Annotated in this window: 39 protein-coding genes and 1 riboswitch; of the genes, 20 read left to right on the forward strand and 19 right to left on the reverse strand. The window is 42.5% G+C overall.

The annotated features are described in order from the left end of the window. On the reverse strand, nt 1-218 hold a 218-nt coding region (locus tag A3KS_RS0114435), incomplete at its 3' end, for a transposase (RefSeq protein ID WP_026395507.1). 178 nt (nt 219-396) lie between these two features. Between A3KS_RS0114435 and A3KS_RS0114440 the strand changes: the two genes are divergently transcribed. Both A3KS_RS0114440 and A3KS_RS0114445 read left to right on the forward strand, forming a co-directional pair. Further along, complete coding sequence (locus tag A3KS_RS0114440; RefSeq protein WP_026395508.1) at nt 397-723, forward strand: hypothetical protein; 327 nt, start codon at nt 397-399, stop codon at nt 721-723. Between the two features lie 194 nt (nt 724-917). Continuing rightward, the gene (locus A3KS_RS0114445) at nt 918-1,874 is read left to right on the forward strand and encodes a PucR family transcriptional regulator (RefSeq protein WP_156913303.1); all 957 of its coding nucleotides are present in this window, start codon (nt 918-920) and stop codon (nt 1,872-1,874) included. Nucleotides 1,875-2,057: 183 nt separating this feature from the next. Here the strand turns inward: A3KS_RS0114445 and A3KS_RS22770 are convergent, their stop codons facing one another. The 5 genes from A3KS_RS22770 to A3KS_RS0114470 all read right to left on the reverse strand — a co-directional run bounded on the left by A3KS_RS22770 (nt 2,058) and on the right by A3KS_RS0114470 (nt 9,258). Next, nucleotides 2,058-4,280 carry a methyl-accepting chemotaxis protein gene (locus A3KS_RS22770; RefSeq protein ID WP_051355911.1) on the reverse strand — a complete coding sequence of 741 codons (2,223 nt, stop codon included), beginning with the start codon at nt 4,278-4,280 and terminating at the stop codon, nt 2,058-2,060. A gap of 208 nt (nt 4,281-4,488) precedes the next feature. Continuing rightward, complete coding sequence (gene lpdA, locus A3KS_RS0114455) at nt 4,489-5,868, reverse strand: dihydrolipoyl dehydrogenase (protein ID WP_026395510.1); 1,380 nt, start codon at nt 5,866-5,868, stop codon at nt 4,489-4,491. Nucleotides 5,869-6,205: 337 nt separating this feature from the next. Continuing rightward, nucleotides 6,206-6,613, reverse strand: coding sequence for a glycine cleavage system protein GcvH (gene gcvH / locus A3KS_RS0114460; protein WP_026395511.1), 408 nt, complete (start codon nt 6,611-6,613; stop codon nt 6,206-6,208). An 18-nt stretch (nt 6,614-6,631) separates the two neighbouring features. Continuing rightward, complete coding sequence (locus tag A3KS_RS21425) at nt 6,632-7,801, reverse strand: (Fe-S)-binding protein (protein WP_051355912.1); 1,170 nt, start codon at nt 7,799-7,801, stop codon at nt 6,632-6,634. 17 nt (nt 7,802-7,818) lie between these two features. Further along, nucleotides 7,819-9,258 (reverse strand): FAD-binding oxidoreductase, encoded by a 1,440-nt coding sequence (locus tag A3KS_RS0114470; RefSeq protein ID WP_026395512.1) that lies wholly within the window; start codon nt 9,256-9,258, stop codon nt 7,819-7,821. Between the two features lie 290 nt (nt 9,259-9,548). On the opposite strand from A3KS_RS0114470, the gene A3KS_RS0114475 reads away from it, so the two are divergent. Then, nucleotides 9,549-11,024 (forward strand): PucR family transcriptional regulator, encoded by a 1,476-nt coding sequence (locus tag A3KS_RS0114475; protein ID WP_026395513.1) that lies wholly within the window; start codon nt 9,549-9,551, stop codon nt 11,022-11,024. Between the two features lie 517 nt (nt 11,025-11,541). On the opposite strand, the gene A3KS_RS0114480 is transcribed toward A3KS_RS0114475, so the two are convergent. The 9 genes from A3KS_RS0114480 to A3KS_RS0114520 form a co-directional block, all read right to left on the reverse strand. Continuing rightward, complete coding sequence (locus tag A3KS_RS0114480; protein ID WP_026395514.1) at nt 11,542-12,216, reverse strand: cyclase family protein; 675 nt, start codon at nt 12,214-12,216, stop codon at nt 11,542-11,544. An 89-nt stretch (nt 12,217-12,305) separates the two neighbouring features. After that, entirely contained in the window at nt 12,306-13,160 is an 855-nt protein-coding gene (locus tag A3KS_RS0114485; RefSeq protein WP_026395515.1) for a class II fructose-bisphosphate aldolase, read from the reverse strand. 1 nt (nt 13,161) lies between these two features. Continuing rightward, nucleotides 13,162-14,604, reverse strand: coding sequence for a four-carbon acid sugar kinase family protein (locus A3KS_RS0114490; RefSeq protein WP_341349852.1), 1,443 nt, complete (start codon nt 14,602-14,604; stop codon nt 13,162-13,164). After that, nucleotides 14,604-15,500, reverse strand: coding sequence for a 2-hydroxy-3-oxopropionate reductase (gene garR / locus A3KS_RS0114495; protein ID WP_026395517.1), 897 nt, complete (start codon nt 15,498-15,500; stop codon nt 14,604-14,606). The genes A3KS_RS0114490 and garR overlap by 1 nt, the downstream gene beginning before the upstream one ends. Nucleotides 15,501-15,736: 236 nt before the next feature. Continuing rightward, nucleotides 15,737-16,351 carry a DUF308 domain-containing protein gene (locus A3KS_RS0114500; RefSeq protein ID WP_026395518.1) on the reverse strand — a complete coding sequence of 205 codons (615 nt, stop codon included), beginning with the start codon at nt 16,349-16,351 and terminating at the stop codon, nt 15,737-15,739. Nucleotides 16,352-16,390: 39 nt separating this feature from the next. Beyond that, on the reverse strand, nt 16,391-16,825 hold the full coding sequence (locus A3KS_RS21430) for a C-GCAxxG-C-C family protein (RefSeq protein ID WP_026395519.1): 435 nt from the start codon (nt 16,823-16,825) through the stop codon (nt 16,391-16,393). A 133-nt stretch (nt 16,826-16,958) separates the two neighbouring features. Further along, entirely contained in the window at nt 16,959-18,137 is a 1,179-nt protein-coding gene (gene metK / locus A3KS_RS0114510; protein ID WP_026395520.1) for a methionine adenosyltransferase, read from the reverse strand. Between the two features lie 96 nt (nt 18,138-18,233). Beyond that, nucleotides 18,234-18,331: riboswitch (SAM riboswitch) on the reverse strand. Nucleotides 18,332-18,453: 122 nt separating this feature from the next. Then, nucleotides 18,454-19,635, reverse strand: a complete 1,182-nt coding sequence (locus A3KS_RS0114515) for an aminopeptidase P family protein (protein ID WP_026395521.1) — start codon at nt 19,633-19,635, stop codon at nt 18,454-18,456. Between the two features lie 15 nt (nt 19,636-19,650). After that, a complete protein-coding gene (locus A3KS_RS0114520) occupies nt 19,651-20,136 on the reverse strand; it encodes a COG2426 family protein (protein ID WP_026395522.1) in 486 nt (161 codons plus the stop codon). 152 nt (nt 20,137-20,288) lie between these two features. On the opposite strand from A3KS_RS0114520, the gene A3KS_RS0114525 reads away from it, so the two are divergent. The 4 genes from A3KS_RS0114525 (at nt 20,289) to A3KS_RS0114540 (ending at nt 24,907) form a co-directional block, all read left to right on the forward strand. Further along, the gene (locus tag A3KS_RS0114525) at nt 20,289-20,999 is read left to right on the forward strand and encodes a tRNA 2-thiocytidine biosynthesis TtcA family protein (RefSeq protein ID WP_026395523.1); all 711 of its coding nucleotides are present in this window, start codon (nt 20,289-20,291) and stop codon (nt 20,997-20,999) included. 302 nt (nt 21,000-21,301) lie between these two features. Next, nucleotides 21,302-21,988 (forward strand): response regulator transcription factor, encoded by a 687-nt coding sequence (locus A3KS_RS0114530; RefSeq protein ID WP_026395524.1) that lies wholly within the window; start codon nt 21,302-21,304, stop codon nt 21,986-21,988. Continuing rightward, nucleotides 21,988-23,796 (forward strand): ATP-binding protein, encoded by a 1,809-nt coding sequence (locus tag A3KS_RS0114535; RefSeq protein ID WP_026395525.1) that lies wholly within the window; start codon nt 21,988-21,990, stop codon nt 23,794-23,796. Before A3KS_RS0114530 ends, A3KS_RS0114535 begins: the two co-directional genes overlap by 1 nt. Then, nucleotides 23,777-24,907, forward strand: coding sequence for a TolB-like translocation protein (locus tag A3KS_RS0114540; protein ID WP_026395526.1), 1,131 nt, complete (start codon nt 23,777-23,779; stop codon nt 24,905-24,907). The genes A3KS_RS0114535 and A3KS_RS0114540 overlap by 20 nt, the downstream gene beginning before the upstream one ends. A gap of 69 nt (nt 24,908-24,976) precedes the next feature. On the opposite strand, the gene pyk is transcribed toward A3KS_RS0114540, so the two are convergent. From pyk to A3KS_RS0114555, 3 genes are all read right to left on the reverse strand, one after another. Beyond that, nucleotides 24,977-26,719 carry a pyruvate kinase gene (pyk, locus tag A3KS_RS0114545; RefSeq protein ID WP_026395527.1) on the reverse strand — a complete coding sequence of 581 codons (1,743 nt, stop codon included), beginning with the start codon at nt 26,717-26,719 and terminating at the stop codon, nt 24,977-24,979. A 190-nt stretch (nt 26,720-26,909) separates the two neighbouring features. Next, nucleotides 26,910-27,866: an ATP-dependent 6-phosphofructokinase gene (locus tag A3KS_RS0114550; RefSeq protein WP_026395528.1), complete on the reverse strand. Its 957-nt coding sequence runs from the start codon at nt 27,864-27,866 to the stop codon at nt 26,910-26,912. Nucleotides 27,867-27,868: 2 nt separating this feature from the next. Beyond that, nucleotides 27,869-31,417: a DNA polymerase III subunit alpha gene (locus tag A3KS_RS0114555; protein WP_026395529.1), complete on the reverse strand. Its 3,549-nt coding sequence runs from the start codon at nt 31,415-31,417 to the stop codon at nt 27,869-27,871. Nucleotides 31,418-31,928: 511 nt separating this feature from the next. Here A3KS_RS0114555 and glpK point away from each other — a divergent pair. The 9 genes from glpK to A3KS_RS0114600 all read left to right on the forward strand — a co-directional run bounded on the left by glpK (nt 31,929) and on the right by A3KS_RS0114600 (nt 41,452). Next, nucleotides 31,929-33,419, forward strand: a complete 1,491-nt coding sequence (gene glpK / locus A3KS_RS0114560; RefSeq protein ID WP_026395530.1) for a glycerol kinase GlpK — start codon at nt 31,929-31,931, stop codon at nt 33,417-33,419. A gap of 141 nt (nt 33,420-33,560) precedes the next feature. Continuing rightward, nucleotides 33,561-34,172 carry a glycerol-3-phosphate responsive antiterminator gene (locus A3KS_RS0114565; RefSeq protein ID WP_026395531.1) on the forward strand — a complete coding sequence of 204 codons (612 nt, stop codon included), beginning with the start codon at nt 33,561-33,563 and terminating at the stop codon, nt 34,170-34,172. Between the two features lie 111 nt (nt 34,173-34,283). Further along, nucleotides 34,284-35,753 (forward strand): NAD(P)/FAD-dependent oxidoreductase, encoded by a 1,470-nt coding sequence (locus tag A3KS_RS0114570; RefSeq protein WP_026395532.1) that lies wholly within the window; start codon nt 34,284-34,286, stop codon nt 35,751-35,753. Nucleotides 35,754-35,755: 2 nt separating this feature from the next. Continuing rightward, the gene (locus A3KS_RS0114575) at nt 35,756-37,021 is read left to right on the forward strand and encodes an NAD(P)/FAD-dependent oxidoreductase (RefSeq protein ID WP_026395533.1); all 1,266 of its coding nucleotides are present in this window, start codon (nt 35,756-35,758) and stop codon (nt 37,019-37,021) included. Next, complete coding sequence (locus A3KS_RS0114580) at nt 37,021-37,383, forward strand: DUF1667 domain-containing protein (RefSeq protein ID WP_026395534.1); 363 nt, start codon at nt 37,021-37,023, stop codon at nt 37,381-37,383. Before A3KS_RS0114575 ends, A3KS_RS0114580 begins: the two co-directional genes overlap by 1 nt. Nucleotides 37,384-37,596: 213 nt before the next feature. Next, a complete protein-coding gene (locus A3KS_RS0114585; RefSeq protein ID WP_026395535.1) occupies nt 37,597-38,361 on the forward strand; it encodes a GDSL-type esterase/lipase family protein in 765 nt (254 codons plus the stop codon). Nucleotides 38,362-38,373: 12 nt separating this feature from the next. Further along, nucleotides 38,374-38,844 carry a DUF4358 domain-containing protein gene (locus A3KS_RS0114590; RefSeq protein ID WP_026395536.1) on the forward strand — a complete coding sequence of 157 codons (471 nt, stop codon included), beginning with the start codon at nt 38,374-38,376 and terminating at the stop codon, nt 38,842-38,844. A gap of 9 nt (nt 38,845-38,853) precedes the next feature. Beyond that, a complete protein-coding gene (locus A3KS_RS0114595; RefSeq protein ID WP_026395537.1) occupies nt 38,854-40,254 on the forward strand; it encodes an MBOAT family O-acyltransferase in 1,401 nt (466 codons plus the stop codon). Between the two features lie 10 nt (nt 40,255-40,264). Next, entirely contained in the window at nt 40,265-41,452 is a 1,188-nt protein-coding gene (locus A3KS_RS0114600) for a DHHW family protein (RefSeq protein ID WP_051355913.1), read from the forward strand. A gap of 50 nt (nt 41,453-41,502) precedes the next feature. On the opposite strand, the gene A3KS_RS0114605 is transcribed toward A3KS_RS0114600, so the two are convergent. Beyond that, nucleotides 41,503-42,147, reverse strand: coding sequence for a 5-methyltetrahydrofolate--homocysteine methyltransferase (locus tag A3KS_RS0114605; protein WP_026395539.1), 645 nt, complete (start codon nt 42,145-42,147; stop codon nt 41,503-41,505). Nucleotides 42,148-42,360: 213 nt separating this feature from the next. Here A3KS_RS0114605 and A3KS_RS0114610 point away from each other — a divergent pair, with 213 nt between their 5' ends. The 4 genes from A3KS_RS0114610 to A3KS_RS23580 all read left to right on the forward strand — a co-directional run bounded on the left by A3KS_RS0114610 (nt 42,361) and on the right by A3KS_RS23580 (nt 43,722). Continuing rightward, nucleotides 42,361-42,612 carry a hypothetical protein gene (locus A3KS_RS0114610; protein WP_026395540.1) on the forward strand — a complete coding sequence of 84 codons (252 nt, stop codon included), beginning with the start codon at nt 42,361-42,363 and terminating at the stop codon, nt 42,610-42,612. 102 nt (nt 42,613-42,714) lie between these two features. Then, nucleotides 42,715-42,963, forward strand: a complete 249-nt coding sequence (locus A3KS_RS0114615; RefSeq protein ID WP_026395541.1) for a CPF_0552 family protein — start codon at nt 42,715-42,717, stop codon at nt 42,961-42,963. 75 nt (nt 42,964-43,038) lie between these two features. Then, nucleotides 43,039-43,419, forward strand: coding sequence for a PH domain-containing protein (locus A3KS_RS0114620; protein ID WP_026395542.1), 381 nt, complete (start codon nt 43,039-43,041; stop codon nt 43,417-43,419). Between the two features lie 132 nt (nt 43,420-43,551). Beyond that, entirely contained in the window at nt 43,552-43,722 is a 171-nt protein-coding gene (locus A3KS_RS23580; protein ID WP_156913305.1) for a hypothetical protein, read from the forward strand. Nucleotides 43,723-43,967: the final 245 nt, after the last annotated feature.

Here is a 43,967-nt window from a genome sequence, read left to right on the forward strand (position 1 = left end):
CGAAGCTCTTTTTCGAGCTGTTTTAAACGATTGGGATCTGTTATTGGGATATTCCCTGGATTATCACAATAACCAACCTTTCCGGTTTTAGCTTTGCTGATCCACGTGTACAAGGTATCGAGCTTTATACCTAATCGCTCTGCAGCCGCTTTGTTGCCGATCTCATTTGCCAGTTTCAACGCTTCATAGCGTTCTTCGGCACTATATACTTTTTTCATCACTAGTCAGTCCTTTTTATTTTTATTTTACCTCATTTCCTTGCAATTTGGGACTGCACTTTTATGATAACACTCCAAATCCCATTATCGATCTTTGTATACGTTCACATAGACCAAATCTTTACACGTCTAAATTAAGTCGACTGTTCATTTTGAACAATTGATAAAGGAGTTTGTCATGAAATTGAGTTTGTATATTTTGAAGGACTGGTTTGACGCAAAGGGGGTTAAAATCCTCGCATCAAAAATGGAAGATGAAACTTCAGAACCTGGTATAACAGGTATCCGGTTAAAAGATAAAGAGCGACCAGAATTAGCAGATGTTTTCTTATACATCACTGAATCAACAGATTTAGAATCAGAAATTAGCCCCGTTCTGAACACCAATCGATGTGTTGTCTGTGTCTATAAATCTTTTATCTTGCGGTTGAAGGAAATGTTATTTCGATATTTAATGAATCGCTCGCTGCTTATGAATTCTTTCAGTTATGGGAGTCTTCGCTGAAAGATACTGTTTATTTAAATTCATCTTTGCAGGATCTTGTCGACCTTGCTGTTCCGGTTTTCCGGAATCCTATTTTTATCGCTAATTGGCAGGGTCGCGTTTTTGCTTTTTCCCGCGAATATCAAAATGACTATGTTCGGGGAACTTGGCAGCACATCGTCAAATCTGGACGGGTTCCACTTTACTCAATCCAAATGTTGCGAAAATCGGATAATTACTCAGTTGTTTTACAAGGTACCAAGGCTGCCCTGTTATCATTTGGCGAACTATCTCACCGCTGTATCGGTGGCACCTTAAAACAGGCTAATGACATGCATTTACACATCCAAATCATGGAATACCAAACCGTTGTGACAACCGGGCACTGTCAATTGGCGGATATATTTCTTAAAATTGTATCATTTACCCATTTTCCAGGACTATCCACCTATGCGCAGTCCATGTCTAAAATATTTTGTGAACTGTTAAATAGAAAAACAGTCCCAAAAGAAGAATTGGATTGGGTACTCTTGGCATTGGGTTGGGAAAATAAAGTTCCCTGTGTTTTATTATTGTTTGTGAATAACCATGAGCAACTGACAAAGGAATCGTTAAATGGTTTGCTTGATCAGTATATTCCCCAGGGTAAGCGTCTTGTCTACGAGAATGAAACCTTATTACTGCTGTTAAAATCGGAATTTGATACCCTGGTTGATGAATTAACAAACCTCATTCAACCGCTTGATTTTATCTGTGGTGTTTCCCTGCCTTTTGCAGAGTGGGATACCTTGGCTGAGCGCCTGAATCAAGCTAAACTGGCGATCCACTATGGTAAATCCGCAAATACCTGTATCCGTCGTTGCGAAGATTTCACAACCTCCTATATCCATGATTCTCTGCTAAAAACAACCAAAGATCTCTGTCTGTGTCATCCAGCCATTTTGATACTAAACGCCTATGATCGGGAAAACGAAGCAGACCTTTGCTTTACAATGTTTCAGTACCTGAGATGTGAAAGAAACAGCACCATTACATCGGAATGCTTATACATTCATCGCAATACGCTTCAATACCGCCTGAAAAAAATCTATGAGCTGATCCAAGTGGACATGAATAATCCAGATATCCGGGAACATTTAATGTTGTCTTATGAAATGATTGTAAAAAACTAAAATAATACCAGTACCGAAAGCTTTTCTTCCATTAGATTATCTGGCTATGCACTGTTGTCATTTTTATGTTTTCCGCTACAAGACTGCAATCGATTTACTCACTTCAAAAAAATTCGCCACAAAAAGACATGTTGCTTTTTAATTGCGACATGTCTTTTTAAGACAATAAGAATCATTATCGTCTCACTTCTTCTTTAATTCAAACAAACCAACCATTTTCTTAAGCATTTGAGCCTGACTGGATAATTCTTGACTGGCTGCCGCGCTTTCCTCTGCGGTGGCCGAATTGGTTTGAACAACGCTTGAAACCTGTTCGATACCAATGGTAATCTGTGAAATTTCCGAGGCCTGATCATTGGATGCTCTGGCTATTTCTGCCACCAGACCAGCTACCATTTCAATATCACTTAAAATTACCATTAGACTTTCAGATGTATCACCAGCAATCGCTGTGCCATCTTCCACTTTTTCGATGGAACCTTCAATTAGTGCGGTAGTTTCCTTAACGGCTTCAGCACTCCGAGCCGCCAGAGTTCTTACTTCTTCGGCCACAACCGCAAATCCCTTTCCATGCTGACCAGCTCTGGCCGCTTCCACAGCTGCGTTTAATGCCAGAATATTAGTTTGAAAGGCAATGTCGTCGATTACCTTTATAATTTTCGAAATATTATTGGATGAAGCATTGATTTCTGTCATGGCCCGAACCATTTTCACCATTTGATTATTACCTTTCTGGGCATTTTCACGAACCTGTTCCGTAAGAGCATTGGCTTTGTTGGCATTATTCGCATTGCGTTTGGTTTCCCCGGCCACTTCTTCAATCGAAGCACTTAATTCCTGAATGGAACTGGCCTGCTCTGTCGTTCCCTGAGCCACCGCCTGTCCCCCAGCCGAAAGCTGCTGCGCACCGGAATCTACCTGTTCGGCAGTATTGCTGATATCTTTCATGGTTTCGCTCAAACTTTTTGCAATGCCGTTGAGTGAAGTTTTAATTTCCATAAAGTCACCCAAGTACTCGGTGGTGATTTCCTGATCAAGATTTCCCCGACTGATCGCCGCCAGAGTTTTCGAGATTTCACTGACATAAACGTTCAAAAACTCGATAGTTTTGTTCATATCATTCTTGATTTTTCCATTTTCCCCCTTGTAACTCCCGACCATAGCGGCGCTGAGATTTCCCTGTGACAAGTCATTAAGAACCGCGGAAGCTTCCTGCATGGGGGCTGCGAGAGCATCCAACGCATTATTAAAACCGGCAATCACCTGAGCATACTCGCCTGAGAAGCGACTTAAATCGCCACGGTTATCCAAATTACCTTCGATGGCATAATCAGCGATTTGTCCAGTCTCCTGTACCAGCATGGAGATGTTTTCAGCCAGGGCAATCATACTCGGAAGAAATTCGTCATTCTCGCTTAGTTGACCATGTTGCTTCATCATTTCAAGCTCATTTTTAAATTTACCAGCGGCAATTGCCTTATTAATCTCAACTACTTTAATAATAGTTTCTCTGACACTATTGACTGATACTGCAATTTCCCCATAAATACCGGGATAATTCCCTTCAATCTTCTGGGTGAAATCGTTGATGCACATCATTCTTAAAACTTTATTTCCTTCTCCCAAGGCCCCTAATCCATCAACTCCGGAATTAATAAAATTAATGATCTTCTGATAATTACCGGGATATGTTTCTTCAATTCTATCTGGTACCACCCCTGCTCCGATTTGCGCAATATATCTGCCGGCGAGACTTACAATGGTTGAAAGATTCTCATAACCCTTTTTAATGCTGATCATAAATTGCTGGTACGATCCCGAATAACCGACATTCTCAGTTGTTACATCAACCTTCCTGCCAGCAGTGGCTTCCTCTCCCAAATATGTCAGTTCCTCGGAAACATGATTCAGGGTGCTCACCAGACTGATCAACGCATGAGAAAGAACATCTTCGCTGGACTGAGGTATAATCTTCACTTGCAGATTGCCTTTTGCTAACTCCTGAACAATTTCTGCCTGACTTTTGCGGATATCGACCATCCGTTTAAAAGATTGCGCCAGCTGCCCAAATTCATCTTTGGTTTTTACTTCCGGTATTTCCATCGATACATCACCCTTAGCCAATCGATCTAAGGTGTCCTTATACGCTGACATGGGACCAATAATTTTATTAGCTGCAACACAGGCTGCAACACATCCAAGTATAAGCACACCAAGCGTAAGAACAAGAATGATATTTTTGGGCGCTCCATAGTAAGCCAGTATACCTAGTGGAATCACCGCTAATGAAAGCAATGTCACTGTAAACACTGCCATTTTAGTGGTCAAGCGGATTTTCACCTTGACATCATCAAGAGAAACTGTCATATTATCTGAAAAAATGTTTGCTTTTTGATTATTATTCATATCCTAATCCTATTTCTTTTTATTTATCACACAAACTTCGCACATAAATCATCGACTGCGTGTATGAGCCAATATTTTCAAACAGAAAAGCTCTTCACAGTGAATTAATTCATTATTTAATGTGCGAAGTTTGAGTAAATAATTATTTAATTGAGAGTGTAACGCTGGTATGAAATACGGACTGCCAGAAAAAATTAAATACCAAAGATCAGGCTTTATGTACACACATCCCATGGACATCATGGGCTGCTTCCATAATTGCTTCTGATAACGTTGGATGGGCATGAATGCAATCCCCAATCTGTTCTGCCGTCAATCCCAGGTGTACTGCCAGCGAAAGTTCTGCCAGGAGATCGGTGGCATGAGCACCGACAACCGCGGCACCAATGATGACATCTTTGGAATCAACAATAATTTTAACAAACCCCTGAATTTTACCCATTGCCTGCGCTTTGCCAAGGGCTCTGAAATCAAATTGTCCGACTTTATAGGCAATCCCCTGGGCTACGCATTCCAGTTCGGTCAAACCGACCCCTGCCACTTCCGGTTCAGTGTAGACACAGCGGGGTACAGCTTGATATGCTACTGTTTTTCCGGCATCTTTTACGGCATTGTAAGCTGCGACGATCCCTTCTTTAGAGGCCACATGGGCCAGCAATGGTGTCGCAACGATATCGCCAATGGCATAAATGCCTGGGACATTGGTTTCCATTTTATGGTTAACGTTAATGCGTCCGCGTTCATCAACGGCAACACCAATGCTCTGGGCATTCAGGTTATCAAGGTAACTGCGACGTCCAATAGCAACCAGCATTGATTCAGCTTCAACGGATTTACCATTGGCAAGATTTACTTGTACACCGGTTTCGGTCACTTCAACACTGGCAATGCCATTCCCAGTCAGGACTTTTAGCTTATCTTTTTTAAATTGACGCGCCAGTTGTTTGGCTGTTTCAGCATCTTCTAACGGAAGAATCTGATCAGCCATCTCAACAATCGTAATCTGGGTTCCCATGCGACTGAGGAACTGACCAATTTCACAGCCGATGACCCCACCGCCCGTGATGATCATTGATTTTGGCAATTCCTGAAGCTCCAGCACCTCATCACTGCTGATGATTTTTTTTCCATCAAATTGGAACATGGCCGGAACAATTGGTACGGATCCTGTTGCCAGAATAATCTTATCTGCTTTAATGGTTACCGTTGTTCCATCGTCTTTTGATACTGTGACGGTATTTTTATCTACCAGCGTTCCCGTTCCTTTGATCATAGTCACATTGTTTGTGTTAAAAAGATATTCAATTCCCTTCACCAGGCCACTAACCACCTTGGCTTTACGCTCCATAATCGCTTTAAAATCCGGTGCGACAGTGCCGTCCACATTGATACCGAACGCTTTGGCATTATGAATGGTTTTCAACGCATCTGCACTCGCCAACAGCGCTTTTGTCGGGATACAGCCGCGGTTCAAACAGGTTCCGCCGAGCGAATTTTTTTCAATAATTGTTACTTCAGCACCTAGTTTTGCCGCCATAATGGCCGCTTCATAACCGCCCGGACCTGCTCCAATAACGGTTATCTGCATCCTGACACCAACCTTCGCCAGGCAGCAATACTCATGATTTGCGGTACGTTTTCTGTTGCTATTTTGTCTGCAGTTGCGGCAAATCGGCCAGCTTCTATTTTTTTTAGTAATGAACTTTTCATTATTATTTTTTGTCCTTTCTTTGGCTGTTATTCTTAATTCAATCGTTTTTGTGAGCGACTTTTACCAATCGGGTATTTTTTTATCGTACCTAACCAGAAAATGTCATATAAATAGTAATATGACTCAAACCAGAAAAAAGACGAAGCTCTATGATAATCAATTGAACTGCATCTTTAAATTTCTGGATTAATTCATCTGATTACTGTTGAATTAATTAACTCGTTTTTTCTTTAATGAGCAATTTATATGCATCAGCGCTGAGCAAATTCTTAAGTTCTTCTTCCAGATTCGATGGTGTGATCGCAATAATCCAACCGGCGTCATAAGGATCCCGATTAATAATCTCCGGATCATCCATAAGATCTTCATTTACCGCTTCAACGATTCCACTGATTGGGGAGAAAATATCTGAAACAGATTTGGACGACTCAACGGTTCCTAAAGACTCCATTTGTACAACTTTGCTCCCAACTTCGGGAAAATCCACATAGGTAATCTCATTGAGCATCTTCTGAGCATAATCAGTAATACCCACCTTAACGTTCCCGTCACCCATTACCTTTACCCAGGTATCTTCCTGAGTATAGGATGGTATTCCTCTTACTTCATATTCTTCTGCCATATTTGTTACGCCCCTTTCTTAAATCTGCAAACCCATGGCATTGGCCACAAGTACAGACAGATCGATTACTTCAATTTTTAATTTCCGGGCTGCTGCATTCAGTCCATTTTCGCAGGAAGGACAAGCTGAAACAATCATTTCTGCCGATGTCCCTTTCGCTTCGGCAACTCGGCCGGCGGCAATCTCATTTGATATTTCCGGGAACGCCGTCGAAACCACCGAACCGCCACCGCAACACCAGGCATTTGCTTTGTTTCTCGGCATTTCAACAAAGCTTGCCCCTTTAATCGCATTCAGCACTTTTCTTGGCTGTTCATAGACATTTTCATGTCTTCCAAGATGACAGGGATCATGATAAGTAAAGGTCTTTTCAATTTCTGTGTCAAGACTGATTTTCCCATTATCAATCAATTCGACAATCACTTCACTGCTATGGACAATTTCAAAGGGCAGTTTACCGATAATCTCAGGGTATTCTGTTTTTAACGCATGGAAGCAACCGGCACAGGATGTGATAACTTTTTTTACGCCTGAAGCTTTAAGCGCTTCTACATTATGCTGAATTAATTCTTCAGCCAACCCGATATTGCCATCTGCTAATTGGGGAACACCGCAACACCATTCATCCTCACCCAGGTACGCCACATCAACACCGCCAGCCTTGAGCACAGCTACGGTTGCTTTAGGAATTTTCGTATTTCTATAAGAAGCATAGCAACCAGCAAAATAAACCGTGTCTCCTTGCTTTGGTAAACCAAGTCCATCAGCCCACTTTATCCGTTTTTCGATGGGTTCGCCAAATACGTTATGTTTTGATTGCACCCCGGCATCCACACTTTTTAGCGCTTCTGGAGGGCCAAAACCGGCTTTCACAAGGTCAACTCTTAAGGCATTGGTGAGTTTGGTTTCATCAATGATATTTTTTTCTCCGGTTAGGGGATCCATTCTCGTGCACTGTTCATGACAACTGTTGCAGCCAAGACAGGTAAATGTGCTTTCCATCAGTTCTTCACTGTATTCTAATTCACCATTCAGAATTGCTTTTGCAATTTGATTACGGCCCCGCGCTGCATACTGATCAAATCCTCCGGTATGTTGCTGAATCGGGCAGATATAACCTGCTTCTCCGACAATGCACATGCCGCAGCGACTGCATCCAAATGCCATTTTTTTATATTTATCTAACATGTTTTATAGCTCCTCTCCTAAAAATTCCAAAGTCCCGGACACATGATATTATTCGGATCAAGCACCTGCTTGATGGAATTCATCAACTTGGAGTGGTTTGGGGACCAGGATTCTGCAATAAAGTTCGAGTTTGTTCCTTGTGAATAGGTCGAACAGGTTCCAACCTTTCGCATGTACTCCTCGCCGACACGCCAGGTCTTTCGCAAATGTTCTTCCGCCTCGGGTGTTGAAAAACCACTTCTGATGGTTATGCCAGTCAAAAAGATATGTCCCATGGGAACCAGATAAAGACCGGCTGCCGTGGCGTTTTCCCGGTGGCCTTCCACACTTTTAAAGGCATCTTGCAATCCCTTAGTGAATTCAAGGGATTTTGAACGAGGAAACATGGATTCCCAAGTCATAAACGGACAGGAATTCGACGGAACATCACGAACCATTTCCAATGTTCCGGTAGTGCCCGTCATCGCAAAGTGATCCATTTTCTCATTTCCGTGAACGGCTCCATGCTTTTCACACACTTCCGAAATCTCTTTAATTCTGCTGTCGATATCGGCTTCGTCATCCGCTTCTACTGCATAAAAAATAGCACCATAACCTTCAATCCCATCAGCAATTGCCTTCACCATGTAGTTGGTCATTTCAAACATAATGGTGTTGGTGTAGGGGACGCGCTCTTTAGCACTCAGTTCCAGTTGAATCGCCCATGTGACTTCCATCGAAGGGGTTACATAGCTGATTGCCTTCATATGCTTTGGTATCGGTAATGTTCGATAAACCACCTCGGTTATTAATCCAAATGCGCCGCCGCTTCCAACAAACAAATCGGTTAAATCCGGACCGGTTACTTCTCTGAAGTAGATGTCTTCCCGATGGACATTTGAATCCGGACCGGCACCAGTCGTAATAATATCACCATTGGGAAGCACAACTTTTAAACCCAGCACAAAGCTCCAATTACATCCCAAACTCGCCACATTTTTACCAAATCCGGCACCGGCGATGCCGCTAGTAAGTCCACCAGCGGTTGCAGTGTAGTAAGGCCCAATCACGGTATTGATGAAATGATCATGGGGTCTCAGGGCATCATCAATGGTGCTTAAACGGGAGCCGGCACCGGCAATTACCCTTGAATTCTCGATATCAACCTTGATTGCATCCATACGACCCATATCAATCATGATGTTCCGTGTTGCCTCACCTTTAGTGACCCCGCCACCGGCTTGACCGCCGCCTTTTACCGTAATGGGATAGCCCGTGCGATTCGCCAGCTTCACAATTTCCGCCAATTCTTCAGAAGTCTTGGGCCGTACAACAATACCAGGCATTACTCCGGGAAATGTGCTAATATCTCTTGCATATGGGATCAGTGCAAAATAATCATCAGTCACATATTTGGGTCCGACAATCGCCGCAATAGCCTTTTTCAATTCATGACCATTTTTCATTTCTTGTTTCATTAGATCTCCTCTCTTTTCTGCCAACTCTTTGGAAAATGCCGGTTTCATATCTATTTAAACAGGCAATCCAGAAATTTTGTACACTCTGCCCACTGGATATTTAGACCGTTCAGCCTATTATATAGCTAAGAACTACCCTCAACATTTGTACATTGCTGTTGACTTTGCTATGCATCTAGTTATATTATACATAGTGTTAAAACGATAACAATGTACGGAGTGAATAACAATTCGCTCTCCGCATCTCAATAATTTGTGCGTATCGCACAACTAATGTAAAGGATATTACAATGGATATTTCAGTTGCTATGATCAAGGAACGTTTTATTTCTCAAGGCTGTACCGTACTACGAGAATCCGGTAAAAAAAACACGCCTCTTGATGGCGTTCGATTGTTCGATGGTGAATTTTTACCAAATCACCTTAATATTGGCTTCTGTGGTGAACTTGCGCTATCTCTGGGAGACGTTTTTGGAACCTTGCCGGAAGAAAACAAACTGGTGATGTGTGTTTCGCAAGATATGTTTTTTATTCTCGACGAAATTTATCTTCCTAAAATTCTCAATATGGCTATAGATGTATTAGAATACTATCGCGACTTTGAAAATCGGCTCATGAACGCAGTTTATAAGGGCGCCGACATGCAGGAACTCCTTGATCTGACCGAACCTTATTTTAAAAATCCTGCCTTTATTGCAAACTGGCATGGCGAAGTTTTTGCCTTTACAAAAGCTTATGCAAACGATTATTTTCGTTCTGCCTGGAGCCATATTGTAAAAAAACGAAGGCTCCCATTGTCTTCAGTTCAGACCTTGCGCAATTCACCTAATTATTATACCGTTACCCATAAAAATACCACTGCTATATTTGAATTTCCCGATAATGACTTCACGTGCATCATTGGCAAGGTGGATAGCCCGCTGGATTACCATTTATATCTGCAGATCATGCAATATAAAACACCAGTCACCGATACAACCTGTGTTCTGGCTACTACGCTTCTTTCTGCCTTGGAAAGCATAAACCCGCCTCAAGAGGCAACCTCACTTTCTGAATTGTTCTGTGATCTGCTCGACAAAAAAGCAGTCGATAGAGAAAAGCTGAACTGGGTACTGCTTACACTGGGCTGGGAAGAATGCGATCATTTTCTGCTCTTGAGTTTTTGGAATAACGAAGGCTCACTCGCCGCAGAGGCACTTTGCGGTGAACTTAAAAATTCATTAGTACGGGGACAAATGTTTATCTGGAACGAACAACCCCTCATGCTGATCTGCGAATCCGACTTTGCCGAAGTAAAGGTGCAAATCGAACAATTAGTCAATGAACTTTCCTTTATTTGCGGTGTTTCAATGCCTTTTTCCCGTTGGGATATGCTTTCTGTTCAATTCAAGCAAACCGAAACAGCAATCCGATACTGTGAGCAAAATAGCCGTATCAGTTTGTGTATCGATCATATTTGGGAATACTTATTTGATCAACTGGAGGATATGGTTAATATTTCACAGCTTTTTCACCCTGCCATTATTACCCTTGCCGACTATGACCGTAAAAAAAACGCACAGCTCTTACTGACGCTGTACGTCTATTTATCAAACGAACGCAGTCTTTCTCTGTCCGCAGACAAACTTTTTGTTCATCGAAATACATTGCTTTATCGGCTGCACCGTATTAATGAGTTAGTAGATGTAGATTTAACTAACGAAGAAGTTCGGGAACATATTATACTTTCATACCGAATGATGAAAAACGCTGATAATCTTACTTAGTCCTTACTAATTACATTTTGATTTGCTTTGATATTTAGAATAACTTACTATTATCAACTATTGTTGTACATACAACTACCCTCAAAATCTCTATTTATATTGCCCGCTCGTAAGAATTCCAGATGGTTCCCTGTAAATTGGAATACTCATTTCAATCCCCAACCAGATGACTGCGCATTGCATTAACCTGAGCGACTTCCATACCACCTTGAAGAAAGTGTCCTGAGAGTCAATCCAATGCTGGATTTTTTTGAGTAGACTTTTTTAATTCTTCGGAATTCGCATTTCTAATTCAGCCCACAAAAAAAGGAGCTACTCATCATAGCCCATTATTCACTATTCTTGCAAAAGCTTCTTTTTCTATTCTATTTATCAAAACTCATAATGCGACTACATATTAATACTATATCGATCCATTATTTGTGATGACCAACACCTCCCCAAGGCAAGCCAATAAACTGCCATCAAAAAAACTGACGATGATTCACATCGTCAGCAAGTAATTCTATTCTCTTTTTTAATCTTCAATATCAGCAATGACGCTGACCTGGCTGCTGTCCAAACCGACAATCCGCAGTGGCGCAGCAGTAATTGAATTAATTTTCTTATTCCCCATCACCTCCAGATGCATGTCTTCAATGGCGGTAATAAATTTTTCGGTATTGAATCCCAATAGATTCTGATGGGCTGGAGCGGCTAAATCATTACAGGGCGAACCAATCGCCAGGAAGTCAAAGCCTACCGTTTTGAGATCTTTAAAGGTATTTACCATATACAGACAGGTTTCCGGGGTCAGGAAAGGTCCTTCCATTTGATAGGTTTCCGGCGATAATTTTCGCACCTTGTCAAAGCCGGTTCGAATCAGAAGCAGATCTGCTTTTTGAATTGCTGCTTCATGAGTTTTGAGATCTTCCACCGTCACACCCTCACAGGCTTTTTTGGGAATATCCAAAAGCAATACATTTTTAAAGACAAAGTATTCCATCGGTAATTCGTTGATGCTTGGGCCATCGGGATTAAAGTGTTTTGGGGCATCATAGTGGGTGCCGCAGTGGTTGGGCAATTCGCTCATAAAACTGTTAAAGGGAAGACCATCAACGCCAATTTGGGTTGCTTGACGCACCTTAACGGTTGGTTCTCCTGGCCAGGCCAGATCCTTCGGGTCCAATGGGTATGATAAAAAAATGTTCATAATTTTCACCTTTCACTGATTAATCTTTATTTTTAATTTTTAAATCTATATCTTTAGGAAAGCCCTGCAGTGATTTCCCATTCAGATCGTTAGTTGCTTGTTAGTTTTAGATATTCTTCAATCAGCAGAACCAGATCCGCTTTTGTTTGACGTATCAATTTTTCGTAACGCAATGAATTGACTTCGGGGCTTATTTTAATACTTCGCCGGATGCTTTCGACCGCTCCCAATGCCAGTTCAGTATTGACATTGATCTTACAAATACCAAGATTGATGGCTTTTTTAATCTGTTCCGCGGGGATTCCCGAGGACCCGTGCAGCACCAGTGGTATATCGGTGAGTGCTGCAATTTCCGCCAACACTGAATACTCCAAGTGCGGCTCGCCCCGATACAGACCATGAGCATTGCCGATGGCAATAGCCAGGGCATCAACCTCAGTTTCAGTGACGTATTTTAGCGCCAGCTCTGGCCGGGTAAACTCCGAAGTCTCAGCACTGCTGGGTTCATCATTTTGAGAACCATCTTCAGGGTTCATATAGCCCAGTTCCCCTTCAACACTGACCTTGGCTTCCCGGGCAATTTCAACCACTGCCCGGGTATTTTTAATGTTTTCTTCGATTCTTAAATGTGAACCGTCATACATTACCGAGGTAAATCCACAGTCAATCGCTCTTGTAATGGTTGACATATTTTTGGCGTGATCCAAATGCAAGACCATCGGCTGCTGTGAGCGTTCAGCCAGAAACCGAATGTTTAGGGCTATTAATTCTAGTGGTAGATCATCGAGATAGCTTTCGCCAAATGAAAAGATGACCGGGCGATTCAAATTATTTGCTGCCTGATTAACAGACAGAATGGTTTCTAAATTATATACATTAAAAGCCGGAATAGCTGTTTTGTTTTTTTTGCATTGATTCAGTAATTCCTTCAAACTAACCAGCACGTTATTCACCCATCAGCACTTCAACTGCTTCTTTCAGGGTTGTTTCGGTCCCGACATTACCAGGGAAGATAACATAGGGCAATCCCGGGAACTTGCTTTCCTCACCGGTCGTCCAAACGGGAATGCCCGGTTTGATCTGACCCATCACCATCGCTTTCTGGACGGTCAAGCCTTTGGTACCAATGTCACTGGAGGTAATCCCGCCTTTTGCCACAATAAAGTTTGGCCGCACTGTCAGTTTAGAAATGATACTGGTGACTGCATCAGAAATCTCTACTGAAACCCGGAGTTGGGCATCTTTATCATCAGTATCCAGATCAAACCGCTCACGTTTAGTGTAAACAGCCACAGTTTTTCCCGATTTGATATAATCTTCAACCAAGGCCACCACGCGTTTGACTTCTTTAGCCAATCCGCCGGCTTCTAAAACCAGATGTTGATTGAATTCAACAAATTGGATGTCCTTTTCTGAACTTTTCAAATTTTCCAACTGAACCGTTGTTTTATTGACATGGGAACCGACTACAATAATTCCGCCATTTTTATTCTCGGTCAGGATCAATTCGTCATGCGTTAATAGTTGTTTATCCGGAACTCCTCCCAGTACTTTGGTGATAGCAGCTGCTGAGCGGAAGATAAATGTCTTGCCTCGTTTTATTGCTTCGACAAAGGCAATCGTAAAGATTTTTACATCAACATAATCAATGGCATTGACAACTATTTTATTAAAATTCTCGACCTTACAAAGCTGATCAGTAATTTTATCGAACTCGATTTTTCTTAAATCGTCAAGGGCAATAAAGGTGACCGTTTCGGCCTGATAGGCTCCGCCTGATTTTTCTTCACACCATTCGCCCAAATGGGAAGACGTATATCCGAAAGATTTGTCGTTGGCAAATTCAGTTTCTCCTGCCGGTACCAGAACATCCCCTTCCTGAACATAATGGATATTGTTGATGGTAAAGCGTCCGCCTTCTTTAAAGAAGGGAAAAATGATTTCGCCGTCGATTTTTTGATCCGAACCGGATTCAACGGTTTCCTTCAACAACTTTGTTTCCAGCGGATAATGTCCCCGCAAGGTGGAATCACTGCGACTGATCAGAATAAACTCTTTTCCAGTCTTTTTTGAAACCGCTAAAATCCGCTCGGCGATCGCCTGATGAACAGCAGATGTTTCTTCGACTGTCAAGCCCCGAGAATTGGTGAGAATAAAAAACATGCTGTTATCCTCAGCGAATCCTTTTTCGATACTATCCACACTCCAGTCCGTGTAAACTGAAATATCGTGAACCGTTTGAACTCCCGTGGGGTCATCGTCTAAAACCACTACTTTTTTATTCAAGGTCTTGAGTGCTTCATTCAACCGGTTGGTGACTATTTTTTCATCTACGTTTTTAAATGAATTCAGGATTGAAGAATCTATTCTATCAACTGTGCGCATCATCACTCACCCTTTCTTCTTACTTCCACCTTTGCCAGCTTTTCGAAATACTGGACAATTCCACCATGGTCGTCATTTAAATGACCGTCAACCTTGAGGGCCTGCATGATTTCCAGCAACTGACTGCTCATCGGCATGGGCACGTCAATTTCATGGGCAGTAGCCATAACATTTTTGATATCTTTTAAATTAATGGATATTTTCCCCCCCGGCACAAAATTTCGGTCTATCATCAGCGACGCTTTAGCATCTAAAACCGTACTGCCGGCTAAACCACCGCGGATCGCTTGATAAACTAGCTCCGGATCAGCCCCAGCCTTGGTTGCCATCACCAGCGCTTCAGATACGGCCGCAATATTTAAGTTGACAATAACCTGATTAGCCAGCTTGGTCACTGAACCACTTCCAGTGCCACCTATCAGCAAGGCCGACGATCCCATCATCTCGAAATATGGCATGATTCGATTAAACACTTCTTTCTTACCACCAACCATAAACGCCAGGGTGCCATCAATGGCCTTTGGTTCGCCTCCGCTAACCGGTGCATCCAGAAAATCAACCCCTAATTTTTCAAGTTTTTTTGCACAGGTTTGTGATTCCACGGGTGTTACCGAGCTCATATCAATAATAGTGCTACCCACCTTGATAGTGTCACAAACTTCACCACGATTAAATAAAACAGCTTGAACGATACTACCATTTGGCAAAATTGTAAAGATAACTTCACATTGTTCCCCAATTTCAGAAAGAGATCCTGAAATCGCCCCCAATACGACCAGTTCATTCACTGCACTGGTATCCAAATCATTGACCATCAACGGACAACCGCTTTTTAACAGACATTTAGCCATGGGTTTTCCCATAATGCCTAGCCCTATAAAACCTGTTAATTTATTCATCGCTAACCCTTCATTTTAGTAGGTCATCCTACCTTTAATTATTTTAAAAAAAATATCCAAACTGTACAAACAGATAACGTCCTACATTTGGAACCCTTTACACTTATAATATGAGCTTTTTAACCTTTTGTCAAGCAAAATATATTCAAAAATATTCATTCCATTTTTTGTATTTAAAAAGCAGCTCCGGTTCTTCTCACCCGAGCTGCTCAATAGTTCGCTATTATTTCGCCATATTATTCAATATGATAGTCCTCATAACCTCTTTTGACTTTTTTGATTTGGGTATAGGTTCGTTTCATACCAATCGACTGGATCACTAAAAACAAACCGAATATACCAAAAGCAACACCAACAAGCATAACAATAATGGTTGCCGGGCCCATGGGATTAATAAAAGCGTAGATGCCAAACCCAATCAATGCCACGCCCATGACGATTTTAACAATTCTGCCCACGTTCCCGGAATTTGCCGAAACAATCAATAGAAAAATTCCGGTAATGATGGCCCAGATGCCGATGATAATGATGAAAAATGCTACAATCACATTGGGTACCAGTAAGAAAATTGCGCAAATGATCAGATCAAAGATTCCTCTTCCCATACTGAAACCCATCTCGGCACCATATTTGTAACGCATCACCAATGCCGAAACAATATAAATGATACCCATGATTCCCCGATAGACACCAAAAATAAAAACCAGCAAGGTTATGGCCTGGTTACTGAAGAAGATCGCAAATATGCTTAGGGCAATAAAACACAACCCGTCCAGCAACATCAGCCACCACTTGCCATAAGACCGTTCCAGCATATCAATGCCCAGGGATTTTGCTTCACTTTGATTCATATGATAACCTCCATCATTTCTTTGTGGTTATTTTTATCATTATTCTTTTTCCAGTGCTGCCACAACCCGATCAAAGACCTGACCGGCCCGCAGTTTAACCGGATTACAGGCGGCTACTTCATCGCGATGATGTTTTTTGATGTAATCACAATCCAGACTGCCAAACTCTTTCTCGAATTCTTCGACTAAAAGCTTTGCTGCTCGCGTCATTTTAGCCTGGTCTGATGGTCTTTCTTCAGTGTATAAAGCGCCCAGGGCCGCCAATGATCCCGAAAAGGCGCCACAGGTTTTCTCAGAATAAAATCCGGCCCCAAATCCCTGCAGCATCCGAAAGCTCTCCGGCGGCAGATTTAAGTCATATTTTTCATTGGCCGAACGAAGCAGTACCTCGGCACAATTCATATGATACTGGGGTTGTTCTTCAATTGGTTTGTCTTTTCCAAAAGCATTATAAATCTCAACATATTTTTCCATCTTTTCCTCCACATCGTTTTTAGCGTTATAGCTGGGACACATCGTCGTTATACTTAAGATTATTTTACCACGATGCACCCCATTTAGCTAAACAAAATTGATGAGGCGGATGTATTTTTTGGTTTAATAAATTTTATAAACTGCTTTTCAGTTTTTCTACCATATCAAGTCGCTCCCAGGGCAGATCCACATCGGTTCGGCCAAAATGACCATAGGCTGCTGTTTGTTTGTAAATGGGTGCTCTTAAGCCCAGGTTCTTGATAATCGCAGCTGGCCGGAGATCAAAATGTTTTTCGATTAAAGCAATAATCTTGTCATCTTCAATTTTTCCGGTGCCAAAGGTGTCCACATAAATTGAAACGGGTTTGGCCACGCCGATGGCATAGGCTAATTCCACTTCGCATTTATCTGCCAGACCGGCGGCAACGATGTTTTTGGCTACGTGTCGGGCTGCATAGGCTCCGGAGCGATCCACCTTTGTGGGATCTTTTCCCGAAAATGCCCCGCCACCATGACGGCCATAGCCACCATAGGTATCGACAATAATTTTACGACCGGTTAAACCACAATCGCCCTGAGGTCCGCCAATGACAAAACGTCCGGTGGGATTAATAAAGTATTTGGTTTCGGCATCCAATAATTTGGGATCAATCACTACTTTGATGACTTTTTCAATCATATCTTTCTCAATCGTTTCTGACGTGACATCGGTGCTATGTTGGGTTGAGATAACCACCGTATCAATTCGGGTCGGTACCCCATCATCATACTCGACGGTTACCTGGGTTTTACCATCCGGACGTAAATAGTCAACGATTTTTTCTTTGCGGATATCCGTCAGACGTTTAGCCAGCTGATGGGCCAACGAAATCGGTAACGGCATTAATTCCGGAGTTTCATTGCAGGCAAAACCAAACATCATCCCCTGATCGCCAGCACCGGTAGCCAGATCAGCTTCACTCGCTTCACCTTTTCGGGATTCCAGGCCTTCATCGACACCCATGGCAATATCGGCAGATTGTTCATCAATCGCAGTGATTACGGAACAGGTATCGCAGTCAAAACCATATTTTGCACGGTCATAACCGATTTCTCGAACTGTTTCTCTGACCAACTTAGGAATGTCGACATAACAGGATGTGGTAATCTCGCCGGCAACCAGTACCAGGCCAGTTGTTACCAACGTTTCACAAGCAACCCGGGCCATCGGATCCTGTTCGAAAATCGCATCCAGAACGGCATCCGAAATCTGGTCACAAATTTTATCTGGATGGCCTTCGGTAACCGATTCTGAGGTAAATAATTTTTTCATTGTGTTCTCCTTTTTAATAGCGTAATGTCCATTTACCTGATAACCTTAATCACGAAAAAAGCCTCGTCTAACGACGAGGCTAATGTTCTACATTAAATCCCATCATTGCGAAAAATATCGCAGGTATTGGCACCATGCTTCATGCTGGTTGCCGGGTTTCATCGGGCCTGTCCCTCCACCTCTCTGGATAGGTAAATATTCAATTACTTTTTCTAAATCATACACATCATTTTTTTCTTTGTCAAGCATTTTATTCCGGACTAAAGTTTTCCGCAAGCATACCCTGGGCCAATCCCCAAACCACGTTTGAGAGAAGCTATAAAACCGTACATCCGCAGTCAGTAATCACCACATCATCTTCAATCCGGATGCCGATGCCCAACTTTTCCAGATAGAGACCTGGTTCAACCGTCATCACCATCCCTGGTGCCAAAATCAGGTCACCGGCCGGCCGTAGATCATGGGTATCTAAACCCAGCGGGTGACCAATCCCATGATAATAAAACTCTGTGATATCATTATTGGCGGGAATAAAACCGGCGCTGCAGCATTTTTCCAGAAACAGTTCCTTCGTCAGATTCTGCAGATCTTTCATTACTGCCCCCGGTTTGTAGGCTTTGAACATTTCCTCTTGGACTGCTGCAACAATTCCATAGAGTTTTTCCTGCGGGGGTGTCATTTCCCCGTTAACCGCAAAAGTTCGGCTGATATCGCCGCAATAGCCATCGACGCGAGCCCCCAGATCAAAAAGCACCAGATCACCTGATTTCAAGGAACAACGATTGGAGACATAATGCAAAGTGGTGGCATTCACTCCTGATGCGACAATGGTTTCAAAGGCCAACCCTTCGGTGCCTGCTTTTTTAACAAAATACTCAAAAAAAGCAGCCAGTTCATATTCGTAAGTGCCTGGTTTAATCAATGCCTGCATTTCGCTGATGGCTTGTTTGGTAACCGCATTGGCTCTGCCAATCGCCCTGATTTCTTCTGCCGTTTTGATCAGCCGCAACCCTGCCAAAATGGGATGCAGGTCATTAACTTCGCACTGCTTTAAGATTTTTTGAAGTCCTTCATCTTCAGTTTTAAAACTCTGATGTTGTGGCACTTTAAAATCAAAATACAATATTTGAAGCGATCCTGACCGGGCAATCTGCTGAGGTAGATCTTTGATATAATAAACTTCATCAATACCCGAAACTGACTTTGCCTCTTCACGACTGATCTTTTTGCCGACCCATTTTTCTTTCAACGGGTCGGCGGCCTCGATAAAAAGTTTCCAGGACAGCTCGCCATAATGATCTTTGGTCATGGCAAGCACCACCTCCGGCTCGCGAATACCAGTCAGATAATAAAAATTATTGTTGGCAAAAAAAGGATAGTTCGCATCCTCCGTCATTGCTATTTCCCGGCCTGAAAATAGCAGGGTAAGACTGTTGTGTTCCAGTTGTTCCGCCATTTTTTTTCTGTTTTCCTGATAAAAACTTTGTGATAGTGCCATTACTACTCCTGTTATCTAAAATAAAGACAGTCCGCCTGCCACCAAGGTAGTGACAATAATACCCGCCGTTGCCGATCCCAGGGTTACCGAGATCATACTGCGTTTAAAATCCAATCCGATCAGCGAGGCTGCCAGACAGCCTGTCCAAACCCCTGTTCCCGGCAAGGGAATAGCCACAAAAACAAACAAACCCCAAAACTCATACTGTGTCAGTTTATCCGATTTTTTCATTCCTTTTGCAATAATCCAGTTGGCCATTTTCCCAAACACTTTTGTTCCAGACATCCATTTGAGGATGGCTGGAATAAACATCAGGATAAACGGCGCCGGGATGATGCTCCCCAATACCCCCAACAAATATGCCTGTAAGTAGGGCATATCATAGGCTAGAATCGCCAATGGAATGGCACCTCTGAGTTCGACTACGGGGATGGCCGAAATAACAATAATCTCCAACCAATCTGGTAAAAATGCCAAAAAATTAATAATTGCCTGTTGCATATAAACAAATCTCCTTTTAATCTCTCCGATTAAGTGTTAGAATGACTATAGAATGCCATTAAGACTATATTGTACCTTTTATGAATGATTTTGACAAGCATCGGTTAAGGGACAGTTTCATTCGGCATCATGAATAAAAACAGGAGAACCCAATGAAAAAAATTCTTGGCCCCCTTCGCCGGGGGGTTGAAAAATATCAAATGATCAAACCCGGAGACCGCATTGCCGTCGGACTGTCCGGCGGTAAAGACAGTACGGCACTACTGGTCGCCATGAAGCGCTTCCAGTATTTTTCCCCAGTCCCTTTTGAACTGGAAGGAATTACCCTCGACATGGGCTTTGGCGGCATGGATTTGACCCCATTGATTGATTTGTGCGCCAGACTTGATATTCCCTATACCATCAAAAAAACCTTAATCGGCCCAATCGTTTTTGAGGAACGGCAGGAAAAAAATCCCTGCTCACTCTGTGCCCGGATGAAACGCGGCGCCCTCCATGATCTGGCCATTGAGCGGGGTTGTCGAACCATTGCCCTGGGCCACCATGCTGACGACGCCATCGAGACTTTTTTTCTGAGTCTGTTTTATGAAGGACGAATTAACACCTTTTCACCGGTTACCTATCTGGATCGAAAAGATATCACCCTGATCCGTCCCTTAATTTTCGTTAAGGAACGTGACATCATCGGGGATCCGGAAATGAAAGCACTACCGGTAATCCAAAGCACCTGTCCCGCCAATGGCTATACCAAACGCGAAGACATCAAAATCATGATTAAAAATCTCCGCAAAACCATGCCAGATCTGGATGATCGGGTTTTGGGAGCCATCCAAAACAAGGAACAATTAAATCTGTGGTTTTAATACTAGTTTATGATTTAGAACTGTAGATAAAGCACCACGTAGTACCGACAATTGTTACATCATGTTGTTTGCATCGGGGCGAACATGGCATAGCCTGTCCGAACCTGCGCGCAGGCAATGAGCCAATCACAAGCGCGCTTGTAGTTGGCGACTGCCCGCGACTTATGCGAAAGGAGCAAAGCGGATTTCGCATAGCGCAGCAAACAACAGATTAACAATTGATCGGTACGGTAGCCTACCAGGAACTTAAAAAATTATTAATGGTTTTTTATTATAGTAACGTTAAGAAAGCAGGTACGAAAATGAATGAAAAAATACTCGTTGTCGATGACGAAGCATCGATTGTTGATTTAATAAAACTGGAACTGGAATTTGAAGGGTATCAGGTGGAAACGGCCAGCGATGGCGTCGAAGCCGTCGAAAAAGCATTGGCAATTCACCCGGATCTGATTGTGTTGGATATTATGCTACCTAAGAAAAACGGTTATGATGTGTGTCGGGAGCTTTCGCCCCAATTGGGTGTTCCGATTATCCTCTTAACTGCAAAAACCGATATTATTGATAAGGTTCTGGGGCTGGAGCTGGGAGCGGATGATTACCTGACCAAACCCTTTGACAACCGCGAACTGCTAGCCCGGATCAAAGCCCACTTACGACGTTCAAGTATAACTATTGAGCCTCAGAAACAGGAATCGCTACTGAAAAATGGCGACTTAAGTATTTATGCCGACGAGCGAATGGTGATGCTGGATGGCAAAGAAATCCATCTCACCCCCAAAGAATTCGAATTGCTCTTTTTGCTGGCCTCCAACCTGGAACAGGTTTTTCCCCGGGATACACTGTTGGAAAAAATCTGGGGCTATGATTATTATGGGGATACCCGAACCGTCGATATGCATGTTCAGCGAATCCGCCGAAAAATTGACACCCAGGGTAATAAATACATCCAGACTGTTTTTGGAATTGGATATAAGATGAGGAAACTTTAATGCAACTAAGCTATCGGGTTCGAATGATCTTATACAACATCCTGCTTTTTGCTTTTGCATTTTTAATTGTTGTATTTTGTGTTTTTCAGGGAACCTCCTACTACTATATTAACCAAACAAAAGACGCCTTACAGAAAACAGCTCAGGACTCCACCTTGTTTATCAGTCAGGAATTAAAGAATATCCAGAGCCCGGACTCACTCAAAAACCGATTTATTGCAAATAGTTTATATTTATCAAAAAGCATTTCTGAAAATGAAAACCATCGGGTCCTGCTTTTTGATACTGATGGAAATCGGATTGCGGACTCGGTTGAAGAAACCACGATAAATAACAGCCTTAAAGCCGAGCTCGACCTGTCACTGGCAGAGAATGCCCCGGTATTTACCTTAAAATCGATTAATGATGCCAGTATGGCCTATTTCACCGCCCCGGTTACCATTGACAATACCGTCGTTGGATATCTTGGTTTTATTTATTCAATGCATGAAATGGACACATTTTTGCGTGTTGCCGGGATCCTTTTTGGAATTGGCGGACTGCTTGGCCTGATCGTTCTGGTTTTTGTCACGATGTCCTTTTCCAAGCACTTTTTTCAGCCCATTAAAGATCTGACCAAGATCTCCAACGAAATCAATAACGGCAACTATAATTTAACTATTTATTATAAACATACCGATGAAATCGGGGATCTGACCCATGCGTTTAATGGCATGGTTACTAATATCAACAATGTCATTCTGCAGCTGGAATCCGAACGAAAACGGCTTGCCGGAGTCCTGGCTTCAATTGATGATGGGCTCCTGGCCATTGATAAAAACGGTAACATCATCACCTCAAACAGCTATATTAAGACTTATTTTAATGTCAGCAATCCCAAAACCATCTATGATTTTCAATATCAGTCCTTTTTGCGGGATATTTTTGACAGCCTGAAGAACGGTAAAGACCATATCTCTGAAGAAATTGACTGCAACAACCGAAATCTCTTGCTGATCGGCAGTCCCATCCGGGAAAAGGGTTTTGAAGAAAACTATATGATCATCATCCGTAACATGACCGCTGCCCGGCACATCCAGGAAGAACAACGAAAATTTATCAGCAGTGTTTCTCATGAGTTGCGGACCCCGCTAACCACCATTATCGGTTATACCGATATGCTCACCCGCCGGCAAGTGGCTGATCCAGAGATCCTCAACCGCTCTCTGAATACCATTAACCGGGAAGGTCACCGGCTGTTACGACTGGTCGATAATCTTTTAAATGTGAATAAGTTTGACAAAGCCGAGTTTGATTTTAAGAAAACAAACCTGAATATCGTTCTGCTGCTCTCCGAAGTAGTTGAACAAATGCAGATTAAGGCCAGCCAGACCGACGTGGAGATTAACTATGTATCCGAAGAACTCCCGGAGATTCTTGGTGATTATGACCGACTTCAGCAGGTCTTCATTAACATTATTCATAATGCCATCAAATATTCAAACCGCGGCGATATTATTGATGTTATTTCAGCTATTGAGGATAATCACATCGTCGTCTCGATCCGGGACTATGGTCCAGGTATTTCGGAAATCGAGCAAAAACGAATTTTCAACGCTTTTTATCGGGTTGAAGAGGATCGCTCCCGCGGCTATGATGAAGGTGGATCAGGACTGGGTCTTTATATTGTCAAACAGATTGTCGAAAAACACGACGGAAAAATTGATATCGTCAGCCAGGTTGGTGAAGGTACCAACATTATTGTCACCCTGCCGATCTTGTCGGTCTTAATTTATGGAGGTGATACAGATGAAAAAAACACCAAATAAAGTAATTTTCTTTTGTTTCATTGTGTTAACTCTGTTTATCAGCAGTGGTTGCCAGAATCTGTTTATTCCCACCAACGTACCCGTTGTTTTGCGTAATGATCCGGTCACAAAAGATCCATCACCTCAACAAGTCAGCATTCAATCCTATACCATGGCTTCCCCGGGGGTCGTTCAGGACATTACGAATAGCGGTAATAATCTGATTCTTTTCACGTTTGGCACAACCTATAATATTGATACCTATAATACCGAAACCATGCAATTGTCTTCATTTGTCAATTCTGACAAAAAGGCCTTGAGTGCTCTCTATGATACCTTTGATACCGGAATTTATTATGCCGAAAAACTGATAGATCCGATCACTGGTAGTGTCGGTAGCCAGATTATCTGGTCGGATGTGAATCAAAATACCACCCGAGTCATTTCGCTGCCGGAAGAAAATGTCATCCAGCACTTTGGCATTGGCGATTCCGGCCAGGTCGTCTATGCCAATAACAACAATCAAATTGTTCTGGCCGACAGCGAAGGCAACCGTCAGGTATATAGTGTCCTTAACAACTATAACATCCTGGCCGTTGACTATATTAATCAAGAAAAAGGGGTCGTATTTATTGCGACCGATCCTCAAAATGAAGAACGCACCAATCTATACTACGCAAACATGAAAGCTGATTCTGCCGAGTTGGCCTCCACCCTGATCGCTGAAAATGTCAGCAGTTTTGATATTAACACCTTAACGAACCAAGTTGTCTTTATTAAAAACACCGGCGATTCTCAAACCATTCGCACCTGGAACACCAGTGCCAGCGCTACCAGCGGTATTGCCACTGGTAATTACGATTCTGCCCGCTTTACCCCAAATGGTGAACGGATTGTCTTTACCCAATCAACTCCCAATTCCGATTCTCAAGTTAAGTCGATCTGGATTATGGATGCCAATGGGAAAAATTCGCTTCAACTCACTGCGCCACTGAATATCAACTCTGAGATCATTTGTCACCCTTACAAATCGGTGCTGTTTTTCTCAGTTGAAAAAAGCTCTGATAGCATCAGTTCTGCGGATGAGCATACTCTTTCCCAAACCTACCAGCTTACATATAAAATCGACTGATCCCGCACATTAAAAAAGCGACCGCGTTAAAATAACGGTCGCTTTTTTGTGCTTAATTCATGAGACTTATTACATCATTTGAACGCGGCCCTGATAAACAACCCCACGTTTGGGATCAACCGAAATCAGTTTACCATGTTCCAGAATTTCCAGGGCTTTAACAACATTAACAATAACCGGAATATCATAGTGAAGCCCGGCAATCGCCCCTTCTGAACTAAGTCCGCCTTCTTCGGTAATAATTGCCGATGCCAGGGGTAAAATCTGATTTACCTCAGGTGTCAGGGTTTTTACCACTAAGATATCACCTTCCTGAAAATCATCCAGATTAGCAGAGGTAATTAGTTTAGCATGACCTGTCACCGGTTTTTTACCAATTCCGACCCCATTAATAATTGCATTTCCCACCGTATGCACCTTGATCATATTGGTATTTCCCTGAACGCCCAGAGGTACTCCAGCGGCAACGACAGCGAGATCGCCAAATTTAACATAGCCCTGTTCGACCGCTTTTTTGACTGCATCCATAATCATGCTATCGGTATCACCAAATTCCGGGGTGTAAATACAATTGACGCCCCAAACCAGGGCCAGTCGACGAACGGTTGTCACTTTGTCGGTGACCGCCAGAATGCCGCAGTCCGGACGGTATTTGGATATCATCCGGGCGGTGTGACCCGATGATGTAGCAGCGATGATGGTTTGCGCATCAAGTTGCTCGGAAATCTGGCAAGCCCCTTCACTGACCGCATTAGTAATCGTTAATTCGCCATGATCCGGTTTTTTTCGACGGGCATATTCTTCAGAATCTTCGCTTTTTACCACAATATTAAACATCGTTTTGACGGATTCGACAGGATAGGATCCCGCCGCAGTTTCACCCGACAACATCACCGCATCGGTACCATCAAATACAGCATTTGCCACATCGCCAACCTCAGCCCGAGTCGGTCTGGGGTTACGCATCATCGAATCCAGCATCTGAGTGGCCGTAATAACCGGTTTCCCAACTAGGTTACATTTTCTGATAATGCTCTTTTGAACCAACGGAACGTCTTCGGCGGGTATTTCCACCCCCAGATCCCCTCGGGCAACCATGATTCCATCGGATACATTAAGAATCCGGTCGATGTTCTCAACACCTTCCTGATTTTCGATTTTAGAAATGATGTCAATGAGATCCCCGCCATTACGTTCCAGAACTTTTCTGATTTCTAATACATCATGGGGTTTTCTGACAAATGATGCCGCCACGTAATCAACCTTTTGCTGGATCCCAAAAATAATATCGCTACGGTCTTTCTCTGTTAATGCAGGTAATTCGATGCTCATACCAGGCAGGTTAATGCTTTTTTTACTGCCCAGGGTGCCGCCATTTAAAATGCTACAAACCATCTCGTTATCAAAAACATCTTCCACTTCGAGTTGAATTAAACCATCGTCGATCAGAATACGACAGCCTGGGGACACTTCATTGGGAAGATTTTCATGAGAAATACTAAAGCGTTTTTCATCCCCTGAAATAATTTCGGTAGTCAGTGTTACCTTTTCTCCGGCAACTAGTTCTACTTTACCGGCACTCAGTTCTCCGGTTCTGATTTCCGGCCCCTTGGTATCCAACATAATGGCCACCGGAATACCCAGTTCTTTACGCACTTCTTTAATCCGCTGAATTCTTGCCGCATGTTCTTCATGGCTCCCGTGAGAAAAGTTTAATCGTGCCACGTTCATTCCGTTGAGAATAAGTTCTCTTAATATTTCCTTTGTATCTGCTGCTGGTCCCAGTGTGCAAACAATCTTTGTTTTTTTCATTTTCTACCTCTTTTCGTATTTAATTTCTATTTATAAAATAACCAATGCAGGAATTTTACTACTAACCCCCTGTTGCATCGTTATTGTTTATTGTTTCAGTATTCTGATTAACCAGATTATCATCTGTTTTTCATAATTTCTTAAGCTGCTGATTCAATTGCTGATCTCCCGGGAAATTTCCTGGTTTATTCTAAATGGATAGGACCGAGGCCATATCATAAATATCCTGGCGGAAGATCTTTGGCATTTGCAGAGCTTCTTCAATCGGAATGCCCAGATAGGATCCACAACGTTGGGCCATAACTGTTCCTGTTTCTTTCTTGACAATACTTAACACCGCATTATAACCCATAAAACTGGCCAGATTCCGGTCCATATTGGAGGGAGATCCCCCTCTTTGAATGTACCCCAGATTGGTGCCCTTGGTTGTTACTTGGGTTTTCTCTTCAATTTTGACACAATAATCCCGGTAATTACCGCAACCCTCTGCCAGCATCACAATACTGTGAAGTTTGCCCCGGTCTTTACCCTGGAGCAACCGTAAACAGATGGCATCCAGATCCGTTTCAACCTCTGGCAGAATTAATGCTTCGGCCCCACCGGACAATCCCGAAAAAAGGGCGATATCGCCGCATTTTCGGCCCATTACCTGAACCACATTGATGCGATTGTGGGAATAGGTCGTATCCCTGATTTTGCTAATAGCATCCAGGGCTGTCGTTACAGCGGTATCAAAGCCAATGGTATAATCGGTAAAGCCCAAGTCATTATCAATCGTGCCGGGAATCCCCACCACACTGACCCCCAGTTTCTGAAGCGCCAGGGCACCATTCATACTGCCGTCTCCACCGATGATGATCAGATGTTCAATTCCATATGCTTCCAAAACACCGGCACTTTGCCTGACCCCAGCATCGGTTGCAAAAAACTCGCTTCTGGAGGTTCGCAGGATAGTACCACCCCGCTGTAGAATATCCGCCACCGAGTAGACACTAAACGGCGTTATATCCCCTTCCAGCAAACCTGAAAAACCCCGATTAATCCCATACACTTCTATCTTATTGTAAATTGCCGTCCGAACAATGGCCCGGATACAGGCATTCATCCCGGGTGCATCGCCTCCACTGGTTAAAACTCCAATTCTCATTTTTATTTTACCTCCACATTTTTTATTCCTAAAATTTGGCCTAATTCTGTGATCAGTGTTTCTCCGAGGGTAACCCATAAGTCTTTATTGGCCCCAAAATGTTTATCTTCGTTTTTAAGGTATAATACCACTGGCACTGGTCCTGGATACTTAATTAGAATCGATTTAACCGATTTTATCAAGGTCTTTTCTGTTAAATCCCCTAAACTCAAAACCAGCTTCTGGCGATTCTGTCCCCCGCCATTTATCTCATATGTTGTTTTGCTTTCTTTTACTTCATGGCTTTCTTTACCTTTGGGCGGCTCGCCGATGGGATAAATTTGGGCTGCAATCACCGAGGTTCGCGCCTCTTCATTGTAATTGATCCGTCCTTTGATCACCACCGGCTGATCTGGCTTTAAATACCGGCGATATTCATCATAGGTCTTTGGAAAAATCACCACTTCGATTCGTCCGTACAAATCTTCCAGGGTCAGAAATGCCATCATTTGACCTTTTTTAGTCATCATGGTTTTCATTTCCACAATTAACCCGCCAATGCTGACCTGCTGTCCATCCCGGATACCGGCATCTTTTAAATCCTGATAGCTGTCGACAAGATTAGAAAACAAGGTGACTGTTTTCTTGAGGACGTCTTCATATTTTTCCAGCGGATGACCGGTAACGTAGAGGCCTAAAACCTCTTTTTCCAAGGCCAGCCGTTCCTCTTTGGAGAACGGCTGCTTTTGCGGGAAATGATCTTCCTTCAAATTTATCAGTTCTTTTGAACCACCGAGTCCGGCCATATCCAACAGCGACATTTGTCCGGAGATACGATCCTTCTTTTCCCGCTGCACCTGATCAACAATCAGTTCAGCAATAGCCAACATTTGCGCCCGGCTGCTACCGATAGCATCAAATGCACCGCCCTTGATAAGACTTTCAATGCTTCTCCGGTTCAGGGATTTCAAATCCACCCGCTCACAAAAATCCCGGAGATTCTGAAAATCGCCTTTGGTTTTGCGGGCTTCAATAATAGCAGCTATCGCATTTTTTCCCAACCCTTTAACGGCTCCCAATCCAAAACAAATGGAATTGCTGGAAACACTGAATTTCTCATAACTGGCATTAATACTGGGTGGTAATACATGAATACCCATTTTTCGGCAATCTTCAATATATTTTGCCACTTTTTTCTCATCATCCATAATACTGGACATTAACGCGGCCATAAACTCGGTGGGATAATAACATTTCAGCCAGGCGGTCTGATAGGCGATAACCGCATAAGCCGCCGCATGGGATTTATTGAAGGCATACTTGGCAAAGTCTTTCATTTCATCAAAGATTTTTTTAGCAGCCGTTTCAGAAACCCCTCGTCGGATCGCACCTTCAACAATAACTTTACCAGTTTCATCGATTTCGCCATGAATAAAAACCTGACCCTCAGCCTCCATCACGCTGGTCTTTTTCTTGGACATTGCCCGCCTGACCAGGTCACTGCGACCCATTGAAAAGCCAGCCACATCTCTGAAGATCTGCATAACCTGTTCCTGATAAACCATACAGCCATAGGTAACGTTAAGGATGTTCTCCAGAATGGGATGATCATAGGCAGCCAGGGACGGATTCTTCTTATTTTCAATGTAACGGGGGATCTGATCCATCGGCCCGGGCCGATAAAGCGAAATCCCGGCGATAATATCTTCAAAGCTGCCCGGCTGGAGTTCTTTAATAAACTGTTGCATGCCCCGGCTTTCCAATTGAAAAACACCGAGGGTATCACCTTTTGAGAGCATTTCATAAACCCTGGCATCATCCATTTCGAGACTGTCCAGATCCAGACGGTTGCCCGTGCTATGCTCAATATTTTCCAGCGCATCCCGGATCACCGTCAAGGTCCGCAGACCGAGAAAATCCATCTTGAGCAAGCCCAGATCTTCCAGTAAGCCCATCGGAAACTGGGTTGTGATCACATCATTGTTTCGATAGAGGGGGATATACTCCACCAGCGGCAGATCCGAAATGACGACCCCAGCCGCATGGGTGGAGGCATGACGGGATAACCCTTCAATGGATTGGGCGGTTTTAACCAGTTTGGCGATATCGGCATCGCTGTCTTCCATTTTTTTGAGCTCGGGGTTTTCTTTCAAGGCTTCTGCGATGGTGATATTGACCCCAGGATGAATGGGTATTTCTTTGGCGACCCGGTCGACCAGATTATAGGGCATATCCAAGGCTCGGCCAACATCCCGGAGCGCCCCCCGGGCGGCCATGGTTCCGAAGGTGATGATCTGAGCCACCCGGTCTTCCCCGTACTTGTTCACCACATAATCAATGACTTCCTGCCGCCGTTCGTAACAAAAATCCACGTCAATATCTGGCATCGTTACTCGCTCCGGGTTGAGAAAACGCTCAAACAGCAATTGATACTTAATCGGATCAATGGTGGTGATCCCCAAACTGTAAGCAACCAGACTTCCGGCGGCACTTCCCCGTCCCGGCCCAACCATGATCTGATTGTCTTTGGCATACTTGATGAAATCCCAAACGATCAGGAAGTAATCGTCAAAGCCCATATTGTGAATGGTTTCCAATTCATAGCTCAGACGATCCTGTAAATCTTTAGTCAGAATTTGGTATTTTTTTGCCATTCCGGCCATACAAAGACCTTTCAGGTAGTCTTCAGCCTTTTCCCCGGGAGGTAGTTCAAACTGGGGCAAATGAGTTTTTTCCAGATCAAAACTGACCTGACAGCGTTTCGCAATACGATTAGAATTTTCAATCGCTTCCGGCAGATCAGCAAAAAGTTTGCTCATCTCCTCCTGGCTCTTTAAATAAAACTCATTGTTGGGAAAACGCATCCGTTTTTCTTCCGAAACGGTGGCAGCTGTTTGAATGCATAAAAGAATGTCATGGTTTTCACTGTCCTCTTTACGGACATAATGGACGTCGTTGGTAGCCACCAGCGGAATACCCATTTTTTTTGACAGTTGGATCATCCGCTCGTTGATCAAAGCTTCTTCCCTGAGGCAATGATCCTGAATTTCCAGAAAGAAATGATCTTTACCGAAAATGTTCTGATAAACAAGACAACGCTCTTCTGCTCCGGTCAGATCATTGTTTAAAATCATCTGCGGAATTTCTCCGGCAATACAGGCCGACAGACAGATAATCCCCTCACTATGAGCTCTTAAACAATCATGATCCACTCTGGGTTTATAATAGAATCCATCAATAAAACCTTTCGAGACAATCTTCATGAGGTTTTTATACCCCAGGTTGCTCTCTGCTAACAAAATAAGATGCGCCCGTTCCTTGTCATAGACCGGATCCTTTTGTTCAAGGCCTCGTGGGGCCACATAAACTTCACACCCAATCACCGGATGGATTTTTTCATTGAGACAGGCCTTATAAAAATCAATGGCACCAAAAAGGACCCCATGATCAGTCAGCGCAACACTTTCCATGCCGTTTTGCGCCACCGCCTTGACCAGCTCATTGATACGCCCGAAACCATCCAACAGGCTATATTCACTATGTACATGTAGGTGAGTAAATTGTTTTTCCATCTTTTCTTTCACTTTACTGTTAAAATTTAGTTTCATAATTTTCTGGTTATTTCCGATTTCTTTAGTTTTTATTATAACATAGATTCTTAAAAATGGATAGATGTTTTGTCCCGGTCGGTTGAAATTGATCCCAGCACCTTATCTCCACTTTCTTTTCTTCATTATATACTATTTTTCGATGATTATTAAACTTCATTTGAAATGATCCACTTTAATCTCAGATTAACCTGTTATTTTTTTAACGTTATTTTTTGCCGGTAATCCTTTACATTATTTCTGAATTATGTTATCATATGCTCGTAAATAGTTTTGCGATTGTTTACGAAAAGATTTAATAATTTCATATATTGGCAGGAGTTATGGAGGGCCGTACTTTCGTTTTTACATTAAGAGAATATGTAAATTTGTTAGTATGTGCTTTTTTTGTTTGCTTTTATTCATTTCCATATGGTTTCATTATGTTTTTCAAACATAATCAAATAAATAATTAAATAAATAGGGGGTTATACTTATGAAAAAGTATATCTTATCACTGGATGCAGGAACTACGAGTTCAAGAGCGATTTTATTTAACCATGACAGCGAAATCGTCAGTGTTGCACAAAAAGAATTTACTCAAATCTATCCAAAAGCCGGTTGGGTTGAACATGACGCCATGGAAATTTGGGCTACCCAAAGTGGTGTTGTAACTGAAGCTATGTCAAAAATTGGCGCTACCGCTGAAGATATTGCTGCTATCGGTATCACAAACCAACGTGAAACAACTGTCGTTTGGGACAGAAAAACTGGCGAACCTATTTATAATGCCATTGTTTGGCAATGCCGTCGTACCGCATCTTTCTGTGATGAATTAAAAGCCCGTGGACTGGAAGACTATGTTCGTGAAAACACCGGTCTTGTAATCGATGCTTACTTCTCTGGAACAAAAATCAACTGGATTTTAAACAACGTTCCTGGTGCTCGTGAAAGAGCAGAAAAAGGCGAACTTGCTTTCGGAACCATTGATACCTGGTTAATCTGGAAATTAACCGATGGAAAAGTACATGTAACTGATTATTCAAATGCCTCCCGTACGATGGCATTTAATATTAAAACTCTTAAATGGGATGAAAAAATGTTAAAAGAACTGGATATCCCAGCTTCTATGTTACCAGAAGTTAGACCCTCCTCAGCTGTTTATGGAACTACTTCACTTTATGGCACAGAAATTCCAATTGCCGGTGCTGCTGGTGACCAACAGGCTGCTCTCTTTGGACAAGCTTGCTTTGAACCTGGTATGGCTAAGAATACTTATGGAACCGGTTGCTTTATGTTAATGAACACTGGCGACAAACCGGTTAAATCTAACAGCGGTTTGGTTACTACCATTGCCTGGGGCCTGGATGGCGAAGTTGATTATGCCTTAGAAGGTTCTATCTTCGTTGCCGGTGCTGCTATCCAATGGTTAAGAGACGAAGTAAGATTAGTTGACTCTTCACCAGACAGCGAATTCTATTGTAATAAAGTTGCTGATACCAATGGTGTTTACATGGTTCCTGCTTTCGTTGGACTGGGTGCTCCACATTGGGATATGTATGCGCGTGGTGCAATCCTGGGATTAACCCGTGGCGCCAACAAATCGCATTTAATCCGGGCAACTGTTGAATCTTTAGCATACCAGACTAAAGATGTTCTGGATGCGATGGAAAAAGACTCCAATATCAAATTGGCAGCATTAAAAGTAGATGGCGGCGCTTGCGCTAACGATTTCTTAATGCAATTCCAGGCTGATATTTTAGGCGTTCCAGTTGATCGTCCATCAATCGTTGAAACAACCGCTATGGGTGCTGCTTACCTTGCTGGTTTAGCTGTTAAATTCTGGGATGGCAAAGCTGATGTAACTGCTGCCTGGAAACTTGACCGTACATTCAATCCTGCAATGGATGCCGATGTTCGTGCTAAATTATACGCTGGCTGGTTAAAAGCTGTTGAATGCTCAAAAGGCTGGGAAGACGTCGAATAATCGGATTCAATCTTAAAAATTCATGAATGATTCTATTGTTGGGGTGTTTAAAACACCCCGGCAATTTAGATTTTACTCTTTCCTATTTTTGTGATTGTGTTATAATGAATTTACAAATACGATCCTACCGGGAGGAGTTTTATGTCGACGAGAAAATGTCTTCTCATGTTTCAGGACAACCCCATTATTGTCGCCGTTCGTAATCCTAAGGATATTTACGATGCTATTCACTCAAAATCGCAGATCATCTTTTTGCTGACCGGCAACGTCTATAATCTTAAAAAAATGGTAGAGCTTTGTACCAAAGCCGACAAACACGTGTTTACCCATTTAGATCTCATTAAAGGTTATTCCCAGGATAATTATTTTATTAAATATCTGAAAGACGAGATCAAACCAACGGGCATTATTACCACCAAAAACAATATTATCACTCGGGCCAAACAGGAAGGTCTTATGACTGTTCAGCGTCTATTTCTATTGGATTCATCTGCCATGGATATTTCAATCAATTCGGCCAAAAAAATTAAGCCCGATGCCATCGAAATTCTGCCTGGCCTGGTTCCAAAGCTGATCGCAGCCGTTAAAAAAGAGGTCGATATTCCAATTGTTACCGGGGGATTCATAGAGACAGAAGAAGAAGTTCGTTCTTGTCTTGCTGCTGGTGCTTTATCGGCCAGCACATCTCACAAGCCGTTGTGGGATAAAATAGAGCTTATTCGCAATGAACAGAGATTGTTACGCAACGAATAAGTTAAAATAAAATACAAGGCAACGGAGAGCCATACTGTTTTCTTAAATGAATCCTTATTTAAGAAAATCGTATGGCTTTTAATTTTTTATAGTTCTTAGGAGGAATAAATTATGTATGATATCGCCATTATTGGAGCTGGTATTGCCGGTTCCTACATTGCTCGGGAGTTAACCCGGTACAAACTGGACATCGTTTTGTTAGATGGAGAAAATGATGTTGGAAATCAGATTACGATGGCCAATTCTGCCATCGTCCATGCTGGCTTTGATGCCCCAGCCTATAAATTGAAAGGAAAATTCAACGCCACTGGAAACCTGATGTACGATAAGGTTTGTGAGGATCTGGATGTTCCCTTTAAACGCTGCGGCTCGCTGGTTGTTGCCCATGACGAATATGAAATGGCAACCATTCATGAGCTTTACCAGAATGGTTTGAAAAACGGTGTTCCGGGTTTAAAAATCTTATTTAAAGAAGAAGTCCATGCCATGGAACCCAATATTAACGAAGATATTTGCGGCGCTCTTTATGCCCCCACCGCCGGGATTGTATCACCTTTTGAACTCTGTGTTCACGTGGCTGAAAACGCTGTCGACAATGGTGTCACCCTTAAACTGAATCACATGGTCACTGCTATCGACAAGGCCGATGATCATTTCAAAATCACTACTAATGCTGGTGAAATCGAAGCCAAGTTTGTGATCAACGCCGCCGGTGTCTATGCCGATGATATCTACGAGATGGTTGGCGAACCTTATTTCCAACTGTTGGCCCGAAAAGGTAACTACTTTATCTTCGATAAAGAAGCTGGTTCCCTCGTCAATAGTGTTGTTTTCCCCTGTCCATCAAAAAAAGGTAAAGGAATTCTGGTCGCTCCCACCGTCCATGGCAACCTGTTGATCGGCCCGGATGCCGAACCGGTTGATAAGGGCGATATTTCCACCACCACCGAACGATTGGATTATATTAAACAAAATGCACTGAAGAACTGTCCTTCCCTACCTTTTAATAAAATTATCCGATCCTATGCCGGGCTGCGAAATACCCCAATTAAGGATACCTTTACCACCACCGATGGTGATTTCATTATTGAAGAATCCCCGGTAAAAGGCTTTATTAATGTGGCTGGATACGAATCACCAGGACTCACCTCAATTCCTGCGGTAGCTCACTATGTGGTCGAAGAACTTGTGAAACCGTTGATCCCGGATATTGAAGAAAATCACGACTATAATCCCAAGGTTCGAAAACATCTACGCTTTGATGAAATGACTGAGGAAGAAAAAGTCGAAATTATCAAACAGGATCCCAAATACGGTAAGGTTATCTGTCGCTGTGAAACCATTACTGAAGGTGAAATTATTGATGTTATTCACCGCAGTGCTGGTGCCCGCACTGTCAAATCAGTAAAAAAACGCTGTCGCGCCGGAATGGGTCGCTGTCAGGGTGGCTTCTGTTCACCCCGGGTGGTTGAGATTCTGGCTCGGGAACTGAATTGTTCATTGGATGATATTATGTACGATCAACAGGATTCGACCTATATCCTTTCAGGTCACACGAAATCCGTTAAGGAGGAGGCGTAATCATGATTTATGATGTTGTTATTTTAGGTGGCGGACCAGCTGGTCTGGCTGCAGCAGTAGAAGCTAAAAATGATGGGGCTGAACAGGTCCTGATCCTTGAAAGAGACCGGGAATTAGGTGGCATTCTTAACCAGTGTATCCATAATGGTTTTGGTCTGCATACCTTTAACGAAGAATTAACCGGACCGGAATATGCCGAACGTTATATTCAGAAGGTTATCGATTTGAATATCCCCTATATGCTGGATACCATGGTTCTGGATATGCATGATAACGGCGATCTCAAATCGATTCACGTTATCAATGAAGAAAACGGGTACATGATTATTGAAACTAAGGCTGTTGTGTTAACGATGGGATGTCGGGAACGAACCTCTGGAGCGATTGGGATCCCCGGATATCGCCCATCTGGTGTATTCACCGCTGGTACAGCTCAACGCTTTATTAACATGGAAGGCTACATGCCTGGTAAAGAAGTGGTTATCCTCGGCTCCGGAGACATCGGACTGATCATGGCCCGCCGAATGACCCTGGAAGGCGCTCATGTTCAGGCTGTCTGTGAGCTGATGCCCTATTCCAATGGTTTAGTGCGAAACATTGTTCAGTGTCTGGATGATTATGATATTCCGTTAAAATTAAGCCATACCATTACCTTTATCCATGGTAAGGATCGCTTAGAAGGGGTTACCGTTGCCAAGGTTGACGAGAAACTTAAAGTGATTCCTGGCACCGAAGAATATATTCCCTGTGATACCCTGCTGCTTTCCGTCGGATTAATCCCTGAGAATGAAATTACCCGTAATGCCGGTGTTGTGATGGATAACCGAACCAATGGCGCCATTGTCGGCGAACTGCGTCAGACCTCCATGCCTGGTGTTTTTGCCTGTGGTAATGTCGTACACGTTCATGACCTGGTGGATTTTGTTAGCGAAGAAGCGGTTCTTGCCGGTAAAGGTGCGGCCAAATACATCAAGGGCGATCTCGATACTGAGATCACCTTCACCACCACCAACGGCGACGGTATTGGCTATGTTGTTCCGCAACAGGTTGCCATGAAAAATGTGGAAGAAAAAGTTACCTTCTACATGCGGGTCCGTCAGGTCTTTCAGGACAAGGTGGTTAATGCCTATATCGGCGACCAGTTAATCGCCACTAAAAAAGAAAAGAAATTACTGCCCGCAGAAATGGTGAATTTTAAAATTAGCAAAGATGTTTTAGCTCAATATCCTGCCGGAGAAATCCGATTTGTCGTAGAGGAGGCAAAATAATGAAAAAAGATATGACTTGTATTGTTTGCCCCATCGGGTGCCAAATGACCATTGAAGAAAAAGCCGATGGTACCTACGAGGTTACCGGCAACACCTGTAAGCGTGGACCAAAATACGCGATCAATGAAATGACCAACCCCACCCGGGTTATTCCAACCACGGTGGTGATTAAGAACGCCATGCTTCCCCGTCTGCCCGTCAAAACGGCAGAACCAATCCCCAAAGGCCAGATTTTTGATGCCATGGCCGTTATCAACCAGGTTGTTGTCGAAGCGCCCGTCAAAACCGGTGACGTTGTCATCAAAGATCTTCTAGGTCTCGGGATTGATGTGGTTGCCACCAGAACAATGGATAAATGCTAATGCCTTTGTTCTGAATCATTTATTAACAGGATCTGAAAATAATCTCAACAATTATTTTCAGATCCTGTTTTTATTTTCCATTTCTGTAAATCAAACTCGCTATCGAACTCGTAACGACAAAATATTAATTTGTTACAAAACAGACATTGAATTACAACCATCTTTCATGATATGTTTAACTATACAAATTCTACTATATAAAGGTGCTACCCGATGTTTGATAAAATAAAACAACATTTAAATAAAAACCTGATCCTTGCTATTCTTGTTCCCTGCATCATTATCATGATTACCTTGATTATTCACTATCAATCGGTCGCCAGAGAAAAAGCCAAACTGGACGAGGGAGTCCAGATTCTAACCGCCTTGGAAACCCGTGATCTCTACACAATGGAAGAAAAAATCGATTTTATGAAACGTCAAGCCGTTGATTCCGGCGATTATTCCGCTTTATTTGGAACTGCCGTTGTTTTTGGTGATTCCATCGCCGAAGGACTCGGTTTATACGGTTTTTTAAGTCCGACCTCGCTGGTTGCTGTGATGGGCAAATCCACCGAAAACAGTCTGGAAGATGTGCCAAGTCTGGTTAATCTGGCACCGCGAAATGTTTTTTTTGAGTTGGGGCTTAATGATATCAGTCATCCTTACAATACCCTGGAATCCTATCTTAGTCATTACGAAAAAATCATCGATTCGGTTCGACTGCAATTGCCCAATACACAAATCTATATTTGCAGCATCTTCCCGGTTACCGATGAAGCGCTCAAAGAAAACCCGGAGTTCAGTCAGATCGAGAGCTATAATACCGCCCTGGCTGAAATGGCTAAACGAAAAAACGTCCATTATATTGACACCTATACCTTTTTAAAAAACAATCCTCAGTATCATGACGAGGACGGCATCCATGTGATCCGGGAATTTTACCCCCTCTGGATGGATACCCTTGTTAATAACAGTGATCTGAAAAATTTATTATAGAATTGGAAACTCATGAAAAAATTTATTGTACCGCTGTTGATTTTAATACTCACGCTGCCATTTTTTGGCTGTCGTTCTACTGAACAAGCGCCCTTATCCCAGGTGGAGACCGAACTACTGGCCACATCCCAAAATCTCAGTGGGATGGAGAAAGGCGATGGCAAAGCCTTGAAACGTTATTACGGACTCAATATCAACGACTATCAGGAAGCGCTGATTTACGTCCCGGCAAATTACATGGATGTTCCCGAACTTCTGGTGATAAAAGTCGTGGATCCCGCCCAACTGGATCTGGTTGAAGCAGCTGTGGATACCCGTAACGCCATGCAGCAGGAAAGCTTTGGGGGTTACGGACCGGAGCAGGTTGCGCTGCTTGATAATTATGAGTTCAAAATTGTGGGAAACACTCTTTTTTATTGCGTATCACCTGATGCATCCACATTAAAAGATACCTTTGTCAAAAGCATCAAAAATAATCAGTAAGGAGTGGCCATGGTTTTTAGTAGTATCTTGTTTATTTTTGCTTTTCTACCCATCGCATTGGGTCTATATACCATTATCCCCAAACAGGGAAAAAATCTGATTCTGCTATTAGTCAGTCTATTTTTTTATGCCTGGGGCGAACCGGTTTATGTTTTCTTAATGCTTTTCACCATTGCCTTTGACTTTGGCATGGGGATTCTGATGGAAAAAAGGCCTCATTTAGTCCGAAAGCGGATTTTCATTTTTACTGTGATTGTGAATCTGGGGTTTTTATTCTTTTTTAAATACTGGGGCTTTCTGCTCGATACCATCAACCAGATCTTCAATCTGGGGATCCCCTATACCCCGCTGCCCTTACCGATTGGGATTTCCTTTTATACCTTCCAGATCCTATCTTATGTCATCGATATCTATCTGGGGAAGGTCCCGGTCCAAAAGAATATTATTTACTTTGGTTTGTATGTAACCATGTTTCCCCAGTTGATCGCCGGGCCCATTGTTCGTTATAAGGATATTGATGACCAGCTTTCAACTCGGGTGATGAATCAGGAAAAATTTGGCATCGGAGTCGAACGTTTTATCCAGGGGCTCGGCAAAAAAGTCCTGCTGGCCAATAATATTGGTTATATCTGGACTCTGATTTCGGCTATGAACGTCGGCGAACTATCGGTCCTCACTGCCTGGATCGGGATTATCGCCTTTACCTTCCAAATTTATTTCGACTTCAGCGGCTATTCGGATATGGCCATTGGTCTGGGGAAAATGTTCGGTTTTGAATTTCTGGAAAACTTCAACTATCCCTATATTTCCCGAAGCGTGTCCGAATTCTGGCGACGCTGGCATATTTCTCTGGGAACCTGGTTCCGAGAATACCTCTATATCCCGTTGGGCGGAAACCGCGTCCCCATGCCCCGATTATTTTTAAACCTCGGTGTCGTCTGGTTATTAACCGGCCTCTGGCATGGTGCCAGCTGGAATTTTGTCATCTGGGGTGGTTATTATGGTCTGATCCTTTTTACCGAAAAATTATTCTTAAAAGATTTACTGGAAAAATTGCCAAAATTCATTCAGCACAGTTACACCCTGATTCTGGTCATGATCGGCTGGGTTTTCTTTGCCAGTCCGGATCTTGGTTTTGCCCTGTCTTACCTTCGAGTGATGTTTTTTACCGCCGGGGCATCTCTGGTCGATTCAACCGGACTATATTACTTGTACACGAGTCTCATCCTATTGGTTATTTGCGGGATCTGCTGCACCCCGTTTGTCCATCAGCACTATAATAAACTGATCCACCAGGAAAAAAACTGGGTTGTTCCCTTTGGACTGGGGCTCAACAGCGTGATCATGTTTTTATCCGTCGCTTATTTAGTAACAGAAACATATAATCCCTTTTTATATTTTAGATTTTAGGTGAAGCCTTATGCGAAAACAAGATAACCACCGCGAACACGATCAATACACCCATTCGCTGTTTTACAAAAAATACATCAATCTATTAGGCCTGCTTTTTATCGGGATCATCGTCTTTTTTCCACTGGCCTCACTACTCCTGCCAGACACCAAACTGTCTGAGAACGAAAACCGGATTTTAACCCAATTCCCACGTTTTTCGGTAGATAGCATCATCGATGGCCGCTATATGAAAAAAATGCAGAAATATACTGCCGATCAGTTAGTGGGCCGAAATTTCTGGATTTATACCAAAACCAGTACCGATCGGATGATCGGGAAAAATATCTCCAATGGGGTATACTTGGGTAAAAATTCCACCCTCCTTGAAAACTTTGATCCCTTGCCTGCTGATGCTGCCGAACAGACGAAAACTTCAATAAACGCCTTTGCTGAAAAATATCCCGATCTTAACCACTTTTTTATGCTGGTTCCCAATGCCATCAGTATCACTGATGAAAAACTGCCGGCATATGCTCCGGTTTTGAACCAGAACGATTATATCAATGGCTTTACTGGCGGATTAAATGAAAAAATAACGATCCTTGATCCCAGACCGATTCTGGAACAAAATCAGGACCAGCTATTGTATTATAAAACCGACCATCACTGGACTACACTGGGTGCCTGGCTTTCTTTTCAGGGCGTTGCCGATGCCATGGGGATCAAACCAGACCCAGATGCCTATACTGTTTATCCGGTTACCCACTCGTTTTCTGGCGCCCTGGTTTCTAAAAGCGGCTATCTGACCTTTACTAGCGATACGATTGATGTTTATATTCCTAAAAGCGAAGAGTCCTATTCGGTGGTCAATTATGTTGAAGAACAAAAAAAATCCTCATCCCTTTATAGTAGCGAACAATTAAAAGACAAAGACAAGTATACCGTTTTTCTGGAAGGTAACCATCCGATAATTAAAATTAAAAATCCGGTTGCGAATGGCAAAAACCTGCTCGTCATCAAAGATTCTTATGCCAACGCCTTTATTCCTTTTCTAGCACCCTTTTACAGCGAGATTACGGTGATTGATCCCCGTTACTACTATGACAGCATTGATGCCCTCATTGCCGATGCCCAGATCACTGACGTCTTATATCTCTTCAATGCCAATACCTTTTTTCGGGATACCACCCTGGAACCGGTTTTGAATGATGACTAACCGATTAATTTAAAAAATGGTTTCCGCCAAACCCGGCGAAAACCATTTTTTTATTGATCAATATTTCGATATTCACAGCTAAGATTTGAACACATCTGACAGTCATGATCTTTTTCTGCCAGTTCGATATTTTTATCGGCACCATAGACATAGCCCAGAGTTTTGACTGGATTATACATAAATCCGGCCGAAATCCCCACTGATAAAAGCGCTTCGCCATTGACATATTCCAGTATTTTTTTCTGTACCTGGATCGGGATAATATTATCGTCTGGTGAGTAACGAAGCGTCAGCGCATAGCCCTGTTCTTCATAAACATCCTGTTTGACCGTGTCGTAATAATCGTTTGATGCATTAAACAGCAGGATATCGGCCATGGAGTCAATCATCAGACCGTTTAAAAAGTCTTTCGCAGCAAAATACGCCGTCGATTGTTCACTGATTTTAGGCCCCAGAGTCACCAGACAATAAACAATATGACTGACCTCGCACAGTCCCTTATGAATTTTTTCCTTTTCATCATTTGTTTTTAAAATATGGGTGGCCTGGATGTTCAGCAAGTCCGGCAACGACTCAAATAATTTTTGATAGTTTTTTTTGAACTTCTGATAATTTGGCCGATCCTTTGAAATGTGCATCCGTTCAAATAACTCTTCACGATCAATGCGATGGGGGATTCGGGTAATTTTGTTCACTGATTTCACCTGCACTTAAAATTTTTTGGTATTTTCCCTGCTTTATTTAGATTTTAACACAAGCATCTCAGGATGAAAAGTCATAACAAATCACAGACAAACACTTTTTAATGGAAATTTATAGAAATATTTGAAAATAGTGTGTCAAGTTTTAGCTGAACGGGATATAATGTATATAGACAAATTTACAACAAATCTTAGGAGGATACGAAAATGGGCTTAAGATACTCAAGCAAAGTTATTGACGGAAAACTAAATATTAGAAATGATTATATCCAAACCGAGGGCGGTGATTTCCAGAAACTGACAAAAAATTGGATTATTAAGGCTTATCAAAAAGCTAAAGAATTGAACGACTCCGAATCAATGGAAAAACTGGAAAATCTGAAAATCGATATATGGATACCTGGAGAAAATAATGAACTGGGCAAAAATGTAAGCTGGTGTTTAAAAGACGAATTATAAATAACCACCACCTGACCGCCGCTAAATTATTTTTCGGGCAATGGTTAACGCTCAATTAATTGGGTATTTTATAAAGATAAATACTTATTAGGAGGGTTTTTTATGAGACAAATTATGGGAATACAGGTTGGTAATCGCGAAAGCGAAGCGTTGAAGGTTCAGGAATTGTTAACTAAAAATGGTTGTATTATTAAAACACGTCTTGGTTTGCATGAGTCTTCCGAAGAATTATGCAGCATAACCGGACTGATTATTTTGGAGTTTTTACCTGATAAAGAAAACGAAATCGCCGTCATGGAAAAAGATTTATCTGCCCTTAGTACAATCGTAGTTAAAAAAATGGTTTTCTAAAATTCAGAATAAAGAAAGTTACTCGATTAAAACACATAATTGAGTAGCTTTCTTTTATACTTAAGGAGCTAAAAAATGATCGACTTTAAAGATTCCCGATTTATTATTACCGATAAAAAAAGCACTGCTTTGGTACACAAGAGTATTCAAGGTATGTTGATTGATGACGAGCAGATCATTGAATTCTACATCGCTGATCGATTTCCGGTCCCTTCCGAGGTATTATTTACTTCGAAACGGATTATCATTTGTACCTTTGAAGAACGGGACTTTCCTATTTTTACGTTTTTGCCCTATTCGAAGTTCATTGCTTTCTCAGTAAAAAATTCAAAAGATGATAACATGGAAAATGAAATCGAGTTATACAATTATTATGTCGATAAGATTGCCTTCGAGTTTCCTGGCAAATATGACCTAAGCTTAATTATTAAACTGATCGGCAATGCCATTGGCTAGTGAGTTGACTTCACGCCCCATACTGCTTATCACTTCACCTTAAGATCTTTTCGCCAAACCTGTCATGCGCTATTTTTCGCGACTCATACTAATAAGTTTACCCTATTATTCTTTAATCGAAAGGAGCAGACGATGCTAACTGAATTAAGCGTAACCATAGTAAGAGCCGGAGATCATCTTGAAATCCGTCAGGATGGCTTGATGGTGGCAAAAAGAGAAGCCATTCAAAATATTTTGAATAATGGCGAAATTGAAGATTTTTATGACAATTGGGTGTATCCCCTGGAACCTTGTTTATTGTAAAATAAAAATGTAGAAAGTTGCAAAGCAAAAATCCATAGTATTGCAAGTTGGAAAATGCATAATATTGCAAAATCCATTGCGGGCAAAAATCAAATCAATTATCCTTGTATCTGACCAAAGAACAAGGAGGAAATGGAGAATGCTCACAATGGATCAAATACATGATATCAGATTTCGATTTTATGAGAAAGGGGAAAATGTTTCACAAATCGCAGAAGCGCTACGACTTGATTGGCGTACGGTAC

It is taken from the genome of Acetobacterium malicum subsp. dehalogenans DSM 11527, assembly GCF_000472665.1.
Lineage (GTDB): Bacteria > Bacillota > Clostridia > Eubacteriales > Eubacteriaceae > Acetobacterium > Acetobacterium malicum.

Bases quoted from the DNA above. Each gene is read 5' to 3' on its own strand.
- A3KS_RS0114570 (WP_026395532.1), top strand. From the start codon at position 34,284: ATGTATGATATCGCCATTATTGGAGCTGGTATTGCCGGTTCCTACATT.
- A3KS_RS0114585 (WP_026395535.1), top strand. From the start codon at position 37,597: ATGTTTGATAAAATAAAACAACATTTAAATAAAAACCTGATCCTTGCT.
- gcvH (WP_026395511.1), bottom strand. From the start codon at position 6,613: ATGGCAGAAGAATATGAAGTAAGAGGAATACCATCCTATACTCAGGAA.
- A3KS_RS0114530 (WP_026395524.1), top strand. From the start codon at position 21,302: ATGAATGAAAAAATACTCGTTGTCGATGACGAAGCATCGATTGTTGAT.
- A3KS_RS0114555 (WP_026395529.1), bottom strand. From the start codon at position 31,417: ATGGAAAAACAATTTACTCACCTACATGTACATAGTGAATATAGCCTG.
- A3KS_RS0114480 (WP_026395514.1), bottom strand. From the start codon at position 12,216: ATGAACATTTTTTTATCATACCCATTGGACCCGAAGGATCTGGCCTGG.
- A3KS_RS0114550 (WP_026395528.1), bottom strand. From the start codon at position 27,866: ATGAGAATTGGAGTTTTAACCAGTGGAGGCGATGCACCCGGGATGAAT.
- A3KS_RS0114440 (WP_026395508.1), top strand. From the start codon at position 397: ATGAAATTGAGTTTGTATATTTTGAAGGACTGGTTTGACGCAAAGGGG.
- lpdA (WP_026395510.1), bottom strand. From the start codon at position 5,868: ATGCAGATAACCGTTATTGGAGCAGGTCCGGGCGGTTATGAAGCGGCC.
- A3KS_RS0114490 (WP_341349852.1), bottom strand. From the start codon at position 14,604: ATGATGCGCACAGTTGATAGAATAGATTCTTCAATCCTGAATTCATTT.
- A3KS_RS0114515 (WP_026395521.1), bottom strand. From the start codon at position 19,635: ATGGCACTATCACAAAGTTTTTATCAGGAAAACAGAAAAAAAATGGCG.
- A3KS_RS0114475 (WP_026395513.1), top strand. From the start codon at position 9,549: ATGGATATTTCAGTTGCTATGATCAAGGAACGTTTTATTTCTCAAGGC.
- A3KS_RS0114610 (WP_026395540.1), top strand. From the start codon at position 42,361: ATGGGCTTAAGATACTCAAGCAAAGTTATTGACGGAAAACTAAATATT.
- A3KS_RS0114575 (WP_026395533.1), top strand. From the start codon at position 35,756: ATGATTTATGATGTTGTTATTTTAGGTGGCGGACCAGCTGGTCTGGCT.
- A3KS_RS22770 (WP_051355911.1), bottom strand. From the start codon at position 4,280: ATGAATAATAATCAAAAAGCAAACATTTTTTCAGATAATATGACAGTT.
- glpK (WP_026395530.1), top strand. From the start codon at position 31,929: ATGAAAAAGTATATCTTATCACTGGATGCAGGAACTACGAGTTCAAGA.
- A3KS_RS0114540 (WP_026395526.1), top strand. From the start codon at position 23,777: ATGAAAAAAACACCAAATAAAGTAATTTTCTTTTGTTTCATTGTGTTA.
- A3KS_RS0114445 (WP_156913303.1), top strand. From the start codon at position 918: ATGTTGCGAAAATCGGATAATTACTCAGTTGTTTTACAAGGTACCAAG.
- A3KS_RS0114595 (WP_026395537.1), top strand. From the start codon at position 38,854: ATGGTTTTTAGTAGTATCTTGTTTATTTTTGCTTTTCTACCCATCGCA.
- A3KS_RS0114620 (WP_026395542.1), top strand. From the start codon at position 43,039: ATGATCGACTTTAAAGATTCCCGATTTATTATTACCGATAAAAAAAGC.
- A3KS_RS21425 (WP_051355912.1), bottom strand. From the start codon at position 7,801: ATGTTAGATAAATATAAAAAAATGGCATTTGGATGCAGTCGCTGCGGC.
- A3KS_RS0114525 (WP_026395523.1), top strand. From the start codon at position 20,289: ATGAAAAAAATTCTTGGCCCCCTTCGCCGGGGGGTTGAAAAATATCAA.
- A3KS_RS0114615 (WP_026395541.1), top strand. From the start codon at position 42,715: ATGAGACAAATTATGGGAATACAGGTTGGTAATCGCGAAAGCGAAGCG.
- A3KS_RS0114600 (WP_051355913.1), top strand. From the start codon at position 40,265: ATGCGAAAACAAGATAACCACCGCGAACACGATCAATACACCCATTCG.
- garR (WP_026395517.1), bottom strand. From the start codon at position 15,500: ATGAATAAATTAACAGGTTTTATAGGGCTAGGCATTATGGGAAAACCC.
- A3KS_RS21430 (WP_026395519.1), bottom strand. From the start codon at position 16,825: ATGGAAAAATATGTTGAGATTTATAATGCTTTTGGAAAAGACAAACCA.
- A3KS_RS0114520 (WP_026395522.1), bottom strand. From the start codon at position 20,136: ATGCAACAGGCAATTATTAATTTTTTGGCATTTTTACCAGATTGGTTG.
- pyk (WP_026395527.1), bottom strand. From the start codon at position 26,719: ATGAAAAAAACAAAGATTGTTTGCACACTGGGACCAGCAGCAGATACA.
- A3KS_RS0114590 (WP_026395536.1), top strand. From the start codon at position 38,374: ATGAAAAAATTTATTGTACCGCTGTTGATTTTAATACTCACGCTGCCA.
- metK (WP_026395520.1), bottom strand. From the start codon at position 18,137: ATGAAAAAATTATTTACCTCAGAATCGGTTACCGAAGGCCATCCAGAT.
- A3KS_RS0114580 (WP_026395534.1), top strand. From the start codon at position 37,021: ATGAAAAAAGATATGACTTGTATTGTTTGCCCCATCGGGTGCCAAATG.
- A3KS_RS0114470 (WP_026395512.1), bottom strand. From the start codon at position 9,258: ATGAAACAAGAAATGAAAAATGGTCATGAATTGAAAAAGGCTATTGCG.
- A3KS_RS0114535 (WP_026395525.1), top strand. From the start codon at position 21,988: ATGCAACTAAGCTATCGGGTTCGAATGATCTTATACAACATCCTGCTT.
- A3KS_RS0114565 (WP_026395531.1), top strand. From the start codon at position 33,561: ATGTCGACGAGAAAATGTCTTCTCATGTTTCAGGACAACCCCATTATT.
- A3KS_RS0114500 (WP_026395518.1), bottom strand. From the start codon at position 16,351: ATGAATCAAAGTGAAGCAAAATCCCTGGGCATTGATATGCTGGAACGG.
- A3KS_RS23580 (WP_156913305.1), top strand. From the start codon at position 43,552: ATGCTAACTGAATTAAGCGTAACCATAGTAAGAGCCGGAGATCATCTT.